55 protein-coding genes and 2 tRNA genes (2 of these 57 running past the window's edge) are annotated in these 55,870 nt (G+C 62.8%); 38 read left to right on the top strand and 19 right to left on the bottom strand.

What is annotated here, in order from left to right; translation table 11 throughout:
- The 3 genes from OUY36_RS16370 to OUY36_RS16360 form a co-directional block, all read right to left on the bottom strand.
- Positions 1–268 carry the 5' portion of an RDD family protein gene (locus OUY36_RS16370; protein ID WP_011914148.1) on the bottom strand. It extends 230 nt beyond the left edge of the window, so 268 of the gene's 498 nt are visible here — the first part of the coding sequence; its start codon is at positions 266–268; its stop codon lies off the left edge, out of view.
- A 97-nt stretch (positions 269–365) separates the two neighbouring features.
- A complete protein-coding gene (locus OUY36_RS16365) occupies positions 366–578 on the bottom strand; it encodes a cold-shock protein (RefSeq protein ID WP_003246255.1) in 213 nt (70 codons plus the stop codon).
- Positions 579–976: 398 nt separating this feature from the next.
- A tRNA-Leu gene (locus OUY36_RS16360) sits at positions 977–1,063 on the bottom strand.
- Positions 1,064–1,174: 111 nt separating this feature from the next.
- Between OUY36_RS16360 and queA the strand changes: the two genes are divergently transcribed.
- From queA to OUY36_RS16330, 6 genes are all read left to right on the top strand, one after another.
- The gene (queA, locus tag OUY36_RS16355; protein WP_267935127.1) at positions 1,175–2,224 is read left to right on the top strand and encodes a tRNA preQ1(34) S-adenosylmethionine ribosyltransferase-isomerase QueA; all 1,050 of its coding nucleotides are present in this window, start codon (positions 1,175–1,177) and stop codon (positions 2,222–2,224) included.
- Between the two features lie 14 nt (positions 2,225–2,238).
- Complete coding sequence (gene tgt, locus OUY36_RS16350; RefSeq protein ID WP_085988602.1) at positions 2,239–3,354, top strand: tRNA guanosine(34) transglycosylase Tgt; 1,116 nt, start codon at positions 2,239–2,241, stop codon at positions 3,352–3,354.
- A gap of 42 nt (positions 3,355–3,396) precedes the next feature.
- Positions 3,397–3,726 carry a preprotein translocase subunit YajC gene (gene yajC, locus OUY36_RS16345; protein WP_014597404.1) on the top strand — a complete coding sequence of 110 codons (330 nt, stop codon included), beginning with the start codon at positions 3,397–3,399 and terminating at the stop codon, positions 3,724–3,726.
- 64 nt (positions 3,727–3,790) lie between these two features.
- Positions 3,791–5,659, top strand: coding sequence for a protein translocase subunit SecD (gene secD / locus OUY36_RS16340; RefSeq protein ID WP_156244692.1), 1,869 nt, complete (start codon positions 3,791–3,793; stop codon positions 5,657–5,659).
- Between the two features lie 12 nt (positions 5,660–5,671).
- Positions 5,672–6,583 carry a protein translocase subunit SecF gene (gene secF, locus OUY36_RS16335; protein ID WP_063542431.1) on the top strand — a complete coding sequence of 304 codons (912 nt, stop codon included), beginning with the start codon at positions 5,672–5,674 and terminating at the stop codon, positions 6,581–6,583.
- Positions 6,584–6,661: 78 nt separating this feature from the next.
- A complete protein-coding gene (locus OUY36_RS16330) occupies positions 6,662–7,195 on the top strand; it encodes a glycine zipper 2TM domain-containing protein (protein WP_063542726.1) in 534 nt (177 codons plus the stop codon).
- Between the two features lie 65 nt (positions 7,196–7,260).
- Here OUY36_RS16330 and suhB read toward each other — a convergent pair whose 3' ends face one another.
- Positions 7,261–8,076, bottom strand: a complete 816-nt coding sequence (gene suhB, locus OUY36_RS16325) for a type III secretion system regulator SuhB (RefSeq protein WP_063542433.1) — start codon at positions 8,074–8,076, stop codon at positions 7,261–7,263.
- 95 nt (positions 8,077–8,171) lie between these two features.
- Here suhB and trmJ point away from each other — a divergent pair, with 95 nt between their 5' ends.
- From trmJ to der, 19 genes are all read left to right on the top strand, one after another.
- The gene (trmJ, locus tag OUY36_RS16320) at positions 8,172–9,008 is read left to right on the top strand and encodes a tRNA (cytosine(32)/uridine(32)-2'-O)-methyltransferase TrmJ (RefSeq protein ID WP_267935124.1); all 837 of its coding nucleotides are present in this window, start codon (positions 8,172–8,174) and stop codon (positions 9,006–9,008) included.
- Positions 9,008–9,784: a serine O-acetyltransferase gene (cysE, locus tag OUY36_RS16315; RefSeq protein WP_063542437.1), complete on the top strand. Its 777-nt coding sequence runs from the start codon at positions 9,008–9,010 to the stop codon at positions 9,782–9,784. Before trmJ ends, cysE (OUY36_RS16315) begins: the two co-directional genes overlap by 1 nt.
- 161 nt (positions 9,785–9,945) lie before the next feature.
- Positions 9,946–10,437: a Fe-S cluster assembly transcriptional regulator IscR gene (gene iscR / locus OUY36_RS16310; RefSeq protein ID WP_063542439.1), complete on the top strand. Its 492-nt coding sequence runs from the start codon at positions 9,946–9,948 to the stop codon at positions 10,435–10,437.
- 31 nt (positions 10,438–10,468) lie between these two features.
- Positions 10,469–11,683 carry an IscS subfamily cysteine desulfurase gene (locus tag OUY36_RS16305; RefSeq protein WP_230725645.1) on the top strand — a complete coding sequence of 405 codons (1,215 nt, stop codon included), beginning with the start codon at positions 10,469–10,471 and terminating at the stop codon, positions 11,681–11,683.
- Between the two features lie 44 nt (positions 11,684–11,727).
- On the top strand, positions 11,728–12,114 hold the full coding sequence (iscU, locus tag OUY36_RS16300; protein WP_003284664.1) for a Fe-S cluster assembly scaffold IscU: 387 nt from the start codon (positions 11,728–11,730) through the stop codon (positions 12,112–12,114).
- A gap of 11 nt (positions 12,115–12,125) precedes the next feature.
- Positions 12,126–12,449: an iron-sulfur cluster assembly protein IscA gene (gene iscA, locus OUY36_RS16295; RefSeq protein WP_267935123.1), complete on the top strand. Its 324-nt coding sequence runs from the start codon at positions 12,126–12,128 to the stop codon at positions 12,447–12,449.
- Between the two features lie 7 nt (positions 12,450–12,456).
- Complete coding sequence (gene hscB, locus OUY36_RS16290; protein WP_063542443.1) at positions 12,457–12,978, top strand: co-chaperone HscB; 522 nt, start codon at positions 12,457–12,459, stop codon at positions 12,976–12,978.
- Positions 12,979–13,019: 41 nt separating this feature from the next.
- Positions 13,020–14,882, top strand: a complete 1,863-nt coding sequence (hscA, locus tag OUY36_RS16285) for a Fe-S protein assembly chaperone HscA (protein WP_110776195.1) — start codon at positions 13,020–13,022, stop codon at positions 14,880–14,882.
- Between the two features lie 5 nt (positions 14,883–14,887).
- A complete protein-coding gene (gene fdx / locus OUY36_RS16280) occupies positions 14,888–15,226 on the top strand; it encodes an ISC system 2Fe-2S type ferredoxin (protein WP_102839838.1) in 339 nt (112 codons plus the stop codon).
- An 11-nt stretch (positions 15,227–15,237) separates the two neighbouring features.
- Positions 15,238–15,438, top strand: coding sequence for a Fe-S cluster assembly protein IscX (gene iscX, locus OUY36_RS16275; protein WP_063542449.1), 201 nt, complete (start codon positions 15,238–15,240; stop codon positions 15,436–15,438).
- Positions 15,439–15,601: 163 nt separating this feature from the next.
- Positions 15,602–16,033, top strand: coding sequence for a nucleoside-diphosphate kinase (gene ndk / locus OUY36_RS16270; protein WP_102839840.1), 432 nt, complete (start codon positions 15,602–15,604; stop codon positions 16,031–16,033).
- A 19-nt stretch (positions 16,034–16,052) separates the two neighbouring features.
- The gene (gene rlmN / locus OUY36_RS16265) at positions 16,053–17,201 is read left to right on the top strand and encodes a 23S rRNA (adenine(2503)-C(2))-methyltransferase RlmN (RefSeq protein ID WP_267935122.1); all 1,149 of its coding nucleotides are present in this window, start codon (positions 16,053–16,055) and stop codon (positions 17,199–17,201) included.
- Positions 17,202–17,212: 11 nt separating this feature from the next.
- A complete protein-coding gene (gene pilW / locus OUY36_RS16260) occupies positions 17,213–17,971 on the top strand; it encodes a type IV pilus biogenesis/stability protein PilW (RefSeq protein WP_125869118.1) in 759 nt (252 codons plus the stop codon).
- Positions 17,968–18,993, top strand: coding sequence for a helix-turn-helix domain-containing protein (locus OUY36_RS16255; RefSeq protein ID WP_267935121.1), 1,026 nt, complete (start codon positions 17,968–17,970; stop codon positions 18,991–18,993). The genes pilW and OUY36_RS16255 overlap by 4 nt, the downstream gene beginning before the upstream one ends.
- Before the next feature lie 2 nt (positions 18,994–18,995).
- On the top strand, positions 18,996–20,108 hold the full coding sequence (gene ispG, locus OUY36_RS16250; RefSeq protein ID WP_267935120.1) for a flavodoxin-dependent (E)-4-hydroxy-3-methylbut-2-enyl-diphosphate synthase: 1,113 nt from the start codon (positions 18,996–18,998) through the stop codon (positions 20,106–20,108).
- 16 nt (positions 20,109–20,124) lie between these two features.
- Positions 20,125–21,414: a histidine--tRNA ligase gene (hisS, locus tag OUY36_RS16245; protein WP_110776198.1), complete on the top strand. Its 1,290-nt coding sequence runs from the start codon at positions 20,125–20,127 to the stop codon at positions 21,412–21,414.
- A gap of 28 nt (positions 21,415–21,442) precedes the next feature.
- Entirely contained in the window at positions 21,443–22,084 is a 642-nt protein-coding gene (locus tag OUY36_RS16240) for a YfgM family protein (protein WP_063542461.1), read from the top strand.
- A 3-nt stretch (positions 22,085–22,087) separates the two neighbouring features.
- A complete protein-coding gene (gene bamB, locus OUY36_RS16235) occupies positions 22,088–23,236 on the top strand; it encodes an outer membrane protein assembly factor BamB (RefSeq protein ID WP_063542463.1) in 1,149 nt (382 codons plus the stop codon).
- A 102-nt stretch (positions 23,237–23,338) separates the two neighbouring features.
- A complete protein-coding gene (gene der, locus OUY36_RS16230) occupies positions 23,339–24,838 on the top strand; it encodes a ribosome biogenesis GTPase Der (RefSeq protein ID WP_063542465.1) in 1,500 nt (499 codons plus the stop codon).
- 4 nt (positions 24,839–24,842) lie between these two features.
- Here the strand turns inward: der and cysE (OUY36_RS16225) are convergent, their stop codons facing one another.
- A complete protein-coding gene (cysE, locus tag OUY36_RS16225; protein ID WP_213918877.1) occupies positions 24,843–25,637 on the bottom strand; it encodes a serine O-acetyltransferase in 795 nt (264 codons plus the stop codon).
- A 156-nt stretch (positions 25,638–25,793) separates the two neighbouring features.
- On the opposite strand from cysE (OUY36_RS16225), the gene OUY36_RS16220 reads away from it, so the two are divergent.
- A complete protein-coding gene (locus OUY36_RS16220; RefSeq protein WP_267935119.1) occupies positions 25,794–26,942 on the top strand; it encodes a pyridoxal phosphate-dependent aminotransferase in 1,149 nt (382 codons plus the stop codon).
- Complete coding sequence (locus OUY36_RS16215) at positions 26,930–27,724, top strand: amidohydrolase (protein WP_267935118.1); 795 nt, start codon at positions 26,930–26,932, stop codon at positions 27,722–27,724. Before OUY36_RS16220 ends, OUY36_RS16215 begins: the two co-directional genes overlap by 13 nt.
- A gap of 47 nt (positions 27,725–27,771) precedes the next feature.
- Here the strand turns inward: OUY36_RS16215 and OUY36_RS16210 are convergent, their stop codons facing one another.
- From OUY36_RS16210 to leuA, 6 genes are all read right to left on the bottom strand, one after another.
- Positions 27,772–28,176, bottom strand: coding sequence for a DUF2784 domain-containing protein (locus OUY36_RS16210; RefSeq protein ID WP_267935117.1), 405 nt, complete (start codon positions 28,174–28,176; stop codon positions 27,772–27,774).
- A 4-nt stretch (positions 28,177–28,180) separates the two neighbouring features.
- Positions 28,181–28,807 (bottom strand): DUF2238 domain-containing protein, encoded by a 627-nt coding sequence (locus tag OUY36_RS16205; protein ID WP_267935116.1) that lies wholly within the window; start codon positions 28,805–28,807, stop codon positions 28,181–28,183.
- A 71-nt stretch (positions 28,808–28,878) separates the two neighbouring features.
- Positions 28,879–29,610, bottom strand: a complete 732-nt coding sequence (locus tag OUY36_RS16200; protein WP_200593221.1) for an endonuclease — start codon at positions 29,608–29,610, stop codon at positions 28,879–28,881.
- Between the two features lie 102 nt (positions 29,611–29,712).
- Complete coding sequence (locus OUY36_RS16195; protein ID WP_267935115.1) at positions 29,713–30,567, bottom strand: carboxylate/amino acid/amine transporter; 855 nt, start codon at positions 30,565–30,567, stop codon at positions 29,713–29,715.
- 89 nt (positions 30,568–30,656) lie between these two features.
- A complete protein-coding gene (locus OUY36_RS16190) occupies positions 30,657–31,712 on the bottom strand; it encodes an NAD(P)-dependent alcohol dehydrogenase (RefSeq protein WP_102839852.1) in 1,056 nt (351 codons plus the stop codon).
- Between the two features lie 288 nt (positions 31,713–32,000).
- Positions 32,001–33,671: a 2-isopropylmalate synthase gene (leuA, locus tag OUY36_RS16185; RefSeq protein ID WP_200593227.1), complete on the bottom strand. Its 1,671-nt coding sequence runs from the start codon at positions 33,669–33,671 to the stop codon at positions 32,001–32,003.
- Between the two features lie 317 nt (positions 33,672–33,988).
- Between leuA and OUY36_RS16180 the strand changes: the two genes are divergently transcribed.
- Together OUY36_RS16180 and OUY36_RS16175 are read left to right on the top strand one after the other, a co-directional pair.
- On the top strand, positions 33,989–34,342 hold the full coding sequence (locus tag OUY36_RS16180; RefSeq protein ID WP_063542484.1) for a DUF2946 domain-containing protein: 354 nt from the start codon (positions 33,989–33,991) through the stop codon (positions 34,340–34,342).
- A 54-nt stretch (positions 34,343–34,396) separates the two neighbouring features.
- Positions 34,397–36,604, top strand: coding sequence for a TonB-dependent copper receptor (locus OUY36_RS16175; protein ID WP_267935114.1), 2,208 nt, complete (start codon positions 34,397–34,399; stop codon positions 36,602–36,604).
- A gap of 165 nt (positions 36,605–36,769) precedes the next feature.
- On the opposite strand, the gene OUY36_RS16170 is transcribed toward OUY36_RS16175, so the two are convergent.
- The 4 genes from OUY36_RS16170 to xseA form a co-directional block, all read right to left on the bottom strand.
- Positions 36,770–38,059, bottom strand: a complete 1,290-nt coding sequence (locus OUY36_RS16170) for a mechanosensitive ion channel family protein (protein WP_003284620.1) — start codon at positions 38,057–38,059, stop codon at positions 36,770–36,772.
- 69 nt (positions 38,060–38,128) lie between these two features.
- On the bottom strand, positions 38,129–38,671 hold the full coding sequence (locus OUY36_RS16165) for a hydrolase (protein WP_267931004.1): 543 nt from the start codon (positions 38,669–38,671) through the stop codon (positions 38,129–38,131).
- 19 nt (positions 38,672–38,690) lie between these two features.
- A complete protein-coding gene (locus tag OUY36_RS16160) occupies positions 38,691–39,515 on the bottom strand; it encodes a M23 family metallopeptidase (protein ID WP_267935113.1) in 825 nt (274 codons plus the stop codon).
- Positions 39,516–39,608: 93 nt separating this feature from the next.
- Positions 39,609–40,985, bottom strand: coding sequence for an exodeoxyribonuclease VII large subunit (xseA, locus tag OUY36_RS16155; RefSeq protein ID WP_267935112.1), 1,377 nt, complete (start codon positions 40,983–40,985; stop codon positions 39,609–39,611).
- Positions 40,986–41,113: 128 nt separating this feature from the next.
- Here xseA and OUY36_RS16150 point away from each other — a divergent pair, with 128 nt between their 5' ends.
- From OUY36_RS16150 to tadA, 5 genes are all read left to right on the top strand, one after another.
- Complete coding sequence (locus tag OUY36_RS16150) at positions 41,114–41,665, top strand: sugar ABC transporter ATPase (RefSeq protein WP_200593237.1); 552 nt, start codon at positions 41,114–41,116, stop codon at positions 41,663–41,665.
- 126 nt (positions 41,666–41,791) lie between these two features.
- Positions 41,792–43,261, top strand: a complete 1,470-nt coding sequence (guaB, locus tag OUY36_RS16145; RefSeq protein WP_063542498.1) for an IMP dehydrogenase — start codon at positions 41,792–41,794, stop codon at positions 43,259–43,261.
- A 110-nt stretch (positions 43,262–43,371) separates the two neighbouring features.
- A complete protein-coding gene (guaA, locus tag OUY36_RS16140; protein WP_020307002.1) occupies positions 43,372–44,952 on the top strand; it encodes a glutamine-hydrolyzing GMP synthase in 1,581 nt (526 codons plus the stop codon).
- Between the two features lie 109 nt (positions 44,953–45,061).
- Complete coding sequence (locus OUY36_RS16135; RefSeq protein WP_267935109.1) at positions 45,062–46,432, top strand: multicopper oxidase family protein; 1,371 nt, start codon at positions 45,062–45,064, stop codon at positions 46,430–46,432.
- 19 nt (positions 46,433–46,451) lie between these two features.
- Complete coding sequence (gene tadA, locus OUY36_RS16130) at positions 46,452–46,946, top strand: tRNA adenosine(34) deaminase TadA (protein WP_267935107.1); 495 nt, start codon at positions 46,452–46,454, stop codon at positions 46,944–46,946.
- A gap of 43 nt (positions 46,947–46,989) precedes the next feature.
- Here tadA and OUY36_RS16125 read toward each other — a convergent pair whose 3' ends face one another.
- Together OUY36_RS16125 and argF are read right to left on the bottom strand one after the other, a co-directional pair.
- Positions 46,990–48,087 carry an ABC transporter ATP-binding protein gene (locus OUY36_RS16125; RefSeq protein WP_267935105.1) on the bottom strand — a complete coding sequence of 366 codons (1,098 nt, stop codon included), beginning with the start codon at positions 48,085–48,087 and terminating at the stop codon, positions 46,990–46,992.
- Positions 48,084–49,004, bottom strand: coding sequence for an ornithine carbamoyltransferase (gene argF / locus OUY36_RS16120; RefSeq protein WP_014819495.1), 921 nt, complete (start codon positions 49,002–49,004; stop codon positions 48,084–48,086). The genes OUY36_RS16125 and argF overlap by 4 nt, the downstream gene beginning before the upstream one ends.
- Positions 49,005–49,277: 273 nt before the next feature.
- Here argF and grxD point away from each other — a divergent pair, with 273 nt between their 5' ends.
- Positions 49,278–49,604 (top strand): Grx4 family monothiol glutaredoxin, encoded by a 327-nt coding sequence (gene grxD, locus OUY36_RS16115; RefSeq protein ID WP_003299217.1) that lies wholly within the window; start codon positions 49,278–49,280, stop codon positions 49,602–49,604.
- A 194-nt stretch (positions 49,605–49,798) separates the two neighbouring features.
- Positions 49,799–50,161 (top strand): VanZ family protein, encoded by a 363-nt coding sequence (locus tag OUY36_RS16110; protein ID WP_063542508.1) that lies wholly within the window; start codon positions 49,799–49,801, stop codon positions 50,159–50,161.
- 596 nt (positions 50,162–50,757) lie between these two features.
- Here the strand turns inward: OUY36_RS16110 and OUY36_RS16105 are convergent.
- Together OUY36_RS16105 and OUY36_RS16100 are read right to left on the bottom strand one after the other, a co-directional pair.
- A tRNA-Asn gene (locus OUY36_RS16105) sits at positions 50,758–50,833 on the bottom strand.
- A 99-nt stretch (positions 50,834–50,932) separates the two neighbouring features.
- Positions 50,933–52,129 carry an amino acid aminotransferase gene (locus tag OUY36_RS16100; protein ID WP_063542510.1) on the bottom strand — a complete coding sequence of 399 codons (1,197 nt, stop codon included), beginning with the start codon at positions 52,127–52,129 and terminating at the stop codon, positions 50,933–50,935.
- A 294-nt stretch (positions 52,130–52,423) separates the two neighbouring features.
- Between OUY36_RS16100 and uvrB the strand changes: the two genes are divergently transcribed.
- Complete coding sequence (gene uvrB / locus OUY36_RS16095; RefSeq protein WP_267935102.1) at positions 52,424–54,439, top strand: excinuclease ABC subunit UvrB; 2,016 nt, start codon at positions 52,424–52,426, stop codon at positions 54,437–54,439.
- Positions 54,440–54,571: 132 nt separating this feature from the next.
- Positions 54,572–55,870, top strand: partial view of a glutamate--tRNA ligase gene (gene gltX, locus OUY36_RS16090; RefSeq protein WP_267935101.1) — the 5' portion only. It continues 183 nt past the right edge of the window; 1,299 of the gene's 1,482 nt are visible here — the first part of the coding sequence; the start codon lies at positions 54,572–54,574; the stop codon falls past the right edge of the window.

The raw sequence follows: 55,870 nt of genomic DNA, 5'->3' as shown, positions 1-55,870 counted from the left end.
TGTGGGTCCAGAACTTGGCGAAGAAGCCGAACAGGCTGAACAGCAGTAGCGTCGAAAGCAGGGGGTCGATGTCCAGGCGGCCGGCCTCGGCGAGCATCTTCAGCTGTTCACTGCCATACAGCAGGCGCAGCAGCACCTGTTGATAGAACAGGGTCACCACCATCATCAGGGCGATGCAGAGCAGGCTGTCATAGAACATTGCTGCCAGTCGTCGCATCAGACCGGCGGCGGGGAATTGGCCCTGCGGGCTCAGCAGATGTCGGCGCATTGCGTGTCTCGATCAAGTGGAAGGCGGGGCATTCTACGGAATTGCGCGCATAAAAAAGCCCCTGATGTTGCCATCAGGGGCTTTTCGGAGAAAAGGCTTAGCCCAGGATCTGAACCTGGTCGGCCTGCATGCCCTTTTGACCTTGCACGGCGATGAAGCTGACTTTCTGGCCTTCTTTCAGGCTCTTGAAGCCGTTGCCTTCGATCGCGCGGAAGTGCACGAACAGATCCGGACCGCTCTCGGGAGTGATGAAACCAAAACCTTTCTCGTCGTTAAACCACTTGACGGTACCGTTCTGACGATTCGACATGTCTTTGTATCCTTGAAACTCAAAAGTAGAATTGCTTCCCGCAAAAACAGGAGGCTGGAACTGGTTGCAAGGAGTAAGAGAGTCGAGCGGAGTAGCGGATCTGAAGATCTACTGCACCAGGTCACGATTCAACAGCGACCCATGCAAACACAGTGGGCACACTCTACGATAACTCGCCGGGGAATGCCAACCCCTCGGAGCCATAGAATTTGCCTGTCCAGGCGGCGCCATTTCGGCGCTTGTGAAGGGTGGTTTGACGTGCTGCTCCGCTGCTGCGGATCGTCAAGGCCACGGCTGGCTGCATTGTTTGTCAGTCAGCGAGAAGGCGGTGGAACTGGGTGTTAATTGCCAGTGTGCGTATCGATCTGAGTTCGCCGAACACTGGCTTGATACTGTGATGGTGCCCCGAGAGAGACTCGAACTCTCACGTTGTTACCAACGGCGGATTTTGAATCCGCTGCGTCTACCGATTCCGCCATCGAGGCACAGTGGCGGCGCAGTATAGGGATGCCGGGCTGAGTGGTCAATCGTTTGGCGTGGTCAGCTCGACGTGTTTCGGCTAATATCTGCGCCCTTTCCGCGCCCCGAAACCGCCTATGCAAGTCGCCGATTTCTACTTCGAGCTCCCCGACGTCCTGATTGCCCGTCATCCACTTGCCGAGCGCAGAGCGAGCCGGCTGTTGGTGCTCGACGGTGAGTCAGGGCAGATGTCGCACCGCAACTTTGCCGATCTGCTGGACTACGTGCGGCCCGGTGATCTGATGGTCTTCAACAATACGCGGGTCATTCCGGCGCGGCTGTTTGGGCAGAAGGCTACGGGCGGCAAGCTGGAGATCCTGGTCGAGCGCGTGACCGGCAATCGCAGCGTGCTGGCGCATGTGCGCTCGAGCAAGTCCCCCAAGCCCGGCTCTCAGATCCTGCTCGACGGTGGCGGCACAGCTGAAATGGTCGCGCGGCACGATGCCCTGTTCGAACTCGTCTTCGACGAGGACGTGTTGCCGCTGCTCGAGCGCATCGGTCACATGCCGTTGCCTCCTTATATAGACAGGCCGGACGATGCCGCCGATCGCGAGCGCTACCAGACCGTCTACGCGCAGCGAGCCGGCGCCGTGGCGGCTCCGACCGCCGGGCTGCATTTCGACGAGGCCCTGCTGGGAGCGCTGCGCGATGCTGGGGTCCAGACTGCCTATGTCACCCTGCATGTTGGCGCCGGCACCTTCCAGCCGGTGCGCGTGGAGCGCATCGAAGAGCACCATATGCATCACGAGTGGCTGGAGGTGACGCAGGAGGTGGTCGATGCGGTGGCGGCCTGCCGCGCACGCGGAGGTCGGGTGATCGCGGTGGGTACCACCAGTGTCCGCTCGCTGGAAACGGCCGCACGCGACGGCGAGCTCAAGCCGTTCAGTGGCGACACCGATATCTTCATCTACCCGGGCAAGACCTTTTATGTGGTCGATGCGCTGGTGACCAATTTCCATCTGCCCGAGTCGACGCTGCTGATGCTGGTTTCCGCCTTCGCTGGTTATCCGGAAACCATGGCGGCGTATGCCGAGGCCGTGGCGCAGCGCTACCGCTTCTTCAGTTATGGCGACGCCATGTTCATTACCCGCAACCCCGCACCGCGCGGTCCCGAGGAAACCCGATGAGTCGTACCTGCCACATGTCTTTCGAGCTACTCGCCACCGATGGCAAGGCGCGTCGGGGGCGTCTGACCTTTCCTCGCGGCACCGTGGAAACGCCGGCCTTCATGCCGGTGGGCACCTACGGTACCGTCAAGGGCATGCTGCCGCGGGACATCGAAGCGATCGGTGCGCAGATCATCCTGGGCAACACCTTTCACCTCTGGTTGCGACCTGGCACCGAGGTGATCAAGCGCCACGGCGACCTGCACGACTTCATGCAGTGGCAGGGGCCGATCCTTACCGATTCCGGTGGTTTTCAGGTGTTCAGTCTGGGGGCGATGCGCAAGATCAAGGAGGAGGGCGTCTACTTCGCCTCGCCGGTCGATGGCGCCAAGGTATTCATGGGGCCGGAAGAGTCCATGCAGGTCCAGCGTGACCTGGGCTCGGATATCGTCATGATCTTCGATGAGTGCACGCCCTATCCGGCTGACGAGGACGTCGCGCGCCGCTCGATGGAGCTGTCGCTGCGCTGGGCCAAGCGCTCCAAGGTCGCTCATGGCGACAGCCCGTCGGCACTGTTTGGCATCGTCCAGGGCGGCATGCACGAGTCGCTGCGCATGCGTTCGCTGGAAGGGCTTTGCGAGATCGGCTTCGACGGGCTGGCAATTGGTGGGCTTTCCGTGGGCGAGCCGAAGGAAGAGATGATCCGTGTGCTGGACTTCCTGCCGCCGCAGATGCCGGCCGACAAGCCGCGCTATCTGATGGGCGTGGGCAAACCGGAGGATCTGGTCGAGGGCGTGCGGCGCGGCGTGGACATGTTCGACTGCGTGATGCCGACGCGTAACGCGCGCAATGGCCATCTGTTCACCGACACCGGCGTCATCAAGATTCGCAACGCGGTGCACAAGCACGATGATTCGCCGCTGGATCCGGGCTGCGATTGTTACACCTGCAAACACTTCTCCCGCGCCTATCTACATCACCTGGATAAATGCGGCGAAATGCTGGGTAGCATGTTGAATACCATCCACAACCTGCGGCATTACCAGCGGGTGATGGCTGGTTTACGCGACGCCATTCAACAGGGTACATTGGCGGCCTTTGTCGACGCCTTTTATGCCAAGCGCGGCCTGCCAACGCCGCCGCTTGCGTGACGTGCCAGAACAACACAATCCTTTCTGCAACAGGAGTGGTACATGAGCTTTCTGATTCCCGCCGCCTATGCCCAGGAGGCTGCCGCAGGTCCTGCCGGCACCGGTTTCGAGTGGGTATTCCTGGTCGGTTTTCTGGTCATCTTCTATCTGATGATCTGGCGTCCCCAGGCCAAGCGTGCGAAGGAGCACAAAAATCTGATCGCCGGGCTGCAGAAAGGCGATGAGGTAGTCACCTCCGGCGGTATCGCTGGAAAGGTTACCAAGGTTGCTGACGATTTCGTGGTGATCGAGGTTTCCGACAACGTTGAGTTGAAGTTCCAGAAGGTGGCGATCGCCGCCACCCTGCCCAAGGGCACTCTGAAAGCCATCTGAGCTGACTTCATTCAATATCGACGGGGCGCGCAAGGCGCCCCTCGTTCATTAAACGGGCTGCGTCATGCTCAATAGATTCCCTCTCTGGAAATACCTGCTGATTCTGGCAGTGCTCGCGATTGCCTTCGTTTACTCGGCGCCCAACCTCTATCCGGACGACCCGGCGATCCAGGTCACTGGCGCCAGCACGGCGCAGGAGATCGGTTCGGCAGACCTCGAACGCATCAGCAAGGCGCTCGAAGATGGCGGCATCGCCGTCAAGTCGGCGTCGCTCGATGAACAGGGGCGCGGCGGTCTCGTGCGTCTGGAGCGCCAGGACGACCAGTTGCCTGCAAAGGATATCGTTCGTCGTGCTCTGGGCGACGCTTACGTCGTGGCGCTCAATCTTGCTCCGACCACGCCGGAGTGGCTGCGCAACCTTGGCGCAAGCCCGATGAAGCTTGGTTTGGATCTCTCTGGTGGTGTGCACTTCCTGTTGGAAGTCGACATGGAGAAGGCGATCGAGACGCGCCTGAACGTTTCGGAAGGCGAGGTCAAGAGCTTGCTGCGCAAGGAGCGTGTGCGTTACCGCAGTCTGCCGAACCTGAAGAATGCCGTGCAGCTGGGCTTCGCTGACGAGGAGACACTCGCTGCCGCGCAGGCGCTGATTCGCAAGAACTTCACCGATTTCGAGCTTGCGACCAGTGAGCGTAACGGCCAGCAGGTGCTGCGGTTGACGCTGACCGAGGCCAAGCTGGCGGAAATTCGCGAATATTCGATCAAGCAGAACCTGACCACCGTGCGCAACCGTGTCAATGAGCTTGGCGTGGCTGAGCCTCTGGTTCAGCGCCAGGGCGCCAACCGAATCGTGGTCGAGCTGCCGGGTGTGCAGGATACGGCCGAGGCCAAGCGCATCCTTGGCAAGACGGCGAACCTGGAATTCCGTCTCGCCGCTGAGCCTGATGCCTCACGGGCTTCGACCGAGACATTCGAGTTCCGTGAAGAAGGTCGCCCGCCCGTGCAGCTTGAGCGCACGCTGATCATCACCGGTGATCAGGTAACCGATGCTCAGGCCAGCTACGATGAAAACGGTCGTCCGCAGGTGAACATTCGTCTCGACGGTCATGGCGGCGATCTGATGAATCGCGCCACGCGCAGCAATGTCGGGCGCAGCATGGCCGTGATCTTCATCGAGCAGCGGCCGATGACCCGCTACGTGCGGCAAATGGTCGACGGTGTCGAACAGGAAGTTCGGGTTGAAACCTTCCAGGAAGAGAAGAAGATCATCAGCCTGGCGACGATCCAATCGCCGCTCGGCAGTCAGTTCCGTATTACCGGTCTCGATGGCCAGGGTGAATCGTCCGAGCTTGCCCTGCTGCTGCGTGCCGGCGGTCTGGCGGCGCCGATGTACTTCGCCGAGGAACGCACCATCGGCCCGAGCCTGGGCGCCGAGAACATCAAGCTGGGTGTGCAGGCCGCCATGTGGGGCTTCCTCTTTGTCGCCATTTTCATGGTGCTGATCTACAAGTTCTTCGGTCTGCTTGCCACCATCGCGCTGCTGTTCAACATGGTGGTGCTCACGGCGCTGATGTCGATGCTCAACGCCACGCTGACCCTGCCAGGTATCGCCGGTATCGTGCTGACCATGGGTATGGCGGTGGATGCCAACGTGCTCATCTTCTCGCGTATTCGTGAGGAGATTGCCAATGGCATGTCGATCCAGCGGGCCATCCACGAGGGCTTCGACCGGGCGTTCTCGGCGATTCTCGACGGCAACCTGACCACCTTGTTGGTCGGCGGCATTCTGTTCGCCATGGGAACCGGTCCGATCAAGGGCTTTGCGGTGACCCTGTCTATCGGCATCCTGACGTCGATGTTCACTGCAATCATCGTGACGCGCGGCATGGTCAACCTGATCTACGGTGGCCGCGATCTCAAGAAGCTGTGGATTTAAGGGGCTAGCACGATGAAACGCGTAATCAATTTCATGGGCGTCCGCCATCTGGCATTCGCCCTCACCGTGCTGCTGACCATCGCCTCGCTAGGAAGCCTGGTGGTCAAGGGCCTGAATTTCGGTCTGGATTTCACCGGTGGCACGTTGATCGAGTTGGGCTATGAGCGACCGGTTGGGCTCGAGCAGGTGCGCGGCCAGTTGGTGCAGGCCGGCTTCACCGATGCGGTAGTGCAGAGCTTCGGTGCAACCACCGACGTGCTGGTGCGTATGCCGGGCGACGATCCTCAGTTGGGTGAGCGTATCGCCAGCGCCTTGCGTAACGCCGATGGCGGCAACTCGGTCAGCGTCAAGCGTGTAGAGTTCGTCGGGCCGGCAGTTGGTGAGGAGCTACGCGACCAGGGTGGCCTGGGTATGCTGCTGGCGCTGGGAGGAATCCTGGTTTACGTGGCATTCCGCTTCCAGTGGAAGTTCGGCCTGGGTGCGGTCCTCTCGCTGTTCCATGACGTGATCGTGGTGCTGGGCGTATTCTCCTTCTTTCAGATTTCCTTCGACTTGACGGTGCTGGCGGCGGTGCTCGCGGTGATCGGCTACTCGTTGAACGACACCATTGTCATCTTCGACCGGATCCGCGAGAACTTCCGCATGCTGCGCAAGGCCGAGCTGCTGGAGAACATCAACATCTCCACCACCCAGACACTGCTGCGCACCATGGCCACCTCGGTATCTACCTTGCTGGCAGTGGGGGCGTTGATGGTCTTCGGTGGCGAGAACCTTTGGGGCTTCTCTCTGGCGTTGCTGGTGGGTGTGGGCGTAGGTACCTACTCCTCCGTCTACGTTGCAGGCATGCTGCTGGTCTGGCTCAAGCTGACGCGTGACGATCTCATCCCGCCGGTCGCTGAAGAAGAGGTCGACGACCGTCCCTGATCCTCGCTCCGAACTTCCGCAGTCTTGCGCGGTCCAAGGCTGCGGAACGGGCGCAGCCCGATGGAAGAGGATGTCACAGTGAACAAGTCCATGTTGGTCGGTACGGCACTTGGGGTGGTTGTTGCCACGGCTGGCGGAGCTTTCGCTACTTATAGCCTGGTCGATCGCGGTCCGAAGTTCGCCGAGGTGCTGGCGGTCGAACCTATCAAGGAAACCATCCGAACGCCGCGTGAAGTCTGTAAGGACGTCGCGGTGACACGGCAGAAGCCCGTGCAAGATGAGCACCGTATTGCGGGCACCGCGGTCGGCGCCGTTGTCGGTGGGCTGCTGGGCAATCAAATCGGTGGCGGCACCGGCAAGAAGATCGCCACTGTCGCGGGTGCGGTCGGCGGTGGTTACGCCGGCAATCAGGTGCAGGGGCGCATGCAGGCCAACAGCACCTACACCACTACCGAGACCCGCTGCAGCACGGTGACCGATACGCACGACAAGATCGTCGGCTATGACGTCAAGTACGATCTGGCCGGCAAGGTTGGTCGCGTAAGAATGGATCGTGATCCGGGCAGCCAGATACCGGTGCAGGATGGACAGTTGATGCTGTCTCAGCAATAAGCAAATAAGCAGCATAAAAAAACGCCCCGTCGGGGCGTTTTTTTATGCGTGACGCTCAGCTTGGCTCAGCGCTTGAGCGATGGCGTGAGGTGAGGCTGGATGGTGGTCAGTACCGCCTTGAAACACTTGGTGTTGCCGGCCACGATCTGGCCCTTTTCGAGGAATTCATGGCCGCCGCTGAAATCGCTCACCAAGCCGCCTGCCTCCTGGATAAGGAGTGCACCGGCTGCCATGTCCCACTCGGAAAGACCGAATTCCCAGAACGCATCGAAACGACCCGCTGCGACGTAGGCCAGGTCGAGGCTCGCCGCGCCGGCGCGGCGCAGCCCTGAGGTCTGGCCGACCAGGCTGCGGAACATGTTCAGGTAGCTGTCCAGGTTGTCCAGCTGGCCGTCCTTGAATGGAAAGCCTGTGCCGAGCAGGGCGCCTTCCAGGCTCTTGCGCGAACTGACGCGCAGGCGGCGCCCATTCAGGGCTGCTCCTCGGCCGCGGCTCGCGGTGAACTCTTCCTGGCGGACCGGATCCAGAACAACAGCGTGTTCAAGGCGGCCACGGTACTTGCAGGCGATGCTAACGGCGTAGTGCGGAATGCCGCGAACGAAGTTGGTGGTGCCGTCCAGTGGATCGATGATCCAGAGGTAATCGGCGCCATCGCCGCTGCCTTCGAGCAGCCCGCCTTCCTCGCCGAGGATGCCGTGATTCGGGTAGGCCTTGCGCAGCGCATTGATGATGCATTGCTCGGCGGCCTTGTCGATTTCGGTAACGTAATCCTTCGCCTCTTTCTCGTTGACCGAAATTGCATCCAGGCGATCGGTGGAACGGACAATCAGTTCGCCGGCGCTGCGGGCGGCGCGCAGCGCGATATTCAGCATGGGCTGCATGGATCAATTACCTGGGTCGTTAAAGAAAGCGCGAAATTCTATCAGGAAAGCGTTGCCGCATGTAGCGTGACCGGTGCTGCTGCGGCCTTTGGCGGATGGCGAATGAAGAGCGGCTTCCTGTAAGCTTTCCGCTGGTTTCCAAGCTGAGAAGAATTGTGTCGCTGCAGAACATTCGTGTGGTGCTGGTCAACACCAGTCACGCCGGCAACATCGGTGGCGCAGCTCGGGCCATGAAGAACATGGGCCTGTCGCGGCTGGTGCTGGTCGAGCCGGAAGATTTTCCGAGCTCCGACGCTATCGCCCGGGCGTCCGGTGCGACCGATATTCTCGATGCCGCGCTGGTCGTCGACACGCTGGAGGAGGCGCTGGTTGGTTGTAGCCTTGTGCTTGGTACCAGTGCCCGCGATCGTCGCATCCCGTGGCCTTTGCTCGATCCGCGCGAGTGCGCGGCGGTATCGGTGAAGCAGGCTGCTGCTGGTAGCGACGTTGCGCTGGTGTTCGGTCGTGAGTACGCGGGGCTGACCAACGAAGAGCTGCAGCGGTGCCAGTACCACGTGCATATTCCTTCCGATCCTCAGTTCAGCTCGTTGAACCTCGCTGCGGCCGTGCAGGTGTTGACCTATGAGGTGCGCATGGCCTGGTTGGCTGCCGAGGGCCGGCCAACGAAGGTCGAGAAGCTGGAAACTACCGCCATGCTGGATGCGCAGCCGGTCACGGTCGATGAGTTGGAGAACTACTTCGGTCATCTGGAGCAGACGCTGATTGACATCGGCTTCCTCGATCCGGCAAAGCCCCGTCATTTGATGCCGCGCTTGCGCAGGCTCTACGGGCGCAGCGGCATCAGCAAGCTGGAGATGAACATCTTGCGCGGTATTCTTACAGAGACACAGAAGGCCGCCCGTGGCGAGCCCCACAAGCGGAGAAATGACTGATGTTCGAACGCATGCGCGAAGATATCCAGAGCGTGTTCCATCGCGATCCGGCAGCCCGCAATGCGTTCGAGGTATTGACCTGTTATCCGGGGCTGCACGCCGTATGGATTCACCGTCTATCTCACTGGCTGTGGGCGCATGAGTGGAAATGGCTGGCACGCATGTCGTCGAATCTTGGGCGCTGGCTGACCGGAGTCGAGATACATCCGGGTGCCCGGATCGGTCGTCGTTTCTTCATCGACCATGGGATGGGCATTGTCATTGGCGAGACCGCCGAGATCGGTGATGACGTGACGCTTTACCACGGCGTGACGCTGGGCGGGACCAGTTGGAACAAGGGCAAGCGCCACCCGACGCTCGAGGATGGTGTGATCGTCGGGGCGGGCGCGAAGATTCTCGGCCCCTTCACTGTGGGGGCGGGCGCGAAGATCGGTTCGAATGCGGTCGTGACGCGCGAGGTTCCGCCAGGCGCCACGGCTGTCGGGATACCGGGGCGCATCATCGTGAAGTCCAGCGACGAGCAGGAGGCAAGGCGTAAGGCCATCGCCGAGAAGATCGGTTTCGATGCCTATGGGGTCAGCGAGGATATGCCCGATCCGGTAGCGCGAGCGATTGGGCAGTTGCTGGATCACGTGCAGGCGGTTGAAGAGCGTCTGGAGGGCATGTGCGGCGCGCTCAAGGCGCTCGGGAGTGACTATTGCGCCAAGGAGTTGCCCGAACTGCGCGAGGAGGATTTCGTGGAGGTGAAATCCGAAGGCGGCGAGCCGCGTGCATGAAGTGCGGGTGCTGACAGCAGCTGGTATCATGCGGCGGTTTCCGATCGGGCGGTCTTCACCTGCAGGCAAATAAAGCCCGACTAAATCAATAGGTCTTATAGTTGACTTAAATACTCGGGAATAGCATACTTGCGCCAAACCGTAATGCTTGGTGCAGACCGATGCGATTGACCACCAAAGGCCGTTATGCCGTGACCGCCATGCTTGATCTGGCGCTCCATGCCCAGCATGGTCCGGTTTCTTTGGCCGATATTTCCGAACGTCAGGGGATCTCGCTTTCCTATCTTGAGCAGCTGTTTGCCAAGCTCCGTCGCAGCGCTTTGGTGACCAGTGTGCGTGGCCCGGGTGGCGGTTATCAGCTCTCTCGCGACATGGCCGGTATTCAGGTCGCTCAGGTAATCGATGCGGTCAACGAATCCGTCGATGCGACGCGTTGCCAGGGCTTAGGAGGCTGTCACTCCGGCGATACCTGCCTGACCCATCACCTGTGGTGCGATCTCAGTGATCGAATCCATGAATTCCTCAGTGGCATCAGTCTGGCCGACCTGGTCAATCGCCAGGATGTGCAGCAGGTCGCTCTGCGCCAGGATATGCGCAAGGCCGGGGGCTCGTTGCCGCAAATGGACAAGATAGAAGCGTCCGCCATCGAATGAGCAGGGCGACCGCCTGATAGGAGATATCTGAATGAAATTGCCGATTTACCTCGACTATTCCGCCACTACCCCGGTGGATCCTCGTGTCGCTGCCAAGATGATCGAATGCCTCACCAATGAAGGCAATTTTGGTAACCCGGCTTCACGCTCCCACGCCTTCGGCTGGAAAGCCGAAGAGGCGGTGGAAAATGCGCGCCGTCAGGTTGCCGAGCTGGTCAATGCCGACCCGCGGGAGATCGTCTGGACATCCGGTGCGACCGAGTCGGACAACCTGGCCATCAAGGGCGTCGCACATTTCTATGCGTCCAAGGGCAAGCATATCGTCACCACCAAGATCGAGCACAAGGCGGTACTGGATACCACCCGACAGCTCGAGCGCGAAGGCTTCGAGGTAACCTACATCGAGCCGGGCGAGGATGGCATCGTCACCCCGGCGATGGTTGAAGCTGCATTGCGCGAAGACACCATTCTTGTGTCGGTCATGCATGTGAACAACGAAATCGGCACCATCAATGACATCACCGCCATTGGCGAGCTGACGCGCTCTCGCGGCATTCTTTTCCACGTCGATGCGGCGCAGTCGACCGGCAAGGTGGAGATCGATCTGGAGAAGATGAAGGTCGATCTGATGTCCTTTTCTGCTCATAAGACCTACGGCCCGAAGGGGGTCGGTGCGCTTTATGTTCGCCGTAAGCCGCGTGTGCGCCTCGAGGCGCAGATGCATGGCGGTGGCCACGAGCGGGGCATGCGCTCCGGTACCCTGGCTACTCATCAGCTGGTCGGCATGGGCGAGGCCTTTCATCTGGCCAAGCTGGAGATGGCTCAGGAAAACGAGCGTATTCGCGCTTTGCGGGATCGCTTCTACAAGCAGGTCGAGCACCTGGAAGAGCTGTACGTCAATGGCAGCATGACTGCGCGTGTCCCGCACAACCTCAACCTCAGCTTCAATTACGTCGAGGGTGAGTCGCTGATCATGGCTCTCAAGGACCTGGCGGTATCTTCCGGGTCCGCTTGTACATCTGCTTCGTTGGAGCCTTCGTACGTGCTGCGTGCATTGGGGCGCAACGATGAGCTGGCACACAGCTCCATTCGCTTCAGTTTTGGTCGATTCACCACCGAAGAGGAAATCGACTACGCAGCGCAGAAGGTTTGCGAAGCCGTGACGAAGCTGCGAGAGCTTTCGCCCCTGTGGGACATGTTCAAAGACGGCGTCGACATTTCCAAGGTCGAGTGGCAAGCCCACTGACTGGCGTCTAACGCCGCATCGCCTGATATAGAGAGGATTTCACCATGGCATACAGCGACAAGGTCATCGACCACTACGAAAACCCGCGCAACGTCGGCAAGTTCGACGCTGAAGACCCGAGCATCGGTACCGGCATGGTAGGCGCGCCGGCATGTGGCGACGTGATGCGTTTGCAGATCAAGGTCAACGAGCAGGGTGTCATTGAAGATGCCAAGTTCAAGACCTATGGTTGCGGCTCCGCCATCGCCTCCAGCTCGCTTGCTACCGAGTGGATGAAGGGCAAGACCCTGGAAGAAGCGGAGACCATCAAGAACACGCAGCTGGCCGAAGAGCTGGCGCTGCCGCCGGTCAAGATTCACTGCTCGGTACTCGCCGAAGACGCGATCAAGGCGGCAGTGCGTGACTACCGTGAAAAGAAAGGTCTGCTTTAAGGAGCGTTGCGATGGCTATCACCATGACGCTCGCTGCCGCGCAGCATGTCCGCCGCTCCCTTGAGGGGCGCGGCAAGGGCGTGGGCGTGAGGCTGGGGGTTCGCACCACCGGCTGCTCTGGTCTGGCTTACGTGCTGGAGTTTGTCGACGAGACCGCCGCCGAGGACTCGGTGTTTGAAAGCCACGGGGTCAAGGTGATCATCGACCCCAAGAGTCTCGTCTATCTCGACGGAACCGAACTCGATTTCGTTCGTGAAGGCCTTAACGAGGGCTTCAAGTTCAACAACCCGAACGTTCGTGGCGAGTGCGGCTGCGGCGAGAGCTTCAACATCTGAGGACGCTGTGGGTACTCCTTGTCATTTCGCGTTGTTCGAGCTGAAGCCGGATTTCGATCTGGATCTTGAGCGACTAGCCGATCGTTACCGCGAGCTCGCTCGTCAGACTCATCCCGACCGTTTTGCGGATGCCAGCGAAAGCGAGCAGCGTCAAGCGCTCGAGCGGTCTGCCAATCTCAATGAGGCATACCAGACGCTGCGGATTCCGAGTCGGCGGGCGCGCTATCTGCTAGCCCTCGAAGGGCATGACGTGCCGCTGGAGGCCACGGTTCAGGATCCTGATTTCCTGATGCAGCAGATGCATTGGCGCGAGGAGCTCGAAGAGCTCCATGAACAGGCGGATTTGGATGGCGTCGCTGCCTTCAAGTCGCGGCTCAAGCAGGCCCAGCAAAAGCTGAACGACGACTTTGCGCAGGTCTGGCAACTTCCGGCGCGTCGCGCCGATGCCGAACGGCTGGTGCGGCGAATGCAGTTTCTCGACAAGCTGACCCAGGAAGTGCGCCAACTCGAAGAGCGCCTCGACGATTAACCCCGCGCAGTGCCAGACGCTGCGCCCGATATCAGACAGACATGGCCTTACTTCAGATTGCCGAGCCAGGACAGAGCCCACAGCCTCATCAACGCCGCCTGGCTGTAGGAATAGACCTGGGCACCACCAATTCCCTCGTGGCTGCGCTGCGCAGTGGTATCACCGCGCCGCTGCCCGACGCCGAAGGACAGGTGATTCTGCCTTCTGTCGTGCGTTATCACCCTGATTATGTTGAGGTGGGTGCGCAAGCCAAGCTTGCCGCGGCGAGCGATCCCTTCAATACCATCAGTTCGATCAAGCGCCTGATGGGGCGTGGGTTGGCCGACGTCAAGCAGCTCGGGGAGCAGTTGCCCTATCGTTTCCGCGAAGGCGAATCGCAAATGCCTTTCATCGAGACGGTGCAGGGGGCCAGGAGTCCGGTTGAGGTGTCCGCTGAGATACTTCGAACGTTGCGTCAGCGGGCAGAAGCCAGTCTGGGGGGCGAGCTTGTCGGTGCAGTAATCACCGTGCCGGCGTATTTCGACGATGCTCAGCGCCAGGCAACCAAGGATGCCGCGCGTATTGCCGGGCTCAACGTGCTGCGGCTGCTCAACGAGCCGACCGCTGCGGCTGTGGCCTATGGCCTAGATCGGCAAGCAGAGGGCGTCGTCGCGATCTACGATCTGGGCGGTGGCACGTTCGATATCTCGATCCTGAGGTTGACCAAGGGGGTGTTCGAAGTATTGGCGACCGGCGGCGATACCGCGCTGGGTGGTGATGACTTCGATCATGCCGTGGCTGACTGGATCGTCGTGCAGGCTGGTGTCTCCGGCGACCTGACTCCGGGTAGCCAGCGCGAGCTGCTGAAGCTCGCCTGTGATGCGAAGGAGCGGCTCAGTTCGGCTGATGCGGTCACGATCAATTACGCTGGTTGGTCGGGCGAGCTGCGCCGGGAAACTTTCGATTCCCTGATCGAGCCCTTGGTTGCGCGTAGCCTGAAGTCCTGCCGACGCGCTGTGCGTGATTCCGGCGTGGAGCTTGAAGAAATCACCGCCGTGGTCATGGTGGGCGGCTCGACGCGGGTGCCCAGGGTGCGCTCCGCGGTCGGGCAGCTGTTCGGTCGTGAGCCGCTGACCGATATCGATCCTGATGAAGTCGTGGCGATCGGCGCCGCGATCCAGGCCGAAACGCTGGCTGGCAACAATCGTGATGGCGAAGAGTTGCTGCTGCTCGATGTGATCCCGCTGTCGTTGGGGCTGGAAACCATGGGCGGATTGATGGAGAAGATCATTCCGCGCAACACCACGATACCGGTGGCTCGTGCCCAGGACTTCACCACTTACAAAGATGGCCAGACGGCCATGATGATTCACGTGCTGCAGGGCGAGCGAGAACTGATCGCTGATTGCCGTTCGTTGGCGCGGTTCGAGCTGCGCGGCATTCCGCCGATGGTTGCGGGTGCTGCCAAGATTCGCGTGACATTCCAGGTCGACGCCGACGGTCTGCTCAGTGTTTCTGCTCGAGAGCTCGCGTCAGGGGTCGAGGCCAACATTCAGGTCAAGCCGTCTTATGGGCTGACCGACGGCGAAATAGCCCGAATGTTGGAGGATTCGTTCCGCAAGGCGGACGACGATCGTCATGCGCGCGCCTTGCGTGAGCAGCTGGTTGAGGCTCAGCGTCTGCTGGAGGCCGTCGAGGCAGCATTGGAAGCCGATGGGGAGCGCCTGCTTGCTGCTGAGGAGCGCGGCGCCATCGAAGCGCAGATGGAAGAGTTGCGTACGCTGCTCGACAGCCAGGACGTGTCCGCCATCGAGCGCCAGACCAAACGCCTGAGCCAGATCACCGACGCCTTTGCTGCGCGTCGTCTGGACTCCACCGTCAAGGCCGCGCTGGCCGGGCGGCGGCTCAACGATATCGAGGATTAACCCGAATGCCGCAAATCATTTTCCTGCCTAACGTTGACCATTGCCCCGAAGGGGCTGTCATCGAGGCTCAGGCTGGCGAGACTGTGCTCGATGCCGCGCTGCGCAATGGCATCGATATCGAGCATGCCTGCGAGAAGTCCTGCGCGTGCACGACCTGTCATGTGGTGATCCGCGAGGGTTTCCAGTCGCTCGAGGCGTCAGACGAACTCGAAGATGACATGCTCGACAAGGCCTGGGGGCTGGAGCCGAATTCGCGGCTCTCCTGTCAGGCGGTTGTGGCTGATACCGACTTGGTCGTGGAGATACCCAAGTACACGATCAATCAGGTGTCGGAAGGGCATTGAGGAAGCGGACCATGCAGCTGAAGTGGACGGATGTACAAGAGATCGCCATCGAGCTGGCCGAGAGCAAGACCGATGTCGACCCGCGCTTCGTGAATTTTGTCGATCTGCATCGCTGGGTGATGGAGCTGCCGAACTTTGCCGACGAGCCAGGGCGAGGCGGCGAGAAGGTGCTCGAGGCGATCCAGTCTGCCTGGATTGAAGAGGCCGAGTAGGTCGTCGCAGTTTCCGCTCCTGCCTGGAAGGCGGCCGATGCAGCCGTTCGGCGGCCAGTCGGCTCGTCCAGGTACTGCCCTCTACCCTTATGTTTTGCCAGCGACCCGCGTATAATCCGCGGGTTTACTCGTTCGCTTTAACCCATCAGTTTTGGAGTCCTACATGGCCCTGCAACGCACCTTCTCCATCATCAAGCCTGACGCTGTCGCCAAGAACGTGATCGGCGAAATCACCACCCGTTTCGAGAAGGCCGGCCTGCGCGTCGTCGCTTCCAAGATGGTTCAGCTGTCCGAGCGCGAAGCCGCTGGTTTCTACGCCGAGCACAGCGAGCGTGGCTTCTTCAAGGATCTGGTTGCCTTCATGACTTCCGGTCCGGTCATCGTTCAGGTGCTCGAAGGCGAGAACGCCATCGCCAAGAACCGTGAGCTGATGGGTGCTACCAACCCGAAGGAAGCTGCTCCGGGTACCATCCGCGCTGACTTCGCTGTCTCCATCGACGAGAACGCCGTTCACGGTTCCGATTCGGAAGCCTCGGCCGCCCGCGAAATCGCCTACTTCTTCGCTGCCACCGAAGTGTGCGCACGCATTCGCTGAGTGAGCGAAGGTGAATCCAATGATTGCCACGACCGGTAAGGTGAATCTGCTGGGTCTGACCCAGTCGCAACTGGAAAGCTTCTTCGAGTCCATCGGAGAGAAGCGTTTTCGCGCCGGTCAGGTGATGAAATGGATTCACCACTTTGGCGTCGATGATTTCGATGCCATGAGCAATCTCGGCAAGGCCCTGCGCGAAAAGCTCAAGGCCTGTGCCGAGATTCGCGGCCCGGAGATCGTCAGCGAAGACATCTCCAGCGACGGTACCCGTAAATGGGTCGTACGTGTCGCTTCGGGCAGCTGTGTGGAAACGGTCTACATCCCGCAAGGCGGCCGCGGCACGCTGTGTGTGTCCTCCCAGGCAGGCTGTGCGCTGGATTGCAGCTTCTGTTCCACCGGCAAACAAGGTTTCAACAGCAATCTCACGGCGGCCGAGGTGATCGGTCAGGTCTGGATTGCCAACAAATCATTCGGCACCGTCCCGGCGAAGATCGATCGCGCCATCACCAATGTGGTGATGATGGGGATGGGCGAGCCGTTGCTGAATTTCGACAATGTCGTCGCCGCTATGCAGATCATGATGGATGACCTCGGCTACGGCATATCCAAGCGCAAGGTGACGCTATCGACTTCCGGCGTCGTGCCGATGATCGATGAGCTGGCGAAGGTCATCGATGTCTCGCTGGCGCTGTCGCTGCATGCTCCGAACGATGCGCTGCGTGATCAGCTGGTGCCGATCAACAAGAAGTATCCGCTGGATGTCCTGCTCGAGGCATGCAAGCGTTATGTCTCGAGGCTTGGCGAGAAGCGTGTGCTGACCGTTGAGTACACCTTGCTCAAAGGTGTCAACGATCAGCCCGAGCACGCCGAGCAGACGATCGCCTTGCTGGCGGGTATCCCGTGCAAGATCAATCTGATTCCATTCAATCCGTTCCCTCATTCCGGATATGAGCGGCCGAGCAACAATGCCATCCGCCGTTTTCAGGACATCCTGCACAAAGGCGGGCACAATGTGACGGTGCGTACCACCCGCGGCGAAGACATCGACGCGGCCTGCGGTCAGCTGGTCGGCCAGGTTCTGGACCGGACGCGTCGAAGCGAGCGTTACATCGCTGTGCGCGAGCTGCAGAGCGAGCCGGGTGCGGCGCACATGGCTTCGAACCGATCCTGAGGGGGATGCTGATGACTCTGCGCGCTGCGCTGCTGCTTGTACTGACCGGCCTGTTGGCCGGTTGTGTGTCTTCTGGCACCGTTGATCCGCTGAAGACCGACCAGGGGCGGCGTGAGGCGCGTGATGCCTACATTCAGTTGGGTATCGGCTATCTGCAGCAAGGCGCTGCCGGCCGCGCCAAGACCCCTTTACGCAAGGCGCTGGAGATCGACCCGCGTAGCGCCGACGCCCATGCCGCGCTGGCTCTGGTGTTCCAGACCGAAATGGAGAACGATCTGGCCGACAAGCACTACCGCGAGGCGCTCTCCGCTCGCAAGGACGCGCGTATCCTCAACAACTACGGCAGCTTTCTGTTCGAGCAGAAACGGTATGCCGAAGCGATGGAGCGTTTCAGCCAGGCCGCCGAGGACAACCTGTATCCGGAGCGTGCGCGGGTCTTTCAGAACCTCGGTATGACTGCGCTGCAGATGGGGCAGCGGGACGAGGCCGAACGATATTTCACCCGCTCTCTGCGTCTCGACGGCCGGCAACCGCGAGCCCTGCTTGAGCTCGCGCTCATGGCCTATGAAGACAAGCAGTACGTTCCTGCGAAACGTTATTACGACAGCTTCAGCCAGTTGGCCGAGCAGAATGCGCGTAGCCTGCTGCTTGGCATTCGCCTGGCCAACATCCATCAGGACCGCGACACGGCTGCGAGCCTCGGACTGCAGTTGAGAAGGTTGTATCCCGGCACGGATGAGTACAAGCAATATCTTTCGGAGCAACGATGACCGCGCCGCACCAAGAATCCGCTGTACCAATGGGCAACAACCCGGGCGAGACGCTGCGATCTGCGCGTGAAGAAAAGGGCTGGACCCTCGCGGCGGTAGCGCAGCAACTGAATCTCACCGAGCGGGCGCTGGCCCGTATCGAAGCCGGCGACTTCAGCCAGTTGCCGGGACACACCTTTGCCCGTGGTTATGTGCGGGCTTATGCCAAGCTGCTCGGGCTTGATCAGACCCGTCTTGTGCAGGAGTTCGATCTGCACACGGGTACCAATGCTTCTGGCAGTAACGTCAACAGTCTCGGCCGTATCGAGGAGCCGGGCCGGCTGTCGCGTAGCTTCATGCGCCTGTTCGGCTTCGTGCTGCTCCTCGTTCTTGCTGCGGCAGCCTGGTATTGGTGGCAGGAGCGCTCAACCCGTGAGGCCCTGACTCCGGCAGTTTCCGCCCTGGAGCGGATCGAAGTGGAGGGTGCGGACGGGACGACCGAAATCCATCTTCTCGATCGGGCGGATGAGGATGCTGCGGTCGAGCTGGCGGAGCCGACGGAACAAGGATCAGCCTTGTCGCCTGGGGAAATGTCGACGCCTGTCGAGAGCTCGCAGGCCTCGACCGATGCCGATGCCGATCCCGGCGAGGCGGGTGTAGAGACGGCTCAATCGCTGCCCTTGAGCGAGTCTGAGTCCGGCGCTGCGTCCTCGCCGGCAGAATCTACGCCGGTCGAGCTGCCTTCCGACAATGCAGCCGTGCCAGTGGAGACCTCGGAAAGCGCCAGCGCGACGGCACCCGGTGAGGCGGTACTCGAACTGCGTTTCACTGCTGACTGCTGGACGCGGGTAGCGGACGCGGAAGGACGTGTGCTCTACAGCGCGCTGGCCAAGGCCGGAACCAGCCGGACGGTCAGCGGCAAGGCGCCGCTGGATGTGCATCTGGGATATGCCCGTGGTGCTCAGCTCAGTTACAACGGTGAGGCCGTGAGCCTCGCCTCTCATATGCGCGGCGAGACAGCGCGCCTCAAGCTCGGACAGTGATCATGCATTCCGAATCTCCTATCAAGCGTCGCCAATCCCGCAAGATCTGGGTGGGTGGCGTTGCGGTCGGTGGCGATGCGCCGATTTCCGTACAGAGCATGACCAACACCGAAACCTGTGATGTCGATGCAACGGTCGGGCAAATCCAGCGCCTGGCCAATGCCGGCGCCGATATCGTCAGGGTCTCGGTGCCGTCTATGGAAGCCGCAGAAGCCTTTGGCCGGATCAAGCAGCGTGTGACGCTGCCGCTGGTTGCCGACATTCACTTCGACTATCAGATCGCCCTGCGCGTGGCCGAACTCGGCGTCGATTGCCTGCGTATCAATCCAGGCAATATCGGCCGCGAAGATCGTGTCCGTGCCGTGGTCGATGCTGCCCGTGACAAAGGCATCCCGATCCGTATCGGCGTCAACGCCGGTTCGCTGGAAAAGGATCTGCAGAAGAAGTACGGCGAGCCGACACCGCAGGCGCTGGTGGAATCCGCGCTGCGTCATGTGGATCATCTCGACCGTCTGGACTTTCAGGACTTCAAGGTCAGCGTCAAAGCCTCCGATGTGTTCATGGCGGTGGAAGCCTATCGGCTGCTGGCCGGGCAGATCGAGCAGCCGCTGCACCTGGGCATCACCGAGGCGGGCGGGTTGCGCTCCGGTACGGTGAAATCCGCGGTGGGCCTGGGCATGCTGCTCGCCGAAGGTATTGGCGACACCATTCGCGTGTCGCTGGCGGCCGATCCCGTCGAGGAGATCAAGGTCGGTTTCGATATCCTCAAATCCCTGCGTCTGCGCTCGCGCGGCATCAACTTCATCGCCTGCCCGAGCTGTTCGCGGCAGAACTTCGATGTGGTCAAGACCATGAATGAGCTGGAAAATCGCGTCGAGGACCTGCTGGTGCCGATGGACGTCGCGGTGATCGGTTGCGTGGTGAACGGGCCGGGCGAAGCCAAGGAGGCCCATATCGGCCTGACCGGTGGCAGCCCGAACAACCTGGTCTACATCGATGGCAAGCCGGCGCAGAAACTGAACAACGAAAACCTCGTCGATGAGCTGGAGCAGCTCATCCGGCGCAAGGCCGCCGAGAAGCTTGCGTCCGACGCGGCGGTTATCGCGCGCAGCTGATCTTTAAGGAATCCCATTGAGCAAGTCCCTGCAAGCCATTCGTGGCATGAATGACATCCTGCCTGCGCAGACACCGATCTGGCGCTACCTCGAAGGCACCTTCGCGCAGCTGCTGGACAGCTACGGCTACAGCGAGATCCGTCTGCCGATCCTGGAGTTCACCGACCTGTTCGCCCGCGGCATCGGCGAAGGCACCGATGTGGTCGACAAGGAAATGTATACCTTCCTCGATCGCAACGAAGAGTCCCTGACCCTGCGTCCCGAGGGCACCGCCGGCTGCGTGCGCGCCGTGCTCGAGCATGGCATGACCGGTGGCGGGCAAGTGCAAAAGCTCTGGTACACCGGGCCGATGTTCCGCTACGAGAAACCGCAGAAGGGTCGCTACCGGCAGTTCCACCAGATCGGTGTGGAGGTGTTCAACCAGCCGGGCCCAGATATCGATGCCGAGCTGATCGTACTGACCGCGCGCCTGTGGAAGCAGCTCGGCCTCGCTGATGCAGTGACGCTGCAGCTCAACAGCCTGGGTTCCAGTGAAGCACGTGCGCGTTATCGCGATGCCCTGGTGGTATACCTGCAGCAGCGTTTCGAGCAGCTTGACGAGGACAGTCAGCGTCGCCTGACGACCAATCCTTTGCGCATTCTCGACAGCAAGAATGCCCAGACTCAGGCGCTGCTGGCCGATGCGCCGACGTTGCATGACTACCTCGACGAAGAGTCGCGCGTGCATTTCGAAGGCCTGAAAGCGCGTCTCGATGCAGTCGGCATCGCTTACGAGATCAACCCCAAGCTGGTTCGCGGCCTGGACTACTACGGCCGCACCGTTTTCGAGTGGGTCACCGACAAGCTGGGTGCGCAGGGCACTGTCTGTGCAGGCGGACGCTACGATGGCCTGGTCAGTCAGTTCGGCGGCAAGCCGACGCCGGGTGTCGGCTTCGCCATGGGCGTCGAGCGTCTGGTGCTGCTGCTGGAGACCCTCGGGTTGGTGCCAGACGCTTTGAATCCGACGCCGCATGCCTACATCTGTGCGTTCGGCGAGGCCGCCGAGCTGGCCGCACTGGCCCTGGCCGAGCGCCTGCGCGACGAGCTGCCGGGGCTGCGCCTGCTGGTCAATGCCGGCGGCGGTAGCTTCAAGAGCCAGTTCAAGAAGGCCGACAAGAGCGGTGCGCGCTATGCGCTGATTCTGGGTGACGACGAACTGGCCGGGCGCGTGGTAGGTTGCAAGCCGCTGCGCGACGACAGCGAGCAACAAAGCATTGCCTGGGATGCTCTGCCCGAGCGTCTGGCTGCCTGCCTCGAGCAGGTCTGAGACTTAGCGAATAAAAAGGAGTGACAGCGTGACCTCGGGTACTGAAGAAGAGCAACTGGCGCAGATCAAAGAGTGGTGGCAGCGCAACGGCAAGCCGTTGATGCTCGGCGCCGTGATTGCCCTGGTATTGGTGTTCGGTTGGCAGTTCTGGCAGAAGCACCAGATCAATCAGGCGCAGAGTGCCTCGGTCCTCTACCAGCAGCTGCTGACTGCCGCGCTGGAGTCGGGTGAAGTCGATGCCGCCGAAGTTTCGCGTCTGGGCAACCTGCTCAAGAAGGATTTCGCCGGGACGCATTATGCGCAGTACGGCAGCCTGTTCATCGCCAAGGTAGCGGTCGAGGCCGGTCGTCTCGATGAGGCAGCAAGCGAACTGCGTGCGATCCTCGACAAGCCAGCCGACAAGACGCTGGACGAGCTGGCCCGTCAGCGCCTAGCGCGCGTATTGGCGGCGCAGGACAAGGCGGATGAAGCGCTAAAGCTGCTGGACGGCGAGGCTGACAAAGCCTTCGCTGCCAGCCGTGAGGAACTCAAGGGTGACCTGTTGGTGCAACTCGGTCGCGATGACGAGGCGCATGCCGCTTACAGCAAGGCCAAGGAGTCGCTGTCCCAGGATGCGGCCATCGGCGGCCTGCAAATGAAACTGGATGATCTGGCCCGAGGGGAGGCGTAATCGATGCGTTGGAAGACTGCCGCGTTGCTGACCCTGGCCGTACTGGCCGCCGGTTGCAGCAGCAACAACACCAAAGAGCCGGAGCCGGCCGAGCTGACCAAGTTCGAGGAAGAAATCTCCTTGAAAAAGGAGTGGAGCCGCTCGATTGGTGAAGGACAGGGCGAGACTTACAACCTGCTGACGCCCGTCGTTTATGGCGACCAGATCTACGCCGCCGATGTCGAGGGGCTGGTGGTGTCGATGGATCGCTTGACCGGCAAGGTCAACTGGAAGAAGAAGCTGGATACGCCGGTGTCGGGTGCGGTAGGTGCCGGCTACGGTCTGGTGCTGATCGGCACCCTGCGTGGCGAGGTGCTGGCGCTGGATGTGAGCTCCGGCGAAGAGCGCTGGCGCAGCCAGGTCAGCAGCGAAGTGCTGGCTGCACCGGCCGTCAACGGCGATATCGTACTGGTGCAGACTCAGGACGATCGGCTGATCGCCCTGGAAATCGACACAGGTGCGCAGCGCTGGAGCTACGAGAGCTCGCCCGCGGTACTCACCCTGCGCGGTACCGGAGCGCCTTTGCTGACCAATCAGCTGGCCATCGCCGGCCTTTCCAGCGGCAAGGTCATTGCGTTGGACACCCGCCGCGGTTTGCCGGTCTGGGAGCAGCGAGTGGCGATACCGCAAGGTCGCTCCGAGCTGGAGCGGGTGGTGGATATCGATGGTGGCCTGCTGCTGTCTGGCGGCACGCTGTACGTCGCGACTTACCAGGGCCGCGCTGCAGCGCTGGAACTGGAAAGCGGCCGAGTGCTCTGGCAGCGTGACGCATCCAGCTACTCCGGAGTGGCGCTCGGCTATGGCAGTGTCTACCTGAGCCTGGCCGATGGTACCGTCGAGGGCATCGACGAGCGCTCCACCACCGCGTTGTGGCGCAATGATTCGTTGGCCCGTCGTCAGCTTTCGGCCCCTGCGGTGCTGTCCAGCTATGTGGTGGTCGGTGACCGGGAAGGCTATCTGCATTTCCTGAGTCAGGTCGATGGCCGCTTTGTCGCTCGCGAGCGGATCGACAGCTCTGGTGTACGGGCACGCCCAGTGGTGGAGGGTGACTGGCTGTATGCCTTCGCCAATGACGGCAAGCTGGTGGCGCTGACGATCCGTCAGGCTGACTGACCACCCGCTGAGCCGCCGGCTCCGCCTGGCGGAGCCATGAATATTCGGCCGCTGCCTTGCAGCGGCCTTCGTGTTTTCTGAAATATCGCAGTGGAGAGCCGTATGGTTCCCGTAATCGCCCTGGTGGGTCGTCCGAACGTCGGCAAATCCACCCTGTTCAATCGCCTGACCAAGAGCCGCGACGCCATCGTCGCCGAGTACGCCGGGCTGACCCGTGATCGCCAATATGGCGAGGCCAAGTGGCAGGGGCGCACCTACATCGTGATCGACACCGGTGGTATTTCCGGTGACGAGGAAGGCATCGATGCGAAGATGGCCGAGCAATCGCTGCAGGCCATCGAGGAAGCCGATGCCGTGCTGTTCATGGTCGACTCCCGCGCCGGACTGACCGCCGCTGACCAGATGATCGGCGAACACCTGCGCAAGCGGAACAAGCGCTGCTTCCTGGTCGCGAACAAGGTCGACAGCGTCGATCCGGACATCGCCCGTGCCGAGTTCAGCCCGTTGGGCCTGGGCGACGCGCTACCGATCGCCGCCGCCCATGGGCGTGGCATCAGTCATATGCTTGAGCAGGCACTCGGCATCTTCCCCCGCGATGATGCCGAGCAGACCGAGGAAGGCGAGGAGGGCAGCGAGCCCGCGGACGGCGAGGAAGTCGTCGCCGAAGGCCAGGAGCCCAAGCGCATCCCGGGTCCGAGCGAGAAGGAAGGCATCAAGATCGCCATCATCGGGCGGCCCAATGTCGGCAAGTCGACACTGGTCAATCGCATGCTCGGCGAGGAGCGGGTCATCGTCTACGATCAGGCCGGCACCACGCGCGACAGCATCTACATCCCCTTCGAGCGCGACGAGGAAAAGTACACCCTGATCGACACCGCCGGCGTACGTCGTCGCGGCAAGATCTTCGAGGCGGTGGAAAAGTTCTCGGTGGTCAAGACGCTGCAGGCGATCCAGGACGCCAACGTCGTGATCTTCGTCATGGATGCCCGTGAAGGTGTCGTCGAGCACGACCTCAACCTGCTGGGCTTCGTGCTGGAGACCGGCCGCGCCCTGGTCATCGCGCTGAACAAGTGGGACGGCATGGAGCAGGGCGAGAAGGACTACGTGAAGACCGAGCTGGAGCGCCGGCTGTTCTTCGTCGACTACGCCGACATCCATTTCATTTCAGCCAAGCACGGCACCGGGGTAGGGCACCTGTACAAGTCGGTGCAGGCCGCGTTCAAGTCGGCGATCACCCGCTGGCCGACCAGCCGCCTGACGCAGATCCTCGAGGACGCCGTGCGCGAGCACCAGCCGCCGATGGTCAACGGCCGGCGCATCAAGCTGCGTTATGCCCACCTGGGTGGTGCCAACCCGCCGCTGATCGTGATCCACGGCAACCAGGTCGAGGCGGTGCCCAAGTCCTATACGCGCTACCTGGAGAACACCTACCGGCGTGTACTGAAGCTGGTCGGCACGCCGATCCGCATCGAGTACAAGGGCGGTGACAACCCCTACGAGGGCAGGAAGAACACGCTCACCGACCGCCAGGTCAACAAGAAGCGCCGCCTCATGTCGCACCACAAGAAGGCCGAGAAGAAGCGCCGCGACAAGAAGCGCTGATCGCTCAGCCATCTCCGTCGAACGACTGGTCCATGTCCAGGGCTGGTCGTGCATGGCGCGGCTTGCCGACCTGGCGGGCCGGATTGCCGACCACCGTGGTATGTGGCGCGACGGGATGCAGGACGATACTGCCGGCGCCTACCTTGGCGCCTTCGCCGATTTCGATGTTGCCGAGGATCTTCGCTCCGGCGCCGATCATCACGCCGCTGCGCACCTTGGGGTGACGGTCGCCGCCTTCCTTGCCGGTCCCGCCCAGCGTCACGCCTTGCAGGATCGATACATCGTCGCCGACCACCGCCGTCTCGCCGATGACGATCCCGGTGCCATGGTCAAGCATGATCCCGCTGCCGATACGGCTGGCCGGATTGATGTCGATGCCGAGGCGTTCGTTGCAGCGCGCCTGGATGTACATCGCCAGCAAGCGCTCGCCGCGACCATGCAGCTGGTGTCCGATGCGATACGCCTGCAGTGCCAGAAAGCCCTTGGAGAACAGGAACACTTCCAGTGCACTGTCGAATGCCGGATCACGGCTGACGATCGCCTGCAGGTCGCAGCGGGCCGTCTCGGCGAGCGCAGGAAGCTGGTGGTGCAGGCCGGCGAAGCGATCGGTCAGGGTATGGCTCTGCTCGGCGCCGTCAGCCAGGGCATGGCCGATACGGTGGGCGAGCGCACCACCGAAGTTGGGCTGATCGAGGATGCTTTGACTGACGATCGTGGCCAGGGTCGGCTCGCTGTCCAAGGCGCGTTGCGCCTGTGCTTGCAGGTCACTCCAGAGGTCGCTGACGGAAAGGTTCGGCATTGAGGTTCCTTACGGTCGGTGGGGTTGGCCATTGCCTGAACTGTAGCAGCCCGGGCAGGTGGTCGGCCGCCGCGTCTCGTATCGGCGCACACTCATCGGCTATCCTGTCCGCCTTCGCTGCCGAGTCCCAAACGGCAGGCCTGTCGGACGATCGTCATGCTCACCAGTAAATTGCCCAATGTCGGCACGACCATCTTCACCACCATGTCGCAGCTCGCGGCCGATACCGGTGCCTTGAATCTTTCCCAGGGCTTTCCCGACTTCGATGGTCCCGAGGCGCTGCGCGAGGCCGTCGCTCGCCACGTCATGAGCGGCCACAACCAGTACGCGCCGATGACCGGTCTGCCGGCGCTGCGCGAGCAGGTGGCGGCCAAGGTGGCTGGCCTGTACGGACGGCAGGTGGACGTCGCCAGCGAAGTCACCATCACCCCTGGCGCCACGCAGGCAATCTTCTGTGCGATCCAGGCGGTGATCCGCCCCGGCGACGAGGTGATCGTTTTCGATCCCTGCTACGACAGTTACGAGCCGTCCGTGCAACTGGCCGGAGGCACCTGTATCCACCAGCAGCTGAGCCTGCCGGACTTCCGGATCGACTGGCAGCGCCTGGCCGACGCCATAACCCCGCGCACGCGGATGATCGTGCTCAACACCCCGCACAATCCCAGCGGTGCGCTGATCGATGGCAGCGATCTGGAACGGCTGGCGGCACTGATCCGCGAGCGCGACATCTACCTGCTCAGCGACGAGGTCTACGAGCACCTCGTATTCGACGGCCGGGAGCACGCCAGCGTGCTGCGTCACGAGGAGCTGTATCAGCGTGCCTTCGTCATCAGCTCGTTCGGCAAGACCTATCACGTCACCGGCTGGAAGACCGGATACGTGGTGGCGCCGCCTGCTCTCAGCAGCGAGCTGCGCAAGGTGCACCAGTACGTCAGCTTCACCGGCGTCACGCCTCTGCAATGGGCCCTGGCCGACTTCATGGCGGTGCATCCCGAACACATCCGCGAGCTCCCGGCGTTCTATCAGGCCAAGCGCGACCTGTTCTGCGACCTGCTGGCTGACTCCCGCTTCCGCTTCACCCGCGCCGCTGGCACCTACTTCCAGCTGGCCGATTACTCGGCGATCCGCCCCGACCTCGACGACGTCGCCATGGCCGAATGGCTGACCCGCGAGCACGGTGTGGCGAGCATCCCGATCTCGGTGTTCTACCAGGATGCGCCGGCCGATCTCAGGCTGGTGCGCTTCTGCTTTGCCAAACGAGAGGAGACGCTGCGTCAGGCGGCGGAACGACTATGCGCGATCTGAACAACCTGCCCGATCTCGAACTGGCCCTGATTCAGACCACGCTGGTCTGGCAGGATGCCGATGCCAACCGTGAGCGTTTCGCCGGCCTGCTCGAGCAGGCCCGCGGTGCCGATCTGATCGTCCTGCCGGAGATGTTCACCACCGGCTTTTCCATGGACTCGGCGGCCCTGGCCGAGCCGGAGGAGGGGCCGACCTATGCCTGGCTGCGCAGTCAGGCCGCGCGGCTGGAGGCAGTAGTCACTGGCAGCGTGATCATCGAGGCCGCCGACGGCAGCCATCGCAACCGCCTGCTCTGGGCCCGGCCGGACGGCGAGGTGCTGCATTACGACAAGCGCCACCTGTTCCGCATGGCTGGCGAGCACAAGCACTACACGCCGGGCCTTCAACAGGCCTTGTTCGAGGTGAACGGCTGGCGGGTGCGTCCTCTGATCTGCTACGACCTGCGCTTCCCGGTCTGGAGCCGCGATCCGCACGGCACCGACCTGCTGCTCTACACGGCCAATTGGCCAGCGGCGCGCCGCGACGCCTGGAATCGTCTGCTGCCGGCGCGGGCCATCGAAAACCTCTGCTACGTGGCGGCGGTCAATCGGGTCGGCGAGGATGGCAAGGGCTACCCCTACAGCGGTGACAGCCAGGTGCTCGATTTCAAGGGCGATACCTTGCTCAACGGTGGCGACAGCGACGCGGTGCTTCGCTGCACGCTACGGGCGCGCGATCTGGCCGCGTTCCGCGAGCGCTTCCCGGCCTACCACGATGGCGATCAGTTCGAGCTCAAACCCTAACTCCAACCCGGGGAGGACGAGAGCCAGCTGTGTCGAGGCGGGGGCGCTCAGGCGCCGCGCCGAGCCCTCACAGGTGACTGCTTTGTGCCGCGTCGCCGCCGACGCCACAACAGCCAGCCATAGATCAGCAGATTGACCAGCAGCACTATTGCCGCCAGCACATACTGCACCGGTATGCTCAGCCAGGCCGGGTAGATCAATGGCAGCAGGTAGTGCTCGATAAACCCCGCCTCATACCCCTCGTCACCCGCCAGCCGTCGCAGCAGATTCTCCCAGTACGTCAGCGGACACGGCCTCCCTGTCAGCTCGACGAATACGCCCCAGGCGATCGCCGGAATGTGCAGCAACACGAAGCCGCGTTTCCATGCGACCAGCAAGCCGCCAAACAGCACGAAGAGAATGAACCCGAGGTGCAGCAGCAACACGGCATCCGCGCCAACTCGATAGAGCATCGGGCTAGGCCGCCGCGCCCGTGCGGCTCATGGTCTTGATCTGCCGGTCCTGCAGGCGCGCCAGGAGGGTGACCGACAGGAGCGCGCCGAGCAGTGCCATGAACATGTCCGATTGGGTATCCCATGGATCGCCCTGGGTGCCAAGAAAGTCCTCCGCACCCTGGCCGGCGATAAGCGCCACCCACCACTCGATGAGTTCATAGAAGGCGCTGAAGGCCAGCGCGACGCACAGGGCGAGAAAGCCGAGCATCTTTCCTGGCGCGAGGAAGCGCAGGCGCAGCAGGATTTCCCGCGCCAGCAGTGCGGGCGTCACGCCCTGAATGAAATGGCCGAGCTTGTCGTAGGGATTGCGGCTGAGGTCGAACCATTCCTGCACCCAGAATCCCGGTGGTACCCGCGCGTAGGTGTAGGTGCCGCCGAGGATCAGGATCAGCGCATGAATGGCGATCACCACGTAGAGCAACCGCGTCAGCGGCAGGCGCGGGTGGCTCCACAGCAGCAGGGGTGCCGCGATCAGTACCGGAGCGACTTCCAGCAACCAGGTGGCACGGTCATACGGATCGATCGCGGAGCAGGCCAGTGCCAGCAGTACTACCGCTCCCAACGTTGAATAGAGTGTTCTGTCCTGCATGCCCATCGCCGTCCCGATCGATCCAGCCGGCAGCATGCCGGGGAGGCGGTTCGCCTGCAACCGGGCGCAGATCAGCCCTGGCGGGCCGCCGCGGCGGCCGAGCGGGAGATCGAACGATTGCAGCGCCGCAGGTCGACCGTGCCGACATAGGCGTTGGCATTGCCCTGCACGCAGGCGATGCGCTGGTTGCGCGTGCGCTCCCATTCGCTGACCGGATGCTGGCGGTTCCAGATGTCGTACAGACGGCGGTCCTGTTTCGACAGGCGCAGCTTGTAGCGCTCGCTCATGTACAGATAGGTGCGGGCGATGGCACCGCGGCTGTACTCGGGTGGCATGGCCGTGCGCTGCTTGAAGTTCACCACGAAGGGGCAGGCACCGTACTGGCTGGGCTTTTCGCTGAGCATGCCGAAGCCGAAGTTGCTGCGGTCACCGTTCACCTCGCCGACCACCGGGACCAGGTTGTGCAGGTCGGCCTCGGCTCGGCTGAACACCGGATCGTTGGCGGTGCAGTGCTTGCGTCCGCCCTGTTGCCAGCATTGCCGCTGATGGCCGATGACCCAGGCCGGCACGATGTGCTCCCACTCCACACGCTGAGCGCGCTTGGGCTGCTTGCGGGGAATGTAGCCACAACTGGCGAGGTCGATACGGTTGCCCTTGAAGCTGCAGCCGCAGTAGAAGTCCACCGGTCGGTCGGCATAGAGGGTCCAGGCCACCTTCTTCGCTTCGCGGAAGGTGCGAGGCGCATCGGCGTAAGTGTTGGTGCAGCAGAACAGGGCAAGCAGAAAGAGACTGAGGCGGCGCATGGAATTCTCGACAACTGAACGAGTGTCGCATCCATGCGCGGGCCGGCATCTTACCTTTCGTTTAGGTAAAAATCATAAAAATCAAAGGGTTGCATGATGTCATCAGGCCTTCATATGGCCCAGGCGGTTGATCTGCAGGGAGGCGAGAATGATCGCGCCGCCAACCGCGAGCAGCAGCAGGTTGGTCGTGGTGCCCCAGAACAGCAGGTTGAGCACCAGGCCTACCGGCACCGACATGTTGTTCATCACCGCCAGCGTGCCGGCATCCACCAGCGTGGCGCCCTTGTTCCAGCAGAACTGGCCCAGCGCGGTAGCCAGCACGCCCATCCAGATCAGTACGGACCACTGCGTAGTGGTGGTCGGCAATTTCTCGACGTTACCGAACAGCAGCCACGCCGGTAGCACGATCAGCAGCGCGCCGAGGAAGAAGTAGCCGAAGCGGCGATGCAACGGCACGTCAGAGGGATAACGCTGCGCCAGATGCTTGTAGGCCACCTGGCCGGCGGCGAAGGTGAAGTTGGCCAGCTGCATGAGCAGGAAGCCGCCGAGAAAGTCGCCGGAGACGCCGTCGTAACGGATAAGTCCGGCGCCGAACACCGCCACGGCTGCCGCGACCAGCGCCCAGGGGTTGAAGCGCCGGTTGAGCGCGTCGTCGATCAGCGTCACGTGCAGCGGCGTGAGCACGGTGAACAGCAGCACCTCGGCGACCGTCAGCACGTTGAAGCTCAGGTACAGGCACAGGTAGGTGACGCCGAATTGCAGCGCGCCGACCAGGGTCACGCCGGCGATGAAGCCGGGCGCCACGCCACGCCAGCGGGTCAGCGGCAGGAACACCAAGCCGGCGAGGATCACCCGCGTCAGCACGGCGAAATAGCTGTCCACCTGGCCGGCCAGGTAGACGCCGATCAGGTTGAAGGAAAAGGCCCAGAGCAGGGTGACGAAGATCAGATAGCGCATGCCGCCTCCACGACGAAGGCCGGCGACCTTAGCGGCTGCGCATGAAAGAGGGAAGGGCTGGCGCGCCTCTGGGCCCGCCAGCCGAACGATCAGGCCGCTTTCAGGGTGGCCATGTCGATGACGAAGCGGTACTTCACGTCGCTCTTGAGCATGCGCTCGTAGGCTTCGTTGATGTCCTGCATGCGGATCATCTCGATGTCCGAGACGATGCCGTGCTCGGCGCAGAAGTCGAGCATCTCCTGGGTTTCGGCGATGCCGCCGATCAGCGAGCCGGCGATGCGGCGGCGCTTGAAGATCAGGCCGAACACGCTGGGCGACGGATGCGGCGATGCCGGTGCGCCGACCAGCGTCATGGTGGCGTCGCGCTTGAGCAGATTAACGAACGCATCGAGGTTGTGCGGCGCGGCAACGGTGTTGAGGATGAAGTCGAAGCTGTTGACGTGCGCCGCCATCTCTTCCTTGTTCTTCGATACCACCACTTCGGCGGCGCCAAGGCGCAGCGCGTCTTCACGCTTGTCCGGCGAGGTGGTGAACAACACCACCTTCGCGCCCATGGCGTTGGCGATCTTCACCGCCATGTGGCCGAGACCGCCGAGGCCGACCACACCGACCTTCTGCCCCGGGCCGACCTTCCACTGGCGCAGCGGCGAGTAGGTGGTGATGCCCGCGCAAAGCAGCGGCGCGACAGCGGCGAGGTTGTCGGTGTGGTTGATGCGCAGCACGTACTTTTCATCCACCACGATATTGTCCGAATAGCCGCCGAGGGTGTTCTCGCCACCGCCGAACGCCGGACCGTTGTAGGTGCCGACGAAACCGTTCTCACAATACTGCTCCAGCCCCTCACCACAGGACGAACACGTACGGCAGCTGTCGACCAGACAGCCGACGCCGGCGATATCGCCGGCCTTGAATTTGCTGACGTTAGCGCCGACCGCGCTCACACGACCGACGATCTCGTGGCCGGGCACGGACGGGTAGAGCGTGTTGTTCCACTCGTTGCGCGCGGTATGCAGGTCCGAATGGCAGACGCCGCAGTAGAGGATGTCGATCTTCACATCATTCGGCCCCACTTCGCGGCGCGAGAACGAATAGGGTGCGAGCGGGCTGTTCGGGTCGAGGGCGGCGTATGCGGTGGTATTGCTCATGACGGCTCCTTGGTTGATCGGTATGTATCGGCCAAGCCTAACGGCGACGGGCGCAGGGCCGTTTGCACAATCCTGCCGATGACTGACGCGTTTCTGCCGGAAAGGGACTGTGGGTGGTCCGGCTTGGTGACCGAATTGGGAGGGCGTTCGGCGGCGAACAGTTCAGTTGTTCGCAGCTGCTGGGCGACGAGCGCTGTCGGCTGGAAACGAAAACGGGCGCCATCGCGGATGGCGCCCGTCGTTACGCTGGATCTGCAAGGGCAGGGCAAGCGACCTGCCTGATCAGCCTCAGGCCGCTGCCACCTGCGCTTCACGCAGCGCCCGGTTCATGGCGCTGAACAGCGCGCGGATGCTGGCCGTGGTGATGTTCTCGTCGATGCCGATGCCGTGCAGCGGGCGCTCGCCATCCAGGCGAACCTCGATATAGGCCGCGGCCTTGGCGTTGCTGCCGGCGCCAATGGAGTGCTCGTGGTAGTCCATGATCTCCAGCTTGACCGGCAACGCCGCTACCAGCGCCTCCAGCGGGCCCTTGCCGATGCCGCGCCAGTGGGCGACTTCGCCATCGGCCGCGACTTCCACGTCCACCGCGCTGGTGCCGTTCTCTTCCTGCAGGCGATGGCCCTTGAGCGTGTAGGGAGCGGTCGCCTGCAGGTATTCGGCTTCCAGCAGCGCGTAGATCTGCTTGGCGCTCATCTCCAGGCCGAGGCGGTCGGTTTCCTTCTGCACCACCTGGCTGAACTCGATCTGCATGCGTCGCGGCAGGCTGATGCCGTATTCCTGCTCGAGGAGGAAGGTGATGCCGCCCTTGCCGGACTGACTGTTGACGCGAATCACCGCCTCGTAGCTGCGACCGATGTCGGCCGGGTCGATCGGCAGATACGGCACCTCCCAGACGCCTTCCGCATCCTGCTGGGAAAAGCCCTTGCGAATCGCGTCCTGGTGCGAGCCGGAGAACGCGGTATGCACCAGGTCACCGACATAGGGATGGCGCGGGTGCACCGGCAGTTGGTTGCATTCCTCGACCACCTTGCGCACGGCGTCGATGTCGGAGAAGTCCAGCTGCGGGTCGACGCCCTGGGTGTACATGTTCAGCGCCACGGTGACCAGGTCGACGTTGCCGGTGCGCTCGCCATTGCCGAACAGGCAGCCCTCGACGCGATCGGCGCCGGCCATCAGGCCCAGCTCGGTGGCGGCGACGCCGGTGCCGCGGTCGTTGTGGGTGTGCAGGCTGACCAGCACGCTGTCACGTCGGTCGATGTGACGGCAGAACCACTCGATCTGGTCGGCGTAGATGTTCGGAGTAGCGGCCTCGACCGTGGCCGGCAGGTTGAGAATCAGCTTCTGCTCGGGCGTCGGCTGGAACACCTCGATCACCGCGTTGCATACCTCGACCGCGAATTCCGGCTCGGTGGAACTGAAGATTTCCGGCGAATACTCGAAGCGCCAGTTGGTCTCCGGATTCTGCTCGGCCAGGCGCTTGATGACCTTGCCGGCGTTCACGGCGATCTGAACCACGCCGGCCTTGTCCTGGTTGAAGACGATGCGGCGGAAGCTCGGCGCGGTGGCGTTGTAGTAGTGGACGATGGCCTGCTTGGCACCCTTGAGCGACTCGAAGGTGCGAGTGATCAGATCCTCGCGCGCCTGGGTCAGCACCTGGATGGTGACGTCATCGGGGATGTGGCCGCCTTCAATCAGCTCGCGGACGAAGTCGAAATCGGTCTGCGACGCGGAGGGGAAGCCCACCTCGATTTCCTTGAGGCCGACCTGCACCAGGGTCTTGAAGAAACGCATCTTCTTCGCGGCATCCATCGGTTCGATCAGCGACTGGTTGCCGTCGCGCAGATCGGAGCTCAGCCAGATCGGCGCCTGGGTGATGGACTTCGACGGCCAGGTGCGGTCCGGAATGTCGATGGCCGGGAAGGCGCGGTATTTAGTCGATGGATTCTTGAGCATGGTCATGGCGTTTCCCCAGGTGAAGCTCGAGCTAAGCAACTTGTCTGCCCGGTGCGGGCACCGGTTTATGGTGCAAAGCTATTGCTTCGCATGCGCTCATTGCAATAGATCGAAGAAAATTGGTGTTTTATTTCAATATTCTCGTCTTGGTGGGGATTTATCCCGTTGCGCTCGAGGATGTTCGCTTTGGATTGCTCTGGCAACTTGCGGCCTCATGTCGCAGCGGACGAGGCACGGCGGACATGCGATCATCCGCGCACCTCCCGCGGGCTTGGCTCGGGTCAACCAAGGACATGCCGGTGACACGCAAACGGCTATCGACAATGAGTATCTGGCTTGGCCTGTTCGCCATGCTGATGATTCATGTCGGCCCGTTGTACTCCGCCGTCCAGGCCGCCCAAGCTAGCGCACAGCATCACCATCATGCCGAGCATGAGCCCGCAGCCCACGGTCATCATGGCCAGGCGCGTGCAGGGGAACCGGCATGGTTGGCCGCGCTGGAACTATGCGGCTACTGCGAACTGCTGACGCTCAATCCACCGCTCAGCCTATCCGTCGACCTGGTCTTGCCGCGGCATGAGCCAGGCACTCTGCAACCGCTTCCCGAGCAACCGCTGCCGCCGGCCACGCGCCGTAGCAGTGGCCATCCCCGTGCGCCCCCGCTTCTGCATTGCTGATGTTCATCAGCCGCCTTCCTGGCGGCTCAATCACACGCAGAAGTGGAAGTATCTATGTCCAGCATTACTCATGGCCGTGCGGCGCGTGCGCGCCTGTCCGAATCATTTTCAGTCCAGCCGTCCCGTTTGCGCTGGCAGGTTGCCCATGCCGCACTCCTGGCGCTGCTCGCCGGTGGCGCGCTGGCGGCCGAGCATGATCATGCCGCCCACGGCGAGCAGGCCGACAGCGTCGAACTGGCACCGATGGTCATTACCGGTGTCAGCCAGCAGTCGCCACTCACCGTTGTTACCGACCCGAAGATTCCCCGCCAGCCGATGCCGGCCAGCGACGGCGCGGACTATCTGAAGACCATTCCCGGCTTCTCCGCCGTGCGCAACGGTGGGGTGAACGGCGATCCGGTATTCCGCGGCATGTTCGGCTCGCGCCTCAAACTGCTCTCCAACGGCGGCGAGATGCTCGGCGCCTGCCCGAACCGCATGGATTCGCCCAGTTCCTATATCAGCCCGGATACGTTCGACAAGCTGACCGTCATCAAGGGGCCGCAGACCGTGCTCTGGGGGCCCGGTGCGTCAGCAGCCACAGTGCTGTTCGAGCGTGAGCCTGAGCAGTTCAGTGAGCCCGACTACCGCATCAACGGCAGCCTGCTGACCGGCTCCAACGGGCGCTTCGACCGCAACCTGGATGCCGCGGCGGGTAACGCCCAGGGCTACGCGCGGTTGATGGCCAACAGCTCTCAGGCCGACGATTACGACGACGGCAATGGCGACACCATGCCGTCGCGCTACGACAAGTGGAACACCGATGTCGCCCTGGGCTGGACGCCGGATGCGGACACGCTCGTCGAACTGACCGCAGGTCGCGGCGATGGCTATGCGCGTTACGCAGGGCGCGGTATGGACGGCAGCCAGTTCCAGCGCGAAAGCCTCGGCCTGCGTTTCGAGAAGACCAACATCGGTGAGACCTTCTATGGCCTCGAGGCGCAGGTCTACTACAACTACGCCGACCACATCATGGACAACTACAGCCTGCGCGACTTCGTGCCGACTTCGATGATGACGGTTCCGACGCTTTCGCGCGTGGACCGCCGCACCCTCGGCGGACGACTGGTCGGTACCTGGCAATGGACCGATGTGGAGCTAAAGGCGGGTGTCGATGCGCAGCGCAGCGAACACCGAAAAGTCATGGATCCGACTTTGCACGTCAATCAGATGGTCGCGGCTGCAGGCAGTGACGCCTTGCCGTGGGTGCCGGATGCCATGCTGCACAACTACGGCGTGTTCGGCGAGCTGAGCTGGCAGCTGAGCGAGCGCGAGAAGCTGATCAGCGGGTTGCGCCTGGACCTGCATGAGGCTACCGATGAACGCGCCTTCTTCCGCAGCCATCATCCGACCCTGAAGAACATGATGGGCATGCCGATCAGCCAGAACTGGGACAACCCAACGGCCGGTGAGACTCGGCGTGACACGCTCTACAGCGGCTTCGTGCGCTACGAGGAAGAACTCACCAGCCTCCCGGCGACCTGGTATGCCGGCCTCGGCCATGCCGAGCGGTTCCCTGACTACTGGGAGCTGTTCGTCTCCAACCCCGGCCCGGTGGGCACCGTGCAGCCGTTCGAATCGGTACGCCCGGAAAAGACCACGCAGCTGGACGTCGGCCTGCAGTACGCCAAGGGGCCGCTGGAGGCCTGGGTTTCAGCCTATGCCGGGCTGGTGGAAGACTACATCCTGTTCAGCTACGTACCCGGCGTGATGCCCGGCATGCTCCGCGCCGAGGTCAGCAACGTCGACGCGACCATCGCCGGTGCCGAGATGGGCGCCAGCTATCGCTTCAGCAGCAACTGGAAGGGGGATGCGAGCCTGGCCTATGCCTGGGGCGAGAACCGCAGCGACGATCGCGCGCTACCGCAGATCCCGCCGCTGGAAGGGCGCCTGGGGCTGACCTATGAGCGTGACAACTGGAGCACCAGCGGTCTCTGGCGCGTGGTCGCCTCGCAGGGGCGGGTCGCCGAGAACCAGGGCACCGTGGTCGGCAAGGACTTCGACGAGTCCGCCGGCTTCGGCGTGTTGGCGGTCAACGGCGCGTACCGGCTGAACAAGAACTTCAAGCTCAGCGCCGGCGTCGACAACCTGCTCGACAAGGCCTACAGCGAGCATCTCAATCTGGCTGGCAGTGCGGGCTTCGCCGATTACGGCCTCGAGCCCACCAGCCGCGTCAATGAACCGGGCCGCACCTACTGGGCGCGGGTGGATATGAGCTTCTGACGAGACAACGGCGGTAAAGGAGCGGGGTTCGCCTCGCTCCGGACGTAGGTTGGCGCTGAGGCGCGGGGCGCGATGGTGCCACCGGCGGCGCTGGCGTCAGGGATGACGCAATGGGCAGTGCCCAAGGTGATGCCACACGCTTCGTGCCTCAGCGCCAACCTACGATTAGCTTTTCTCCCCGGTCGGGTGCTCATCCGGCTGCTGCAGCGCGGCATTACCGCGCGGTATCAGTGAATCACGCCAGTCCCGCATATCCCCACCGCTCGGGTGCTGGAATACCCGCAGGCCGAACTCCGGCAGGATCGCCAGCAAATGGTCGAAGATGTCCGACTGGATCGCTTCGTACTGTGTCCAGGCCACCGTGTTGGTGAAGCAGTAGATCTCCAGCGGCAGGCCATCGGCGGTCGGGCTCAGCTGGCGCACCATCAGCGTCATGTTCTGATGCACGCCAGGATGGGCGCGCAGGTAGCGTTCGACATAGGCGCGGAACGTACCCAGATTGGTGACCCTGCGGGTGTTGACCGGGTCCTGCCCGCGCTCGGCGAGCTTGGCGTTCCACTCGTCGATCTCCTTGCGCTTGTTGACCAGGTAATCCTCCAGCAGGCTGAAGCGGTAAAGCCGCTTGCGCTCTTCGGCGTCGAGAAAATGCACGCTCTGCTGATCCAGATACAGGCTGCGCTTGATGCGCCGACCGCCACTTTCCTGCATGCCGCGCCAGTTCTTGAACGAGTCGGAAATGAAGCGTTTGGTCGGGATGCTGGTGATGGTCTTGTCCCAGTTCTGCACCTTGACCGTATGCAGGGCGATGTCGATCACGTCGCCGTCGGCGTTGAGCTGCGGCATCTCCACCCAGTCGCCGACGCGGATCAGGTCGTTGGAGGTGATCTGCACGCTGGCCACCAGCGACAGCAGGGTGTCCTGGAAGATCAGCATCAATACCGCTGCCATGGCACCCAGGCCGGACAGCAGGATCAGTGGCGATCGATCGATCAGCGTGGCGATGATCAGGATCGTCGCGATGGCGTAGATGACGATCTTCACCACCTGCAGATAGCCCTTGATCGGGTGCAGGCGGGCGTCCGGCCGGCGCTGGTAGACCACGTTGATGATGTCGAGCACCGCGCCGAGGGCCAGTGCGATGGTCAGCACGATGAAGCCGCCGCAGACATTCTGCACCACGGTCACCGCAGCGTCCGGCAGGCCGGGGACCGTCCTTACGCCGATCGACAGCACCAGTGCCGGGACGATGTTCGACAGGCGCTTGATGACGCCGAAATCCTGCAGTTCGCCATCGCGCGTGTGCCGTAACAGGCGGTAGAGGCCGCGCACCAGGATGCGTTTGACGATCCAGTTGGATAGCCAGGCGGCGAAGATCAGCGTGGCGCTGGCAAGTAGGGTCTGCAGTTCGGCATGGGCTCTGAGCCAGTCCAGCCAGGTGGCCAGATCGTCAGACATGTGTTTCTCCATCGAAGGGTGGGCGGGCGGCCCCAGCGGTGTGCCCGGGCTGCGACTGGCGGCACTGGTTTAACGGATGAACTCGCGGCTGATCGTCTTGAACAGCTCGGTGCCGGCGCGCTCCATCCACTCGAAGGCAACCATCTCCCGCGAGACGATCTGCGCGCCGGCCTGGCGCATGCGCTGCAGCGCCAGCGCCTTGTCGCTGGCGCGCCGCGAGCTGACGGCTTCCTCGACGACGAACACCTCGTTGCCGCGGGCGCGCAGGTCGAGCACCGTCTGCAGCACGCACACGTGGGTCTCGCAGCCGCAGATGACGAACTGGCGGCGCTCACCACCGGGGCGCTTGAACAGCTCGCCGTCGCCGGCTGCGGAGAAGTGCAGCTTCTCGAGGATCGCGGTGTCCTCCACGCCGTCGCGCAGCGCGGCGATGGTCGGGCCGAGGCCCTTGCTGTACTGCTCGGTCAGCAGCACTGGCACACCGACCCGCTGCGCCACCTGCTGCAACCAGGCGGTGTGCTCGGCCATGGCGGCATTGTCGAGGATCACCGGAAACAGGCGTTCCTGGATGTCGATGATCAGCAGGGTGGAATCCGTTGCCTTGATACGCATCGCAGTGCTTCCTCGTGGTTCAGGGTTTGTAGGCGCCGATGAAGATCGCCGGATCGACGCGGGCATCGTTCAGGCTGACGTTCCAGTGCAGGTGCGGGCCGGTGGCACGGCCGGTCGCGCCGACCTTGCCGAGCACCTGGCCGCGCGCCAGCTGATCGCCGACCTTCACGCCGATTTCGGATAAGTGACAGAACATGCTGATCAGCCCCTGCCCGTGATCGACGAACACGGTCTTGCCGTTGAAGAAATAGTCACCGGTGAGTATGACCTGGCCGGCCGCCGGCGCCTTGATCGGCGTGCCGCTCTTGGCAGCGAAATCCAGCCCCGAGTGCGGGTTGCGTTCCTCGCCGTTGAAGAAACGGCGCAGGCCGAACGGCGAGGACAGCGGGCCGTCCACCGGGCGGTCGAACAGCAGATTGCTCGGCTGGTTGGCACTGAACTGCCGGTAGGCGCGGGTCTGTTCGTCCAGCTCGCGCTCGATGCGCTTGAGGTCTGCCGGATTCGGATTGACCTGGCGCTGATTCTTCAGGGTGATGTGCTGGGCGCGATAGTCGCGGCTGCCAACCTGAAAACCCGTGCTGCGGCCATCGACTTCCAGTTGCTGGGTACCTGCCTTGACCGACAGCGGGATGCCGACGATGGCAATCCAGCGCTGGCCGTCCTCGCGTATCACCAGCGTCGGTTTGCCCTGGTAGCGTGCCTGCGGTGCGCGCGGGCCATTGCCGAGTTCGATCACGGCGACGCCGCCGGGCACCGGCTTGTTCAGTAGGCGGGTGATGAAGCCTTCGGCATGTGCAGGCAGTGCAAGGGCGAGGGAGAACAGCAGGGCGAAGACACGAGGCATGGGCGGGTCCGTTGCGGAAAATGGCCCAATCCTCGCGTAAACCTCGGGCAAGAGAAAGGGCCAGGGATGTCAGGAAATTTCGGCGCGGCTTGCTTAGAGCAGTGGCAGGGTGACCGGTTGCAGATGATTGTCTTCCACCCGAACGTCTAGCTCGCCGTCGCCGAGCCTGGCCTTGAGCCGCTGGCCAGGCTCGGTCTGGCTGGCGCTGCGGATCGCCTGGCCGCGCTCGTCCAGCAGGATGCTGTAACCGCGGCTGAGTGTGGCCAGCGGGCTGACCACATTGAGCGTCTGTACGAGGCCCTGCAGCTGCTGGCGGCGGCCTTTGAGATTGGCCTGCATCGCCCGTGGCAGGCGTGAGGACAGATGTTCAAGTCGCTGGCGCAACAGATTCAGTGAACGCCCCGGATGTTGCGCGGCCAGTCGCGTTTCCAGCCGGGCCAGACGCTCCTGACCACTGCACAACCGACGGTCGACGGCACGCAGCAGCCGCTGCTCGAGGTCGTCGATGCGTTGGGCCTGCTGTTGCAGCCGTTCGCCGGGATGGCGCAGGCGGCGGGTCAGGCCTTCCAACCGCATGGCATCACGGTGCAGGCGGTCGCGCATGCGCAGCACCAGGCGCTGCTGCAGCCCGCTCAGCCGGTGTTGCAGGTCGGCGCTGCTGGGGGCCAGCAGCTCGGCAGCCGCGGATGGCGTTGGCGCGCGGACGTCGGCGACGAAGTCGGCAATCGATACATCGGTTTCGTGGCCAACGGCGCTGACGATCGGTGTCACACAGGCATCCACCGCGCGCGCCACGGCTTCCTCGTTGAAGCACCAGAGGTCCTCCAGCGAACCGCCACCGCGGGCGAGGATCAGCGCATCGAAACCCTGGGCGTCGGCCAGCTGCAACGCGCGAACGATCTGCCCGGTGGCTTCGCGGCCCTGCACGGCGGTCGGGATCAGGGTCAGCTCGACCTGCGGCGCGCGGCGCTTGAACACCGAGATGATGTCGCGGATCACCGCGCCGGTCGGCGAGCTGACGATGCCGATGCGCCGCGGATGCACGGGCAGGGCGGCCTTGCGTTCGGCTGCGAACAGGCCTTCGGCGCTGAGCTTTTCCTTGAGTGCCTCGAAGGCCAGGCGCAAAGCGCCGTCGCCAGCCGGCTCCAGCGTGTCGAGAATCAGCTGGTAGTCGCCACGGCCCTCGAACAGCGAGACCTTGCCGCGCACCCGCACCGCCAGGCCATCGCGCAGGGCCTGGCGAACCCGCGCCGCGTTCTGCCGGAACAGCGCACAGCGCACCTGGGCGTTCTTGTCCTTGAGGGTGAAATAGATGTGGCCGGAGGCCGGGCGGGCGAGGTTGGAAATCTCGCCTTCGACCCAGACCTGGGCGAACACGTCTTCGAGCAACAGGCGGGCGCGACCGTTGAGCTGACTGACGGTCAGCACTTCGCGATCGAGATTGAGACGCTGGAAGGGATCTTTGAGCATGGCGGCGATGATAAGCCGGGCGCGGCCAGGCGGAAACCGAATCTGCTTCGCGTCCGTCCAGCGGGCCTTGACCGGCCAACGCGCGGCGCTAAGCTGCGCGGCCTTTTCATCTCCCGTTCCGAGCCGTCATGAGCCACAGTCAAGCGATCATCGTGCCGCGCATTTCCACGTTTCCAGCGCACGAAGCCAAGGCGCGGATGATTCTGCGCTGGCTGGCCGAGCGGCGTATCGTCGAGGCGCTGCCGACCACCTGCGGCCGCGGTGTTGGCGGCATGGGTTACGCCATCGCCTCCGGCGCGCGCAGCGTCGTGCAGCATCCGGAGCGCTTGCCCTTTGGCGCGGCCATCAACGGCCTTGAAGTGGTGACCAAGCGCTGCATCTACACGCCGACACGGGATTTCGCCGAGGAGGCAGGCTGCCCCGAATGCCGTCGCGAGATCGGCGAGGCGTTGTTTGAAAGCCTTGACGAGTGGATGCCTAAGCAGACCGACAACTTCACCTGTCCGGAATGTGGCTTCGAGGACGATATCAACGGCTTCCTGTTCATTCCGGCCTGCGCGTTTTCCAACCTGGGCTTCATTTTCAACGGATGGGGTGAGGCCGGCTTGCGTCAGTCGTTCCTCGACGAGTTCGCCGAACGTCTGGGCTTTCCTGTAGCGCTGGTGATCGATCAGCTGTGACCGTTCGGTCATTCCGGCGATGCTGCGCATTTTGCCGTGCGCGACATACCTCACATCCGCATTGAGCGCGATGGGGTGCGTGGGTATAATGCCGCGCTTCCTTTTTCCCGCCTGGGAGCCCCCGCCATGCTGCGTATCAGCCAAGAAGCCCTGACTTTCGATGATGTTCTCCTGATCCCGGGATATTCCGAGGTTCTGCCGAAGGATGTCAGCCTCAAGACCCGCCTGACCCGCGAAATCGAGCTGAACATTCCGCTGGTTTCCGCGGCCATGGACACCGTCACCGAAGCCCGCCTGGCCATCGCCATGGCCCAGGAAGGCGGCATCGGCATCATCCACAAGAACATGAGCATCGAGCAGCAGGCTGCCGAGGTGCGCAAGGTCAAGCGTCACGAGACCGCCATCGTCCACGATCCGGTCACCGTCACCCCGGAAACCAAGATCAGCGACTTGCTGCGCAAGGCCTACGAGCTGGGTTTCTCCGGTTTCCCGGTGGTGTCCGGCAAGGAGCTGGTGGGCATCGTCACCGGCCGCGACCTGCGCTTCACGCCGAATGCCGGTGATTCCGTCGCGGCGATCATGACGCCCAAGGACAAGCTGGTCACCGTGCTCGAGGGCACTGGTCTGGAAGAGATCAAGACCAAGCTCTACGAACACCGTATCGAGAAAATGCTGGTGGTCGACGCCAACTTCCATCTGCGCGGCCTGGTGACCTTCCGCGACATCGAGAAAGCCAAGACCTACCCGCTGGCCTCCAAGGACAGCCAGGGCCGTCTGCGTGTTGGTGCGGCGGTCGGTACCGGTGCCGACACCGGTGACCGCGTCGAGGCGCTGGCCGCTGCCGGCGTCGACGTGGTGGTGGTGGATACCGCCCATGGCCATTCCCGCGGCGTGATCGATCGCGTGCGCTGGGTGAAGGAGAACTTCCCGCAGGTGCAGGTGATCGGCGGCAACATCGCCACCGCCGAAGCCGCGCTGGACCTGGTCAAGGCGGGCGCCGACGCGGTCAAGGTCGGCATCGGCCCGGGCTCGATCTGCACCACCCGCATCGTCGCCGGTGTCGGCGTGCCGCAGATCTCCGCCATTGCCAACGTCTCCGCCGCGCTGGAAGGCACCGGCGTGCCGATGATCGCCGACGGCGGTATTCGCTTCTCCGGTGACCTGTCCAAGGCCATCGTCGCCGGCGCCAACGCGGTGATGATGGGTTCGATGTTCGCCGGTACCGAAGAAGCCCCGGGCGAGATCGAACTGTTCCAGGGCCGCTCCTACAAGGCCTACCGCGGCATGGGCTCGCTGGGCGCCATGTCCCAGGCGCAGGGCTCCTCGGATCGTTACTTCCAGGACTCGTCGGCCGGTGCCGAGAAGCTGGTCCCCGAAGGCATCGAAGGTCGTGTGCCGTACAAGGGCTCGCTGGCGGCGATCATCCATCAGCTGATGGGTGGTCTGCGTGCCTCGATGGGCTATACCGGCAGCGCCACCATCGACGACATGCGCACCCGTCCGCAGTTCGTGCGCATCACCGGTGCCGGCATGGCCGAGTCGCACGTACATGACGTGCAGATCACCAAGGAAGCCCCGAATTACCGAGTGGGTTGATCCGCTCAGCTAGACAGGCGCCGGAAGCTGGCAGCGGGAGCCGGGAGAAATCCTGGTTTCGGCTTCCAGCTTCCGGCTTTCAGCTTCAGGCTCTTTCCGAAGGAAAGCTCATGGCTCACCAAGACATTCACGCCCACCGCATCCTGATCCTCGACTTCGGTTCCCAGTACACCCAGCTGATCGCCCGCCGCGTACGCGAGATCGGCGTGTATTGCGAGCTGCATCCGTGGGACATGAGCGAGGACGACATCCGTGCCTTCGCGCCACGCGGCATCATTCTCGCCGGCGGCCCGGAGTCGGTTCACGAGGAAGGCAGCCCGCGCGCGCCGCAGGCCGTGTTCGATCTCGGTGTGCCGCTGTTCGGCATCTGCTACGGCATGCAGACCATGTCCGAGCAGCTCGGCGGCAAGGTGCAGGGCTCCGATGTTCGCGAGTTCGGCTATGCCCGCGTCGATCTGGTCGGCAAGTCGAAGCTGTTCGACGGCATCGAAGACCACATGGATGACGACGGTGTGTTCGGCCTCGATGTGTGGATGAGCCACGGTGACAAGGTCACCGAGATTCCTACCGGCTTCCACATCCTGGCCAGCACCCCGAGCTGTCCGATCGCCGCGATGGGCGACGATGCCCGTGGTTATTACGGCGTGCAATTCCACCCGGAAGTGACCCACACCCGCCAGGGCGGTCGCATCCTGTCGCGCTTTATTCTGGAAATCTGCGGCTGCGAAGCGCTGTGGACGCCGTCGAATATCGTCGAGGACGCCATCGCCCAGGTGCGTGCTCAGGTCGGTGATGCCAACGTCCTGCTCGGCCTTTCCGGCGGTGTCGATTCGTCGGTGGTTGCGGCGCTGCTGCACAAGGCGATCGGCGACCAGCTGACCTGTGTCTTCGTCGATAACGGCCTGCTGCGCCTGCACGAGGGCGACCAGGTGATGGCCATGTTCGCCGAGAACATGGGGGTCAAGGTGATCCGCGCCGACGCCGAGGCGCAGTTCCTGGCCAACCTCGAAGGCGAGGCGGATCCGGAGAAGAAGCGCAAGATCATCGGTCGCACCTTTATCGACGTGTTCGATGCCGAGGCCAGCAAGCTGGACAACATCCAGTTCCTCGCCCAGGGCACCATCTATCCCGACGTCATCGAGTCAGCCGGCGCCAAGAGCGGCAAGGCCCATGTGATCAAATCGCACCACAACGTCGGTGGTCTGCCGGAAGAGATGAACCTCAAGCTGGTCGAGCCGCTGCGTGAACTGTTCAAGGACGAGGTGCGCAAGATCGGCCTCGAACTCGGCCTGCCTTACGACATGGTCTATCGCCACCCGTTCCCGGGCCCAGGCCTGGGCGTGCGCATCCTCGGCGAGGTGAAGAAGGAGTACGCCGACCTGCTGCGTCGCGCCGACCATATCTTCATCGAAGAGCTGCGCAACTTCGACTGGTACCACAAGACCAGCCAGGCCTTCGTGGTGTTCCAGCCGGTGAAATCGGTCGGTGTGGTCGGCGACGGCCGCCGCTACGCCTGGGTCGTCGCGCTGCGCGCGGTGGAGACCATCGACTTCATGACCGCGCGCTGGGCGCACCTGCCATACGAGTTGCTGGAGAAGGTGTCCAACCGCATCATCAACGAAATCGAAGGCATCTCCCGCGTGACCTACGATGTGTCGAGCAAGCCGCCGGCGACCATCGAGTGGGAATGATCTGAAGCAATGAGGGCAGCCCAGGCTGCCCTCATGCTATGCGCAGCCTCCGCAGAGAGGCGCGTCGAGCCTGATGGGCCCATGAATTCGGACTGGCTGGAGCCCATGCATGTCCTTTACCCGTAGACAGATTCTCGCCGGCCTGGCCGGCCTCGGTGTGGTCGGCCTGGCCGGTAGCGGTGCGCGCTACTGGCTCGGTCGCCCGGCCGATATCACCACCCACGACTATGAACTGATCGCCGCGCCGCTGGATGTCGAGCTGGTGCCCGGCCACGTAACGCCAGCGTGGGCCTATGGCGCGCAGGCGCCTGGTCTCGAGCTGCGTGGTCGCCAGGGTGACTGGCTGCGCGTGCGTTTCATCAACCAACTGCCGGAGCCCACCACCATTCATTGGCACGGCATCCGTCTGCCGTTGGAAATGGACGGCGTGCCCTATGTGTCGCAGCTGCCGGTCCTGCCCGGGGAGTTTTTCGACTACCGCTTCCAGCTGCACGATGCCGGCAGCTTCTGGTATCACCCGCACACCAGCAGCGCCGCGCAGCTGGGTCGCGGGCTGGTCGGTCCGCTGATCGTCGAGGAGCGCGAACCGAGCGGCTTCCGCCACGAGCGCACACTCAATCTGAAGAGCTGGCACATCGACAAGCAGGGCGCCTTCACCGAATTCAGCGTGCCGCGCGAGGCGGCCCGCGGTGGTACGCCGGGAGTGCTGTCGACGATCAACGGCAAGCATGCTCCGGTGCTGGATCTGCCGGCCGGGCAGGTCGTACGGCTGCGCGTGCTGAACCTCGACAATACGCTGACCTATCGGCTGAACCTGCCGGGCGGCGAGGCGCGCGTCTATGCGCTCGACGGCCACCCGATCGCGCCGCGTCCGCTGGGCAAGGAGTACTGGCTCGGCCCGGGCATGCGCATCGACCTGGCGCTCAAGGTGCCGCGGGCAGGCACCGAGCTGTCGTTGCGCAACGGTCCGCTGCGGCTGGCGACGCTGCGCTCGGTGACGCATGATGAAGCCACTGGCGACTGGCCGCCGGCACTGCCGGCCAACCCGGTCGCGGTGCCCGACCTGCAGCAGGCCGAGGTGCTGCGCTTCAATTTCGAGTGGGCCGGCCATCTTTCAGCGGATGTAGAGCAGGGGGCGGCCTACACGTTCTGGCAGATCAACGGCCAGGCCTGGGACATCAACGACAAGAGCTGCGCCGAGCGGCCGATCGCGACGCTGAAGAAGGATGGTCACTACATCTTCGAGCTGCGCAATCTGAGTCAGTATCAGCATCCAATCCACCTGCACGGCATGACCTTCCAGGTGATTTCTTCCAATCGCCGCAAGATCGATCCCTGGTTTACCGATACCTATTTGCTTGGCAAGAACGAGACGGCTCGCATCGCGCTGGTCGCCGATAACCCGGGCACCTGGATGTTCCATTGCCATGTCATCGACCATATGGAGACCGGCCTGATGGCCGCGATCGAGGTGGTATGAAACAGGGCAGGGCACAGTCGTGAGGAAGCCGCAGATCATCGACCGCAGCCAGGATGAGCGTTTCATGCGCGAAGCCCTGGCGCTGGCAGCGCAGGGCGCTGCGCTGGGTGAGGTGCCGGTGGGCGCTGTGCTGGTGCAGGATGGGCAGATCATTGGGCGCGGCTTCAACTGCCCGATCTCGCAGCAGGACCCCAGTGCCCATGCGGAAATGGTTGCGGTGCGTGACGCGGCGCAGGCGCTGCAGAACTATCGGCTACCCGGCGTGACGCTCTACGTCACGCTGGAGCCGTGCAGCATGTGCGCCGGTCTGATCGTGCATTCGCGCATCCAGCGGGTGGTCTACGGCGCCACCGAGCCGAAGGCGGGTGTGGTGGTCAGCCGCGGTCAGTTTTTCGAGCAGGCCTTTCTCAACCATCGTGTCTTGGTCGAGGGCGGCGTGCTGGCGGAGGAGTGTGGCGCGGTACTCAGCGAGTTCTTCCGCCAGCGCCGGCAGAAGGGGCGAGCGGACGGCTGATGCCGGTACGCCGTCAGCAGGGCAATGTCCTGAGCTGCGCGGTTCAGCGGGCTTCCGCGGCGGTCGGTAGTATGTCACGGGCAGCGACGCTGCCCTGGGCCGGAAACACCACCAGATGATCGGCGGCGATGGCGATGCCGACGTCCTGCCCGGTCGGGTAATCCGCGTGGCTGGGGAAGATGGCCACCAGCTGGTTACCGGTGGGTAGCTGCAGTCGATACAAGGTGGACGCGCCGAGGAAGGTCTTGCCGACGATCAGTGCCCGCAACGGGCTTTCCGGTCGGTAGACGATATCGTCCGGGCGCAGCAGCACGTCTACCGAGCTACCTGCGGGCCAGTTGTAGGCGCGGTTGCCGCGAATCGGGCCTAGCTCGGTCTGTACCGTTTCAGGGTCCAGCAGCTGGCCGCGGATGAAATACCCCTGCCCGATGAAGCTGGCGACAAAGGGCGTCAGCGGCTCGTGATAGAGATTGAAAGGGGTGTCCCACTGCTCCAGCCGGCCATCCTTGAACACGCCAACCTGATCGCTAACGGCGAAAGCTTCTTCCTGGTCATGGGTCACCAGAATCGCGCTTGTGTTGCGCGCCTTGAGGATCTCGCGCACCTCGTGGCTGAGGCGTCGGCGCAGTTCCACGTCGAGGTTGGAGAAGGGCTCGTCGAGCAGCAGCAAGGCTGGTTCCGGCGCCAGCGCCCGGGCCAACGCCACGCGCTGCTGCTGACCGCCGGAAAGCTCATGTGGATAGCGTTTGCCGAGCGCGCTCAGGTGCACCAGCTCGAGCATCTCGCCAACGATTCGCGAGCAGTCAGGCTGCTTGCGGATGCCGAAGGCGATGTTTTCCGCCACGGTGAGGTGGGGAAATAGCGCGTAGTCCTGAAACACCATGCCGATGCGGCGTTTCTCTGGTGCGAGGGTAAAGCCCGAGCGGGAGATGACCGACTCCGCCAGGTGAATCTCGCCCTGGTGCACCGGCTCGAAGCCGGCGATGGCGCGCAGCGTGGTGGTCTTGCCGCAGCCGGACGGACCCAGCAGGCAGCCGATGTCGCCGCGGTTCAGATGCAGGTTCAGGTGCTGGACGATGCTCTGCTCGCCGTAGCCGCAGGCCAGGTCACGCAGTTGCAGCAGCGGCAGTTCGGGCTTCATGCGTGGTGGTAGGCCGGCTCGACGAGAAACTCCAGCAGCGCCTTCTGCACATGCAGGCGGTTCTCGGCCTGATCCCAGGCGACCGAGCGCGGATCGTCGAGCAGGTCGTGACTGATTTCCTCGCCACGGTGGGCTGGCAGGCAATGCATGAACAACACGTCTTCGGCGGCGCAATCGAGCAGCGCGCGGTCCACCTGATAAGGGCGGAACGTGGCCAGGCGGGCAGCGGCTTCGTCTTCCTGGCCCATGGAGGCCCAGACGTCGGTGCTGATCAGGTGTGCGCCTGCAGCCGCCTCGCGCGGATCGCGCATCACCTGCACGCGGTCACCGGCGCGTGCCATCAGCTCGGCGTCGGGCTCGTAGCCCTCGGGGCAGGCGACCTTGAGTTGGAAGTCGAACTGGATGGCAGCTTCTATATAGGTATTGCACATGTTGTTTCCGTCGCCGATCCAGGCCACCGTCTTGCCGGCGATGCTGCCGCGATGCTCATGGAAGGTCTGCATGTCGGCCATCAGCTGGCAGGGGTGCAGGTCATCGGACAGGCCGTTGATCACCGGCACACTGGAATTGGCGGCGAAGTCGGTGAGGGTCGAGTGGGCAAAGGTGCGGATCATCACCGCATCGAGCATGCGCGACATGACGATGGCCGAATCGCTGATCGGCTCGCCGCGCCCGAGCTGGGTGTCGCGCGGGGAGAGGAAGATCGCCTGGCCGCCGAGCTGGATCATGCCGGCTTCGAAGGACAGGCGGGTGCGGGTCGAGGCTTTCTCGAAGATCATGCCCAGCACGCGATTCTTCAGGGGTTCGAACAGGACGCCGCGCTCGCGCAGATCCTTCAGCTCGATGCCGCGGCGGACCAGGCTGTTCAGCTCCTGGGGCGTGCAGTCCATCAGTGAGAGAAAATGCCTTGCGCTCATATCAACTACCTTTATTGCCGCAGCGCGATCCAGTGCTTTTCGACAGAAAAAGGGGACCGACGACTGGGGGTCGCACGGGGAGCGACGAAACGGGAAAGGCGCGATCTTATCCAGAAAGCGAGCACAGGCGCAAATCCTCGACCCACCGGCCTCCGGCCGGCTGAATCGCAGTATTGGCGGCCTTTGCGCGACAACATAGCCGAGTCCTACGCTCGGCTTTCCCGCGCGTTTTCCGTTACAATGCGCGGCAACCGTGTCTAGCCGAGGTACTCCATGGATATCATCGAAACCATCAAAGAACAGATCGCCAACAACCCGGTCCTGCTTTATATGAAGGGCTCGCCCAACGCCCCGCAGTGCGGCTTCTCCGCTCGTGCGACCCAGGCCGTGATGGGCTGTGGCGAGAAGTTCGCTTATGTCGACATCCTGCAGAACCCGGAGATTCGCGCCAACCTGCCGACCTACGCCAACTGGCCGACCTTCCCGCAGCTGTGGGTGAACGGTGAGCTGGTCGGTGGCAGCGACATCATCCTCGAGATGTTCGAGAAGGGTGAGCTGCAGACCCTGATCAAGTCCGCTGTCGGCAAGGCCGAAGCCTGAGCCCAGGCTGACCGCGTAGGTGTTGCCTGATGCCCGCATCGAAGGATGCGGGCATTTTTGTTTGTGCTGCGTCTCGAAAAAATGCCGCTCGGCTGACGTCGTTGATCATTATGGTTTTTTCGCAGTCACAGTTCGCTGTGAGGGCGTTTACCCTCTGTTCTGTTTCGCCCATTTGAAGTGAGAGACGCCACCCGATGCCCTATATGCGAATGCTGCCCTTTCTGATCGTGTTGGCGGTCGTCCTTTTCAACGGCCTGAAGCCGGAGCCGGTGCCGCAATTGTTCGATCAGCAGGACAAGCTGCATCATCTGCTGGGTTTCGCCGCGCTGGCTTTTACGCTGCGCCTGGCGTTTCCGCGGGTACCGTTCCTATGGGGGCTGGGCCTGACGCTCGTCGCTGCCCTGTCGATCGAGATAGGGCAGGGCTTGCTGCCTTATCGGACCGCTTCGCGCTGGGATATGCTGGCCAATGTGCTGGGTGTGCTGCTGGGCTGGGGCTGTTCACTGATTGCGCAGGGCTGGTGGCGTCAGCGGCTGGGCGAGCCGCTGACCGAGTAGGATTCGGCAATCTGGGATCGGTGCGCTAGTGGGAATGCGCGCTGCGCAGCCCCGAAGGGGTGAGCGAAGCGAAAAACCTGGGACATGGTCCCTGGTGAGAGTCCGACGGCAATAAAAAGCCCCGGTATCAACCGAGGCTTTGATTCTGGCTCCGCAATCTGGACTCGACTGCGCCAGCAGAACGCGCTTCAGCGCGGCCCCGAAGGGGTGAGCGAAGCGAATAACCTGGGACATGGTCCCTGGTGAGAGTCCGGCATCCACAAAAAAGCCCCGGTATCAACCGAGGCTTTCGAATTTGGCTCCGCGACCTGGACTCGACTGCGTCAGCAGAACGCGCTTCAGCGCGGCCCCGAAGGGGTGAGCGAAGCGAATAACCTGGGACGCAGTCCCTGGTGAGAGTCCGGCGGCAATAAAAAAGCCCCGGTATCAACCGAGGCTTTGAAGTTTGGCTCCGCGACCTGGACTCGACTGCGCCAGCAGAACGCGCTTCAGCGCGGCCCCGAAGGGGTGAGCGAAGCGAATAACCTGGGACATGGTCCCTGGTGAGAGTCCGACGGCAATAAAAAAGCCCAGGTATCAACCGAGGCTTTGAAGTTTGGCTCCGCGACCTGGACTCGAACCAGGGACCCAATGATTAACAGTCATTTGCTCTACCGACTGAGCTATCGCGGAACAACGGTGCGTATCCTACTGTTTGGAAAGGAGAAGTCAACCCCTCCCACAGTGCGTCGGGGCCGGGCGCGTGGTACGCCATGGCCCCGGCGCGTCAGCTCAGAGCACCTGGACGATGGCGTCGGTGACGTGGCCAATATTGCTGCGATTCAGTGCCGCGGCGCAGATCCGGCCGGTGCTGATGGCGTAGACGCCGAACTCGACCCGCAGCCGCTCGACCTGTTCGGCGGTGAGCCCCGAATAGGAGAACATGCCGCGCTGCGCAGCGACGAAACTGAAGTCCGTCTTCGCGCCCTTGGATGCCAGCAGCTCGACCATGCTCAGGCGCATCTCACGGATGCGGCTGCGCATCTCGCCCAGTTCGGCTTCCCACATGGCGCGCAGTTCCGGGCTATTGAGTACAGCGGAGACGATCATGGCGCCATGGGTCGGCGGGTTGGAATAGTTGGTGCGGATCACGCGCTTGACCTGCGACAGCACGCGAGCTGACTCATCGCGGCTCTGGGTGACCATCGACAGCGCGCCGACACGTTCGCCGTACAACGAGAAGGACTTGGAGAACGAGCTGGACACGAAGAAGGTCATGCCCGACTCGGCGAACAGGCGTACCGCCGCGGCGTCCTCTTCGATGCTGTCGCCGAAGCCCTGGTAAGCGATGTCGATGAACGGCACGTGATCCTGGGCGCGTAGCACGTCGAGAATCTGCTTCCAATCGTCCAGGTTCAGATCGACACCGGTCGGGTTGTGGCAGCAGGCGTGCAGCACGACGATGGAGCGGGGCGGCAGGTTCTTCAGGTCCTGCAGCAGACCGGCGCGGTCGATGCCATGAGTGCTGGCGTTGTAGTAGCTGTAGTTCTGCACCGGGAAGCCGGCCGACTCGAACAGCGCGCGATGGTTTTCCCAGCTCGGGTTGCTGATGGCAACCACGGCGTCCGGCAGCAAACGCTTGAGGAAGTCTGCGCCAACCTTGAGTGCGCCGGTACCGCCGAGCGCCTGGGTAGTCACCACCCGGCCTTCGGCGATCAGCGGAGAATCGTTGCCGAACAGCAGCTTCTGTACGGCAGCATCGTAAGCGGCGATGCCTTCGATCGGCAGGTAGCCGCGCGGCGCGTGGGCGGCGATGCGGGCATGCTCTGCCTCGACCACGGCGCGCAGCAGCGGAATACGACCTTCTTCGTTGTAGTAGACACCGACACCGAGGTTGACCTTGTTCGGCCGCGTGTCGGCGTTGAAGGCTTCATTGAGGCCGAGGATAGGATCGCGCGGCGCCATTTCGACAGCAGAGAACAAACTCATGGTGAGGGGGCTCGAAAGAGAAGAGTGACTAGATTCACCACCCTCGCGTCGGCGCGCAGGGTGATGCGCAAACGGGGCGGTAGTATAGCGGTCAAGCCTGTTGCCTGCGATATGCTACCGAGGTTTTCTGATCACTTTCGGTGCGTTTTGCGTACTGAAAAGATGGGCGGTTTCTCAGCCCCGCGCGCCAATCGCAGGGGCGTACTTCAGGAACCGCTGGCTGTCGCGCCAAACCGCTGGAAGGCTGTCGAAAGTCCGGCTGCCAAGCTCGCACACGTTACCTAGAGAGGCGAAATGTCCAAGTTCGAATTGGTCACCCGTTTCAAGCCGGCCGGCGACCAGCCGGAGGCCATTCGGCAGATGATCGAAGGCATCGAGGCGGGGCTGTCACACCAGACGCTGCTGGGCGTTACCGGCTCGGGCAAGACCTTCAGCATCGCCAACGTCATCGCCCACGTGCAGCGACCCACGCTGGTGCTGGCGCCGAACAAGACGCTCGCCGCGCAGCTCTATGGCGAGTTCAAGGCGTTCTTCCCGAACAACGCGGTGGAGTATTTCGTTTCCTACTACGACTACTATCAGCCGGAAGCCTATGTGCCGTCGTCGGACACCTTCATCGAGAAGGACGCCTCGATCAACGATCACATCGAGCAGATGCGCCTGTCGGCGACCAAGGCATTGCTGGAGCGGCCGGATGCGATCATCGTCACCACGGTGTCGTGCATCTACGGCCTGGGTGATCCGCAGTCGTACCTGAAGATGGTGTTGCACGTCGATCGTGGCGACCGCCTCGATCAGCGCGAGCTGCTGCGCCGGCTGACCGGGCTGCAGTACACGCGCAACGATATGGATTTCGCCCGCGCCACCTTCCGTGTGCGCGGCGATGTGATCGACATCTTTCCGGCGGAATCGGACCTCGAAGCGGTGCGTATCGAGCTGTTCGACGACGAGGTGGAGAGCCTGTCGGCCTTCGATCCGCTCACCGGCGAAGTGATCCGCAAGCTGCCGCGCTTCACCTTCTACCCCAAGAGTCATTACGTGACGCCGCGCGAGACGCTGCTCGATGCCATCGAGAAGATCAAGGACGAGCTGCGCGAACGCCTCGACTACCTGCGCAGCCAGAACAAACTGGTGGAGGCGCAGCGTCTGGAGCAGCGCACGCGCTTCGATCTGGAAATGATCATGGAGCTGGGTTACTGCAACGGCATCGAAAACTACTCGCGCTATCTGTCCGGGCGTGATGCCGGCGAGCCGCCACCGACGCTGTTCGACTACCTGCCGGCCGATGCCCTGCTGGTGATCGACGAATCCCACGTTTCGGTGCCGCAGGTCGGCGCGATGTACAAGGGCGACCGCTCGCGCAAGGAAACCCTGGTGGAGTACGGCTTCCGCCTGCCATCGGCGCTGGACAACCGGCCGATGCGCTTCGACGAGTGGGAAGCGATCTGCCCGCAGACCATCTTTGTCTCCGCGACACCCGGACCTTATGAGGCCGAACATGCAGGCCGCGTGGTGGAGCAGGTCGTGCGTCCGACGGGGCTGGTCGATCCGCAGATCGAGGTGCGTCCGGCGCTGACGCAGGTCGACGACCTGCTGTCAGAGATCCGCAAGTGCGTGGCCAAGGAGGAGCGGGTGCTGGTCACCACGCTGACCAAGCGCATGGCCGAAGACCTGACCGACTACCTCGGTGATCACGATGTGCGGGTGCGCTACCTGCATTCGGACATCGATACCGTGGAGCGGGTGGAGATCATCCGTGACCTGCGCCTGGGCACGTTCGATGTGCTGGTGGGCATCAATCTGCTGCGCGAAGGCTTGGACATGCCTGAGGTGTCGCTGGTGGCGATTCTCGACGCGGACAAGGAAGGCTTCCTGCGCTCGGAGCGTTCGCTGATCCAGACCATCGGCCGCGCCGCGCGCAACCTCAATGGCCGGGCGATTCTCTACGCCGACAATGTCACCGGTTCCATGCAGCGCGCCATCGACGAGACCGAGCGCCGTCGCGCCAAGCAGATCGCCTTCAACGAGGCTCATGGCATCGTGCCCAAGGGTGTCAAGAAGGATGTGCAGGACATTCTCGAGGGCGCCACGGTCCCCGGCTCGCGCAGCAAGAAGCGCCGTGGCGAGGCCAAAGCGGCGGAGGAGAATGCGCGCTACGAGAAGGAGCTGCGTTCGCCGAGCGAGATCACCAAGCGGATTCGCCAGCTGGAGGAGAAAATGCTGAGCCTGGCGCGCGATCTGGAGTTCGAGGCGGCCGCCGAGGCGCGCGACGAGATTCACAAGCTGCGCGAGCTGTTGCTGCAGGTCTGAATACCTGCAGCGGCATGAGTCAGGTGCGCAATGGCGCGTGCTGCTCCGGTGTTCGGCTGGAGCCCAGCGCGGCGTGCCTGCTAACATTCGCCCCTTCGATTTTCGTCCGTCCTTTTCCGTCCGAGAGCTTCCATGACTACGGTTCGCACCCGCATTGCGCCTTCCCCGACCGGCGATCCTCACGTCGGCACCGCCTACATTGCGCTGTTCAATCTGTGCTTCGCCCGTCAGCACGGCGGCCAGTTCATCCTGCGCATCGAGGATACCGATCAGGTGCGCTCGACCCGCGAATCCGAACAGCAGATCTACGACGCGTTGCGCTGGCTGGGTATCGAGTGGGACGAGGGCCCGGACGTCGGTGGCCCGCATGGCCCGTACCGGCAGAGCGAGCGCGGCGAGATCTACAAGAAGTATTCGGATGAGCTGGTCGCCAACGGCCACGCCTTTCCCTGCTTCTGTAGCGCCGAGCGCCTGGATCAGGTGCGTGCCGAGCAGATGGCGAACAAGGAAACGCCGCGTTATGACGGCCATTGCATGCACCTCGATCCGGCTGAAGCCGAGCGTCGCATCGCTGCTGGTGAGTCGCATGTGATCCGCATGAAGGTGCCGAGCGAAGGCGTGTGTCAGGTCAACGACATGCTGCGCGGCACCGTCGAGATCGGCTGGGATCGCATGGATATGCAGGTGCTGATGAAGGCCGACGGCCTGCCGACCTACTTCCTCGCCAACGTGGTCGACGACCACCTGATGGGCATCACCCATGTGCTGCGCGGTGAGGAGTGGCTGCCATCGGCGCCCAAGCTGATCAAGCTGTACGAATACTTCGGCTGGGAACAGCCACAGCTGTGCTACATGCCGCTGCTGCGCAATCCGGACAAGAGCAAGCTCTCGAAGCGCAAGAACCCGACCTCGGTGACCTTCTACGAGCGCATGGGCTTCCTGCCGCAGGCAATGCTCAACTATCTCGGCCGTATGGGTTGGTCGATGCCTGACGAGCGCGAGAAGTTCACCCTCGACGAGATGATCGAGCACTTCGATATCAGCCGGGTATCGCTCGGTGGACCGATCTTCGATCTGGAGAAGCTCTCCTGGCTCAACGGCCAGTGGCTGCGCGAGCTGCCGGTCGAGCAGTTCGCTGCCGAAGTACAGAAGTGGGCGTTCAATCCCGAGTACATGATGCAGATCGCGCCGCACGTGCAGCAGCGCGTGGAAACCTTCAGTCAGATTGCGCCATTGGCTGGCTTCTTCTTCTCTGGCGCATTGCCGCTCGACCCGGCATTGTTCGCTCACAAGAAGCTCGATGCGACGCAGGTGCGCCAGGTCATGCAACTGATCCTGTGGAAGCTCGAGGCACTGCGCCAGTGGGAGAAGGAACGCATCACCGCCTGCATCACTCAGGTCGCCGAACACCTTGGCTTGAAGCTGCGCGAC

The organism is Stutzerimonas sp. R40042 (assembly GCF_026642215.1).
Taxonomy (GTDB): domain Bacteria; phylum Pseudomonadota; class Gammaproteobacteria; order Pseudomonadales; family Pseudomonadaceae; genus Stutzerimonas; species Stutzerimonas frequens.
Note: the sequence above shows the minus strand (reverse complement) of the source record. Positions and strands in the feature narration are given on the sequence as shown.

Coding starts and splice junctions, on each gene's coding strand:
- OUY36_RS16175 (WP_267935114.1), top strand. CDS start 34,397: ATGTCCAGCATTACTCATGGCCGTGCGGCGCGTGCGCGCCTGTCCGAA.
- guaB (WP_063542498.1), top strand. CDS start 41,792: ATGCTGCGTATCAGCCAAGAAGCCCTGACTTTCGATGATGTTCTCCTG.
- OUY36_RS16365 (WP_003246255.1), bottom strand. CDS start 578: ATGTCGAATCGTCAGAACGGTACCGTCAAGTGGTTTAACGACGAGAAA.
- iscX (WP_063542449.1), top strand. CDS start 15,238: ATGCAGCTGAAGTGGACGGATGTACAAGAGATCGCCATCGAGCTGGCC.
- OUY36_RS16165 (WP_267931004.1), bottom strand. CDS start 38,671: ATGCGTATCAAGGCAACGGATTCCACCCTGCTGATCATCGACATCCAG.
- OUY36_RS16100 (WP_063542510.1), bottom strand. CDS start 52,129: ATGAGTTTGTTCTCTGCTGTCGAAATGGCGCCGCGCGATCCTATCCTC.
- bamB (WP_063542463.1), top strand. CDS start 22,088: ATGCGTTGGAAGACTGCCGCGTTGCTGACCCTGGCCGTACTGGCCGCC.
- OUY36_RS16135 (WP_267935109.1), top strand. CDS start 45,062: ATGTCCTTTACCCGTAGACAGATTCTCGCCGGCCTGGCCGGCCTCGGT.
- iscU (WP_003284664.1), top strand. CDS start 11,728: ATGGCATACAGCGACAAGGTCATCGACCACTACGAAAACCCGCGCAAC.
- iscR (WP_063542439.1), top strand. CDS start 9,946: ATGCGATTGACCACCAAAGGCCGTTATGCCGTGACCGCCATGCTTGAT.
- hscA (WP_110776195.1), top strand. CDS start 13,020: ATGGCCTTACTTCAGATTGCCGAGCCAGGACAGAGCCCACAGCCTCAT.
- OUY36_RS16180 (WP_063542484.1), top strand. CDS start 33,989: ATGAGTATCTGGCTTGGCCTGTTCGCCATGCTGATGATTCATGTCGGC.
- leuA (WP_200593227.1), bottom strand. CDS start 33,671: ATGACCATGCTCAAGAATCCATCGACTAAATACCGCGCCTTCCCGGCC.
- secD (WP_156244692.1), top strand. CDS start 3,791: ATGCTCAATAGATTCCCTCTCTGGAAATACCTGCTGATTCTGGCAGTG.
- grxD (WP_003299217.1), top strand. CDS start 49,278: ATGGATATCATCGAAACCATCAAAGAACAGATCGCCAACAACCCGGTC.
- OUY36_RS16210 (WP_267935117.1), bottom strand. CDS start 28,176: ATGCTCTATCGAGTTGGCGCGGATGCCGTGTTGCTGCTGCACCTCGGG.
- tgt (WP_085988602.1), top strand. CDS start 2,239: ATGTCTTTCGAGCTACTCGCCACCGATGGCAAGGCGCGTCGGGGGCGT.
- der (WP_063542465.1), top strand. CDS start 23,339: ATGGTTCCCGTAATCGCCCTGGTGGGTCGTCCGAACGTCGGCAAATCC.
- argF (WP_014819495.1), bottom strand. CDS start 49,004: ATGAGCGCAAGGCATTTTCTCTCACTGATGGACTGCACGCCCCAGGAG.
- rlmN (WP_267935122.1), top strand. CDS start 16,053: ATGATTGCCACGACCGGTAAGGTGAATCTGCTGGGTCTGACCCAGTCG.
- cysE (WP_213918877.1), bottom strand. CDS start 25,637: ATGCCGAACCTTTCCGTCAGCGACCTCTGGAGTGACCTGCAAGCACAG.
- ndk (WP_102839840.1), top strand. CDS start 15,602: ATGGCCCTGCAACGCACCTTCTCCATCATCAAGCCTGACGCTGTCGCC.
- OUY36_RS16255 (WP_267935121.1), top strand. CDS start 17,968: ATGACCGCGCCGCACCAAGAATCCGCTGTACCAATGGGCAACAACCCG.
- queA (WP_267935127.1), top strand. CDS start 1,175: ATGCAAGTCGCCGATTTCTACTTCGAGCTCCCCGACGTCCTGATTGCC.
- OUY36_RS16110 (WP_063542508.1), top strand. CDS start 49,799: ATGCCCTATATGCGAATGCTGCCCTTTCTGATCGTGTTGGCGGTCGTC.
- trmJ (WP_267935124.1), top strand. CDS start 8,172: ATGGCGAATGAAGAGCGGCTTCCTGTAAGCTTTCCGCTGGTTTCCAAG.
- cysE (WP_063542437.1), top strand. CDS start 9,008: ATGTTCGAACGCATGCGCGAAGATATCCAGAGCGTGTTCCATCGCGAT.
- pilW (WP_125869118.1), top strand. CDS start 17,213: ATGACTCTGCGCGCTGCGCTGCTGCTTGTACTGACCGGCCTGTTGGCC.
- OUY36_RS16220 (WP_267935119.1), top strand. CDS start 25,794: ATGCTCACCAGTAAATTGCCCAATGTCGGCACGACCATCTTCACCACC.
- OUY36_RS16205 (WP_267935116.1), bottom strand. CDS start 28,807: ATGCAGGACAGAACACTCTATTCAACGTTGGGAGCGGTAGTACTGCTG.
- yajC (WP_014597404.1), top strand. CDS start 3,397: ATGAGCTTTCTGATTCCCGCCGCCTATGCCCAGGAGGCTGCCGCAGGT.
- OUY36_RS16125 (WP_267935105.1), bottom strand. CDS start 48,087: ATGAAGCCCGAACTGCCGCTGCTGCAACTGCGTGACCTGGCCTGCGGC.
- OUY36_RS16160 (WP_267935113.1), bottom strand. CDS start 39,515: ATGCCTCGTGTCTTCGCCCTGCTGTTCTCCCTCGCCCTTGCACTGCCT.
- suhB (WP_063542433.1), bottom strand. CDS start 8,076: ATGCAGCCCATGCTGAATATCGCGCTGCGCGCCGCCCGCAGCGCCGGC.
- OUY36_RS16200 (WP_200593221.1), bottom strand. CDS start 29,610: ATGCGCCGCCTCAGTCTCTTTCTGCTTGCCCTGTTCTGCTGCACCAAC.
- OUY36_RS16170 (WP_003284620.1), bottom strand. CDS start 38,059: ATGTCTGACGATCTGGCCACCTGGCTGGACTGGCTCAGAGCCCATGCC.
- fdx (WP_102839838.1), top strand. CDS start 14,888: ATGCCGCAAATCATTTTCCTGCCTAACGTTGACCATTGCCCCGAAGGG.
- xseA (WP_267935112.1), bottom strand. CDS start 40,985: ATGCTCAAAGATCCCTTCCAGCGTCTCAATCTCGATCGCGAAGTGCTG.
- iscA (WP_267935123.1), top strand. CDS start 12,126: ATGGCTATCACCATGACGCTCGCTGCCGCGCAGCATGTCCGCCGCTCC.
- OUY36_RS16190 (WP_102839852.1), bottom strand. CDS start 31,712: ATGAGCAATACCACCGCATACGCCGCCCTCGACCCGAACAGCCCGCTC.
- OUY36_RS16195 (WP_267935115.1), bottom strand. CDS start 30,567: ATGCGCTATCTGATCTTCGTCACCCTGCTCTGGGCCTTTTCCTTCAAC.
- ispG (WP_267935120.1), top strand. CDS start 18,996: ATGCATTCCGAATCTCCTATCAAGCGTCGCCAATCCCGCAAGATCTGG.
- OUY36_RS16305 (WP_230725645.1), top strand. CDS start 10,469: ATGAAATTGCCGATTTACCTCGACTATTCCGCCACTACCCCGGTGGAT.
- OUY36_RS16150 (WP_200593237.1), top strand. CDS start 41,114: ATGAGCCACAGTCAAGCGATCATCGTGCCGCGCATTTCCACGTTTCCA.
- OUY36_RS16215 (WP_267935118.1), top strand. CDS start 26,930: ATGCGCGATCTGAACAACCTGCCCGATCTCGAACTGGCCCTGATTCAG.
- uvrB (WP_267935102.1), top strand. CDS start 52,424: ATGTCCAAGTTCGAATTGGTCACCCGTTTCAAGCCGGCCGGCGACCAG.
- secF (WP_063542431.1), top strand. CDS start 5,672: ATGAAACGCGTAATCAATTTCATGGGCGTCCGCCATCTGGCATTCGCC.
- guaA (WP_020307002.1), top strand. CDS start 43,372: ATGGCTCACCAAGACATTCACGCCCACCGCATCCTGATCCTCGACTTC.